The organism is Pseudomonas jinjuensis, assembly GCF_900103845.1.
Lineage (GTDB): Bacteria > Pseudomonadota > Gammaproteobacteria > Pseudomonadales > Pseudomonadaceae > Pseudomonas > Pseudomonas jinjuensis.
In genome coordinates, this window is the sequence record NZ_FNIJ01000019.1 from 1 (window position 1) to 57671 (window position 57671).

Annotated in this window: 44 protein-coding genes and 1 pseudogene (1 of these 45 running past the window's edge); 20 read left to right on the forward strand and 25 right to left on the reverse strand. The window is 68.9% G+C overall.

The window, feature by feature from the left end:
- Positions 1-139: 139 nt before the first annotated feature.
- From BLR75_RS22425 to BLR75_RS22450, 6 genes are all read right to left on the reverse strand, one after another.
- Complete coding sequence (locus tag BLR75_RS22425) at positions 140-1018, reverse strand: efflux RND transporter periplasmic adaptor subunit (RefSeq protein WP_084309513.1); 879 nt, start codon at positions 1016-1018, stop codon at positions 140-142.
- 11 nt (positions 1019-1029) lie between these two features.
- Positions 1030-1230, reverse strand: coding sequence for a DUF1656 domain-containing protein (locus BLR75_RS22430; RefSeq protein ID WP_084309774.1), 201 nt, complete (start codon positions 1228-1230; stop codon positions 1030-1032).
- Between the two features lies 1 nt (position 1231).
- Positions 1232-3409 carry an FUSC family protein gene (locus tag BLR75_RS22435; protein ID WP_084309512.1) on the reverse strand — a complete coding sequence of 726 codons (2178 nt, stop codon included), beginning with the start codon at positions 3407-3409 and terminating at the stop codon, positions 1232-1234.
- Position 3410: 1 nt separating this feature from the next.
- Entirely contained in the window at positions 3411-4919 is a 1509-nt protein-coding gene (locus tag BLR75_RS22440; RefSeq protein WP_084309511.1) for an efflux transporter outer membrane subunit, read from the reverse strand.
- 197 nt (positions 4920-5116) lie between these two features.
- Positions 5117-6124: a U32 family peptidase gene (locus tag BLR75_RS22445; RefSeq protein ID WP_084309510.1), complete on the reverse strand. Its 1008-nt coding sequence runs from the start codon at positions 6122-6124 to the stop codon at positions 5117-5119.
- Positions 6121-7077, reverse strand: coding sequence for a hypothetical protein (locus BLR75_RS22450; RefSeq protein ID WP_217633624.1), 957 nt, complete (start codon positions 7075-7077; stop codon positions 6121-6123). Before BLR75_RS22450 ends, BLR75_RS22445 begins: the two co-directional genes overlap by 4 nt.
- Before the next feature lie 156 nt (positions 7078-7233).
- Here BLR75_RS22450 and BLR75_RS22455 point away from each other — a divergent pair, with 156 nt between their 5' ends.
- Positions 7234-8184 (forward strand): LysR family transcriptional regulator, encoded by a 951-nt coding sequence (locus BLR75_RS22455; protein ID WP_084309508.1) that lies wholly within the window; start codon positions 7234-7236, stop codon positions 8182-8184.
- 209 nt (positions 8185-8393) lie between these two features.
- On the forward strand, positions 8394-9368 hold the full coding sequence (locus BLR75_RS22460) for a 2-hydroxyacid dehydrogenase (protein ID WP_084309507.1): 975 nt from the start codon (positions 8394-8396) through the stop codon (positions 9366-9368).
- Between the two features lie 178 nt (positions 9369-9546).
- Here the strand turns inward: BLR75_RS22460 and BLR75_RS22465 are convergent, their stop codons facing one another.
- The 3 genes from BLR75_RS22465 to ald form a co-directional block, all read right to left on the reverse strand.
- Positions 9547-10620, reverse strand: coding sequence for an NAD(P)H-dependent flavin oxidoreductase (locus BLR75_RS22465; protein WP_084309506.1), 1074 nt, complete (start codon positions 10618-10620; stop codon positions 9547-9549).
- 81 nt (positions 10621-10701) lie between these two features.
- The gene (locus tag BLR75_RS22470; protein ID WP_090416143.1) at positions 10702-11349 is read right to left on the reverse strand and encodes a dioxygenase family protein; all 648 of its coding nucleotides are present in this window, start codon (positions 11347-11349) and stop codon (positions 10702-10704) included.
- 21 nt (positions 11350-11370) lie between these two features.
- Positions 11371-12492, reverse strand: coding sequence for an alanine dehydrogenase (gene ald, locus BLR75_RS22475; protein ID WP_084309505.1), 1122 nt, complete (start codon positions 12490-12492; stop codon positions 11371-11373).
- Between the two features lie 182 nt (positions 12493-12674).
- On the opposite strand from ald, the gene BLR75_RS22480 reads away from it, so the two are divergent.
- The 3 genes from BLR75_RS22480 to BLR75_RS22490 all read left to right on the forward strand — a co-directional run bounded on the left by BLR75_RS22480 (position 12675) and on the right by BLR75_RS22490 (position 15569).
- Complete coding sequence (locus tag BLR75_RS22480; RefSeq protein ID WP_084309504.1) at positions 12675-14531, forward strand: ABCB family ABC transporter ATP-binding protein/permease; 1857 nt, start codon at positions 12675-12677, stop codon at positions 14529-14531.
- A 325-nt stretch (positions 14532-14856) separates the two neighbouring features.
- Positions 14857-15144, forward strand: coding sequence for a hypothetical protein (locus tag BLR75_RS22485; RefSeq protein WP_084309503.1), 288 nt, complete (start codon positions 14857-14859; stop codon positions 15142-15144).
- Between the two features lie 2 nt (positions 15145-15146).
- Entirely contained in the window at positions 15147-15569 is a 423-nt protein-coding gene (locus BLR75_RS22490) for a hypothetical protein (RefSeq protein ID WP_084309502.1), read from the forward strand.
- Positions 15570-15822: 253 nt separating this feature from the next.
- Here BLR75_RS22490 and BLR75_RS22495 read toward each other — a convergent pair whose 3' ends face one another.
- The 14 genes from BLR75_RS22495 to recC form a co-directional block, all read right to left on the reverse strand.
- Complete coding sequence (locus BLR75_RS22495; protein WP_084309772.1) at positions 15823-17049, reverse strand: RNA polymerase sigma factor; 1227 nt, start codon at positions 17047-17049, stop codon at positions 15823-15825.
- 31 nt (positions 17050-17080) lie between these two features.
- Positions 17081-17503 carry a YybH family protein gene (locus BLR75_RS22500; protein WP_084309501.1) on the reverse strand — a complete coding sequence of 141 codons (423 nt, stop codon included), beginning with the start codon at positions 17501-17503 and terminating at the stop codon, positions 17081-17083.
- Between the two features lie 13 nt (positions 17504-17516).
- The gene (locus BLR75_RS22505) at positions 17517-17885 is read right to left on the reverse strand and encodes a YciI family protein (protein WP_084309500.1); all 369 of its coding nucleotides are present in this window, start codon (positions 17883-17885) and stop codon (positions 17517-17519) included.
- A gap of 106 nt (positions 17886-17991) precedes the next feature.
- Entirely contained in the window at positions 17992-19005 is a 1014-nt protein-coding gene (locus BLR75_RS22510; protein ID WP_169720207.1) for a fimbrial protein, read from the reverse strand.
- Between the two features lie 33 nt (positions 19006-19038).
- The gene (locus BLR75_RS22515; protein ID WP_084309498.1) at positions 19039-21639 is read right to left on the reverse strand and encodes a fimbria/pilus outer membrane usher protein; all 2601 of its coding nucleotides are present in this window, start codon (positions 21637-21639) and stop codon (positions 19039-19041) included.
- Positions 21640-21706: 67 nt separating this feature from the next.
- On the reverse strand, positions 21707-22453 hold the full coding sequence (locus tag BLR75_RS22520) for a fimbrial biogenesis chaperone (protein WP_084309497.1): 747 nt from the start codon (positions 22451-22453) through the stop codon (positions 21707-21709).
- Between the two features lie 49 nt (positions 22454-22502).
- Complete coding sequence (locus BLR75_RS22525; RefSeq protein WP_084309496.1) at positions 22503-23042, reverse strand: fimbrial protein; 540 nt, start codon at positions 23040-23042, stop codon at positions 22503-22505.
- Positions 23043-23316: 274 nt separating this feature from the next.
- Positions 23317-23967: a response regulator gene (locus BLR75_RS22530; protein WP_084309495.1), complete on the reverse strand. Its 651-nt coding sequence runs from the start codon at positions 23965-23967 to the stop codon at positions 23317-23319.
- Between the two features lie 81 nt (positions 23968-24048).
- On the reverse strand, positions 24049-27282 hold the full coding sequence (locus BLR75_RS22535; protein ID WP_084309494.1) for a hybrid sensor histidine kinase/response regulator: 3234 nt from the start codon (positions 27280-27282) through the stop codon (positions 24049-24051).
- Between the two features lie 103 nt (positions 27283-27385).
- Positions 27386-28582, reverse strand: coding sequence for a response regulator cyclic di-GMP phosphodiesterase PvrR (gene pvrR / locus BLR75_RS22540; RefSeq protein ID WP_084309493.1), 1197 nt, complete (start codon positions 28580-28582; stop codon positions 27386-27388).
- Positions 28561-31404: an ATP-binding protein gene (locus BLR75_RS22545; protein ID WP_084309492.1), complete on the reverse strand. Its 2844-nt coding sequence runs from the start codon at positions 31402-31404 to the stop codon at positions 28561-28563. Before BLR75_RS22545 ends, pvrR begins: the two co-directional genes overlap by 22 nt.
- A 161-nt stretch (positions 31405-31565) precedes the next feature.
- Positions 31566-33572, reverse strand: a complete 2007-nt coding sequence (gene recD, locus BLR75_RS22550) for an exodeoxyribonuclease V subunit alpha (RefSeq protein ID WP_084309491.1) — start codon at positions 33570-33572, stop codon at positions 31566-31568.
- The gene (gene recB / locus BLR75_RS22555; protein WP_084309490.1) at positions 33569-37270 is read right to left on the reverse strand and encodes an exodeoxyribonuclease V subunit beta; all 3702 of its coding nucleotides are present in this window, start codon (positions 37268-37270) and stop codon (positions 33569-33571) included. The genes recD and recB overlap by 4 nt, the downstream gene beginning before the upstream one ends.
- A complete protein-coding gene (recC, locus tag BLR75_RS22560) occupies positions 37267-40728 on the reverse strand; it encodes an exodeoxyribonuclease V subunit gamma (protein WP_090416145.1) in 3462 nt (1153 codons plus the stop codon). Before recC ends, recB begins: the two co-directional genes overlap by 4 nt.
- A gap of 263 nt (positions 40729-40991) precedes the next feature.
- Here recC and BLR75_RS22565 point away from each other — a divergent pair, with 263 nt between their 5' ends.
- From BLR75_RS22565 to BLR75_RS22610, 10 genes are all read left to right on the forward strand, one after another.
- Positions 40992-41915, forward strand: coding sequence for an aldo/keto reductase (locus BLR75_RS22565; protein ID WP_084309489.1), 924 nt, complete (start codon positions 40992-40994; stop codon positions 41913-41915).
- A 94-nt stretch (positions 41916-42009) separates the two neighbouring features.
- Positions 42010-43326 carry an NTP/NDP exchange transporter gene (locus BLR75_RS22570; RefSeq protein ID WP_084309488.1) on the forward strand — a complete coding sequence of 439 codons (1317 nt, stop codon included), beginning with the start codon at positions 42010-42012 and terminating at the stop codon, positions 43324-43326.
- A 78-nt stretch (positions 43327-43404) separates the two neighbouring features.
- Entirely contained in the window at positions 43405-44079 is a 675-nt protein-coding gene (locus BLR75_RS22575) for a thermostable hemolysin (protein WP_084309487.1), read from the forward strand.
- Positions 44069-45544 carry an AMP-binding protein gene (locus tag BLR75_RS22580; RefSeq protein WP_084309486.1) on the forward strand — a complete coding sequence of 492 codons (1476 nt, stop codon included), beginning with the start codon at positions 44069-44071 and terminating at the stop codon, positions 45542-45544. The genes BLR75_RS22575 and BLR75_RS22580 overlap by 11 nt, the downstream gene beginning before the upstream one ends.
- On the forward strand, positions 45531-46214 hold the full coding sequence (locus BLR75_RS22585) for an iron-containing redox enzyme family protein (protein WP_084309485.1): 684 nt from the start codon (positions 45531-45533) through the stop codon (positions 46212-46214). Before BLR75_RS22580 ends, BLR75_RS22585 begins: the two co-directional genes overlap by 14 nt.
- A complete protein-coding gene (locus BLR75_RS22590) occupies positions 46201-47001 on the forward strand; it encodes an SDR family oxidoreductase (RefSeq protein ID WP_084309484.1) in 801 nt (266 codons plus the stop codon). Before BLR75_RS22585 ends, BLR75_RS22590 begins: the two co-directional genes overlap by 14 nt.
- Positions 47001-47663, forward strand: a complete 663-nt coding sequence (locus BLR75_RS22595) for a response regulator (RefSeq protein ID WP_084309483.1) — start codon at positions 47001-47003, stop codon at positions 47661-47663. Before BLR75_RS22590 ends, BLR75_RS22595 begins: the two co-directional genes overlap by 1 nt.
- Positions 47660-49063: a sensor histidine kinase gene (locus BLR75_RS22600; RefSeq protein WP_084309482.1), complete on the forward strand. Its 1404-nt coding sequence runs from the start codon at positions 47660-47662 to the stop codon at positions 49061-49063. Before BLR75_RS22595 ends, BLR75_RS22600 begins: the two co-directional genes overlap by 4 nt.
- Before the next feature lie 40 nt (positions 49064-49103).
- Positions 49104-49919 (forward strand): polyphosphate kinase 2, encoded by an 816-nt coding sequence (gene ppk2, locus BLR75_RS22605; RefSeq protein WP_084309481.1) that lies wholly within the window; start codon positions 49104-49106, stop codon positions 49917-49919.
- Between the two features lie 618 nt (positions 49920-50537).
- Positions 50538-51698: an HPP family protein gene (locus BLR75_RS22610; protein WP_084309480.1), complete on the forward strand. Its 1161-nt coding sequence runs from the start codon at positions 50538-50540 to the stop codon at positions 51696-51698.
- Here the strand turns inward: BLR75_RS22610 and BLR75_RS22615 are convergent, their stop codons facing one another.
- On the reverse strand, positions 51699-52901 hold the full coding sequence (locus tag BLR75_RS22615) for an MFS transporter (RefSeq protein ID WP_084309479.1): 1203 nt from the start codon (positions 52899-52901) through the stop codon (positions 51699-51701).
- A gap of 210 nt (positions 52902-53111) precedes the next feature.
- Between BLR75_RS22615 and BLR75_RS22620 the strand changes: the two genes are divergently transcribed.
- The gene (locus BLR75_RS22620) at positions 53112-53342 is read left to right on the forward strand and encodes a DUF2789 domain-containing protein (RefSeq protein WP_084309478.1); all 231 of its coding nucleotides are present in this window, start codon (positions 53112-53114) and stop codon (positions 53340-53342) included.
- Between the two features lie 224 nt (positions 53343-53566).
- On the forward strand, positions 53567-54463 hold the full coding sequence (locus BLR75_RS22625) for a pseudouridine synthase (RefSeq protein ID WP_084309477.1): 897 nt from the start codon (positions 53567-53569) through the stop codon (positions 54461-54463).
- A 92-nt stretch (positions 54464-54555) separates the two neighbouring features.
- Here the strand turns inward: BLR75_RS22625 and BLR75_RS22630 are convergent, their stop codons facing one another.
- Entirely contained in the window at positions 54556-54858 is a 303-nt protein-coding gene (locus tag BLR75_RS22630) for a PsiF family protein (RefSeq protein WP_084309476.1), read from the reverse strand.
- 240 nt (positions 54859-55098) lie between these two features.
- Between BLR75_RS22630 and BLR75_RS22635 the strand changes: the two genes are divergently transcribed.
- The 3 genes and pseudogenes from BLR75_RS22635 to BLR75_RS27415 form a co-directional block, all read left to right on the forward strand.
- A complete protein-coding gene (locus tag BLR75_RS22635) occupies positions 55099-55308 on the forward strand; it encodes a hypothetical protein (RefSeq protein WP_084309475.1) in 210 nt (69 codons plus the stop codon).
- 232 nt (positions 55309-55540) lie between these two features.
- Positions 55541-57013: an inorganic phosphate transporter gene (locus BLR75_RS22640; protein WP_084309474.1), complete on the forward strand. Its 1473-nt coding sequence runs from the start codon at positions 55541-55543 to the stop codon at positions 57011-57013.
- A gap of 119 nt (positions 57014-57132) precedes the next feature.
- Positions 57133-57671, forward strand: a pseudogene (locus BLR75_RS27415) (cache domain-containing protein) (its annotated part continues 502 nt past the right edge of the window); the annotation flags it as partial.

The window sequence follows — 57671 nt, forward strand, 5'->3', positions numbered from 1 at the left end:
GAATGATGCGCCAGCATCATCCGCCGATGGACATCGTCGCGGGGCTGGTGGTGGATAACGCTGGCGCGTTATGCACCCTACGGTGAAGGTGCGACTTCATGGTTCCCGTAGGAGCGGGCCATGCCCGCGACCGCCCCTTTTACATCTGCGCCTTCTCCCCCTCCGGCTTGACGATCACCGTCGCGGTGATCCCCGCCGCCAGCAGCACGCCGTCCGGCACCTCGTCGATGTGGATGCGCACCGGCACGCGCTGGGCCAGGCGGACCCAGTTGAAGGTCGGGTTGACGTCGGCCACCAGTTCGCGGCTCTCCGGGTTGTCGCGGTCGTAGATGGCGCGGGCGATGCTCTCGACGTGGCCCTTCAGGCGCTCGCCGCTCATCAGCTGCAGTTCGGCCGGGTCGCCGATGCGGATGTGCGGCAGCTTGGTTTCCTCGAAGTAGCCGTAGATCCAGTAGGAGCTCTCGTCGACCACCGCCATCTTCGCCTCGCCGATGCGCGCGTAGTCGCCGCGGTGCACGTTGAGGTTGGTCACGTAGCCGTCCACCGAGGCGCGCACGCGGGTGCGTTCCAGGTTCAGCTTCGCGGCATCCAGCGCGGCCAGCGCCTGCTGGTAGTCGGCTTCGGCGGCGGCGGCGGTGTTGCTGGCGTCGTCGAGGCTCTCGCGGGACACCACCTGCTCGTCCATCGCCGCACGGCGCCGGGCGTTCAGCTTGCGCATGGCGAGGGTGGCCTTGCGCGAAGCGACCAGCGCCTCGGCCTGCTTCACCGCCAACTGGTAGTGCTCGGGATCGATCTGCAGCAGCAGGTCGCCCTTCTTCACCTGCTGGTTGTCGCGCACCGGCACGTCCACCACCACGCCGGAAACGTCGGCGGCGACGTTGATGATGTCGGCGCGCACGCGGCCGTCGCGGGTCCAGGGGGTGTCCATGTAGTTCACCCAGAGGGTGCGCCCGAGCAGCGCGGCGCAGGCCAGGATGAGCAGGGTCGCCAGCAGGCTGAAGACGGATTTCAAGGTCATGGCGAAACTCGTTAGCGGTAGACGGTGAGGGAAAGAGCGCCGAACAGGCAGGCGAACAGGCACACGCGGAACAGCGCCGGGTGCCAGGTGAAGCGGTACAGGCCGGCTGCGGCGAACACGCGGTCAAGGCCCCAGGCGAGCACGGCGGCGACGATGAACAGCAGGGTCATGACCGGCATGTACACGCCGTGGAAGGCCACCTCGCGGGGCAGGTCAGGCAGCATGGGCGATGGTTCCTTGGCTGGGCTCGGCGGCGCGCAGCGGCGACTGCGGGTCGAGCAGGGTCGTGCGGATGAAGTGCAGGTAGCTGAGCATGCGCCGCAGCGGCGAACTCTCGAAGTCCGGCGCGCGCTGCTCGTCGGTGCGGCGGATCGCATCGATGGCACGCTCCAGGGCGTCCAGCGCCTGCCGCTGGCGGTCCGCGTCGGGCTGCCCGAACAGGCGGATCAGCGCGCGGCCGAGGTCGCGGATCGCCGCGCGCCAGGGCATGGATTCGGCGTAGCACGGCTCGTCCGGCAGGGCATCCTGCTCGCGGCGCAGTTCGATGATGGCGTGGCCGGTTTCCAGCACCACGAAGGTCCAGCGCAGCAGGCGGCGCTGCACGTCCGGGCGGCCGGCGGCGACGCCATAGGCCTGGTTGAGCAGGTCGCGAGTGGCGCTTTCGAAGGCCGGCGCCGGCTGCGGGTGCGGGTCGCGGATCGCCTGCACCACGCGCATGCGCAGGTCCCGCTCCAGGCGCCGCCAGAACCAGGCGCTGGTGGGCGGCAGGATCACCGCCGCGGCGATGGCCGAGAGCAGCATCGACAGCACCAGGGCGATGTACTCGTTGATCATCCGCGCCGGGTCGTAGACGGTCAGGTTGGCCGGCACCGAGCCGAAGCTGAAGAACACCAGCAGGCCGAGGCCGTAGCCGGCCCACTGCGGACGGGTCGAGGCGAAGGCGCCGGCGGCGAACACCGGGGCCATGACCATGCACAGCAGCGGGAAGCCGTCGATGTGCGGGAACACGAAGAAGGTCGTGGTGAAGCCGAGCAGCGCCGAGATCGCCGTGCCGACGGCCATCTGCAGCGCCATCGCCGCCGGGTTCGGCGCCGCCGAGGCCAGCGCCGAGACAGCGACAGCGTTGAGCGCGAAGGTGCTGCCGCTGGGCCAGGCGGTGGAAATCCAGAAGCTGCCGAACAGCAGGATCATCATCCCGGTGCGCATCCCCGCCACTGCCGCGCCGACCGCATTGGCGCGCGGCGCGAAGACGCCGTCCCACTGCTCGCGCTGGTGGCGGTGCGCGGCCAGCGAGGCGTGGGTCTGGGCGTAGTCGTGGAGGTCGTCGGCGAGGCGGTAGAGCAGTTCCGCGGCGGTGTCGAAGTCCAGCCGCGCTTCCGCGTCCGGCCGCCGGCGCTGCAATTCCGCGCGGGCCTGGCGGATGCACTGCATCAGGCGCTGGCGATGCTCGTCGAGCTGCTCGGCCAGGCAGCGCGCGTCCTCGTCGGTCACCGCGCGGCCACGCCACGGCTGCAGCACCCGGCGCAGTTCGTCGAGGCATGGGGCGAAGGCTTCCAGCACCTCGTCCGCGCCCTGCCCGCGCAGGCGCGCCAGCAGCTGGTGCAGCGCGTGGTAGCGGGTGCCGAGGACCATGAATTCGTTGTTCAGGCGCAGCAGGCGGCCGTTGCGCAGGCGCATGTGCGGGTCTTCGAAGGTGCTGGCGCTGCGCAGCGTGTCGAGGCCGACCGCCTGGGCGGCGAAGTTCACGCTGGCCGCCTCGAAGGCCGCCGGATCGCCGCCGTCGAGATGGTCGAGGACGAACCCGGCGAAGGCGCCGAAGCGCAGGTACAGCGCGTTGCGCATGGCCGCGCCGGCGCTCTGCGGGAAGATCGCCGCGCTGACCACGGTGGCGCAGAGGATGCCCAGGCAGACTTCCAGCAGCCGCCACACCGCCTGCATGAACGCGGCGTCCGGGTGCAGGGTGGCGGGGATGCCGATCAGCGCAGCGGTGTAGCCGGAAAGCACGCAGGCGTAGGAACGAAAGTCGCGGTAGCGCGCCGCGCCGGCGGTGCACAGGCCGATCCAGATCGCCATGGCGAGCAGGAACAGCACGCGCTCCTGGGCGAACAGGGCGATCAGCGCGACCATCACGGACAGCCCGAGGATGCTGCCGAGGATGCGGTAGAAGCTCTTGGCGAACACCTGCCCGCTCTGCGGCTGCATGACGATGAACACGGTGATGGTCGCGGTGCTCGGTTGCGGCAGCTCCAGGCGCATCGCCAGCCAGAGGGTGACGAAGGCGGCGAGCAGCACCTTGAACAGGTAGATCCAGGTCACGCCGTCGCTGCGCGCCCATTCGAAGGCCGCGCGGCGGACGTCCGGCAGCGCCGGAAGCAGGTTGACGCGGGCCATCTCAGCGTTCGCCCGACGCGCGCACCGATACCGTCTCCGGCACCATCTGCGCTTCCTTCGGCGTGTCGCGGCCGCTCAGGGTGCCGCCGCCGAGGGCCACCACCAGCCCGGCGTGGCTGGCCAGGCGCGCCGCGCGCACCCGTTGCGCCACCAGTTGCTGCTGGAACAGGCGGGTCTGCGCGTTGAGCACGTTGAGGTAGTCGGTGAGGCCGCCGCTGTAGGCGCGGGCGGCGATGTCGTAGGTCTTCTGCGCCGCGGCCAGCGCCTGCTCGGCCAGGTCCTGCTGGATTTCCATGGAATGGATGCGGATCAGCTGGTCGGAGATGCCCTTCAGCGCGTTGACCAGGGTCTGGTTGTACTGCGCCACGGCGACGTCGTAGCCGGCCGATTCCTGGCCGAGCCGGGCGCGGCGGCTGCCGCCGTCGAAGATCGGCAGGGAGATCGCCGGGCCGACGCCGTAGGTGAATTTCTGTCCCTTGAGGAACTCCAGCATGCCGCCGCCGACCGCGCTGTAGCCGACGCTGGCTATCAGGTCGACGTTGGGATAGAACTCGGCGCGCGCCACGTCGACGCCCTTGGCCTGGGCGGCGACCTTCCAGCGACTGGCGACCACGTCCGGACGCTGGCCGACCAGCTGCAGCGGCAGCTTGCCCGGCAGCCCCGGCTGCTCGGCGAGAACCAGCGTCGGGCGCCTGATCGAGGCGCCGTCGCCCGGGCCCTTGCCGGCCAGCGCGGCGATCTGGTTGCGGCTGAGGGCGATGGCCTCGTCCAGCGCCTCCAGCTGGCGCCGCGTCTCCGGCAGCGGCACTTCCGCCTGGCTGACCTCGAACTCGGTGCCGATGCCGCCGGCCATGCGCCGCCGGGCCAGGTCGAGGATCTGTTCCTGCTGCTTCAGCGTGGCCTCGCCGACCTCCAGCTCGGCGTACTGCAGCGACAGGCCGATGTAGGCGCGGACGATGTTGCTCTCCAGCTCCAGCTGCGCCATGCGCGCCTCGGCGGCGGTCATGTAGGCGATGTTCAGGTAGCGCTCGGTGTTGCTGCGCTCGCGGCCCCAGAGGTCGAGGGCGTAGCTGAAGCCTATGGCGGCGTTGTTGTTCCAGGTAGTGGTCTTGGCCAGTTCGCCGGGGCCGTAGAAGAAGTCGTCCGGCCAGCCGTGGCGCTGCAGCGAGACGTCGCCATTGACCTGCGGCGCCTCGGCCGCCTCCGCCGCTCCCGCCAGCGACAGCGCCATGCGCACCCGCGCCTCGGCTTCGGCCAGGGTCGGGCTGCCGTCCAGCGCGGTGCGCACCCAGGCGTCCAGCTGCGGGTCGCGGTAGGCGCGCCACCACTGCTCCGCCGGCCAGTTCGCCTCGTCGTTGGCGTGCTGGATGGCGGCGTCGGTGGCCAGCTGCGCGTCACCCAGCCGCTGTTCCTGCGGGGCGATGCCGTGGGTGCTGATGCAACCGGCGATTGTTGAGAAAACGACAAAGGAGCAGACGAAGGTCAGCCCTTTCACGAGGGGACGCGGCACGGTCGAGGGTCCTGGAGAGTGATCTTGCGGGGGTTGCCGTAAAGCCAGTGTGGCAGATGAATTCTAGGGAGACGGGCGGAAAGGGATAAGACGGCGGAAATGCGATTCTTTATTACCGATACTGAAACAATGCCGCGCCCCGCCGCGTCACAGGCTCCGGAGGCGCCAATGGACCAGACCGCGCATCACCCGATTGCTCAATATTTCAGCACTTCCGGGTAGTAGCACATCTGGCCCGTCCGGCAGTGCTCGACCGAAGGCCTGAGGTTCTGCGCGAAATGCCGGATCTGCTCGATGCTCTCTCCGCTGGTGGCACGATCGAGCACGGCCCGCACCATTTCCACGCTGGCCAGCTTGCGCGCGAGCGGAGCCTCTCTGCCGGCGATCTTGACCGCGGCCACGCCGCCCCCGAGAAGTGCCGGCAAGGCGCACAAGCCGCAAGGGCCAAATGGCTGTCCGCCCGCCGTGGTCGAAAACCCGCAGGAAAAGCGGTACCAGAGCCATTTCCGATAGGCCTCGTCGTTGGCCTGCAGCTTTTCCGCTTGCTTCTCGCTGAGTTCGCCGCCATCGCGACGGCGATATTCGTAGCGGTAGTTATCCAGGCAGATGGGCCCGCCCAACTGGCGGGGCAGATGGATCGTATTGCAATTGCCTTCCTCGAAGATGCAGGCATCGTTGAGGATGAAGGCTTCGACCTCGATATCCGGCACTTCCGCAGCGATTTCGCAGGCTTCAGCGATGCTGACGTCGCGCGGCAGGATCAGGCGGAAGGCTCCCAGGTCGCGGCAGAATCTCGCCGCCTCCGCGTTGCGGCAGGTCGCTACCGAACTCACATGCAGTCTCGGCGCAGGCAGCCAGCGCGCGATCTGGCCGATCAGTCCGAGATCGGAAACGATCAGCGCATCGCCGCCCATTTCGACGAACGCCCTGCCGATTTCGTTGGCGACATCCAGCTGTTCGTCCGAATAGCGCTGCGCATTGAGCACGAGCGACAGCGCGCAGCCGTTGGCATGCGCGGTTTCGATCGCCTGTGCCAGGTCGGCACGGCTCGCCAGGTTGCCGGACGGTCTCCGATTGATGGTAGGGATGAGCCGGACTCCTTTCGTCCAGTCCCCCGGCGCGACCCCGCAGTAGAGCTCGTTGGCACCCGCCCGGGCGACAGGTTCGATTTCGTCCAGCCGGGAAATCGGAGCGACGATTCTCATGCCGCATCTCCCGCCATGACCAGTCGATCGACATATCCCTTGTCGACGGCGGCGATCACTGCCTCCAGCATCTCCTGCGAGTACCGGCCGAACATCGTGTTGCCGATCTGCCAGGAACACCACTGGTCATCCCTCTCCGCCCGCTCGATCCGCGCACTCAGGGTCAGGCATTCCTTCTTGCACTTGCGGCCGACGGCGAAGCGCTCCGGGCCGCTCTGCGCCAGGGCTCCGATCCGGCACATGCGTCCCTTGGCGACGTAGAAGTACGGCAGATGGACGCTCTTGCGCAGGGGCAACGCAGCGAACGCTTCGGTATCGGCGAAAAGCGGCGTGTCGATTTCCATGTGCCGAAGCCCGCAGAGTTCGAACAGCGTCCGCAATGGCGCGAAATCGAACCCGCAGTGCATCGCCCAGTCGCGGCCGGGCAGTCGCGGGTCCTTGATCATCCGGCACAGGATCCGGCCTGCGATCGTCCGCAGGGAGGGATGGTTTTCGCGAATGAAACGAACCACTCCCCAGTCGTTCGCCACCACTTCCGCATCGGCCGGCAACAAGGGCAGCAACAGCGCCAGGTTGCGAATCACCTGCGGCGAAGCCACCGGCGTGAGCAGGCAGAACCGCATCCGGCATTCCCGGGCACGCTGCAGGCCGGTTTTCAACGCATGTGGCGAAGGCAGAAGGTGCTCGCAGAACTCGCTGCCCTGATAGAAATGCGTGGGCGTGAATCGTGCCAGCCATGCCGCAAGATAGGGATCGCCGTGCCTTTCCCGCCAATAGGCTTCGCGCGCCTCCGGCCCGCTACCGATACGGGCGAGCGCAGCTGGCTGCGCAAGAGATATTGCGAGTTCCATATTTGCAACGACCGCCTCTTGTTCTTCTGACTTCGTTACCCGCTCGTGAACTAAAGCGCCCGGGAACGCCGAGGCGAATCGGAAAATTCTGATATTTCCCATCTATCGCGCGCCCCAGCGAAAGCCATGGAGCAGGGAATCCCGGGGAGACGGGCGAGGAAGGGAAGACCGCGAAAATGCGATTGCTTGTTACTGACAATGAAACAATGATCGTCGGCCGCCATGTCACAATCTCCGCCATCGTGACCGGAGCTCCTTATGGACACCCTGCAAACCATGCGCGCCTTCGTCAGCGTCGCGGAAACCGGCAGCTTCACCGCCGCCTCCCAGCAGTTGAACACCACCACCGCCTACGTCTCGCGGGCGGTGGCCAACCTCGAGAAGCACCTGCGCACGCGCCTGCTCAACCGCACCACCCGCCGTATCGCCCTGACCGAGGCCGGCCAGCGCTACCTGCTGCGCTGCGAGCAGATCCTCGCCTACGTCGAGGAAGCCGAGGCCGAAGCCAGCGACGCCCACGCCCGCCCCGCCGGCAAGCTGCGCGTGCACTCGATGACCGGCATCGGCCAGCACTACGTGATCCGCTCCATCGCCGGCTACCGCCAGCAGCACCCGGAAGTGTCCTTCGAGATGACCATGGCCAACCGCGTGCCCGACCTGCTCGACGAGGGTTTCGACGTGGCCATCGTGGTCGCCACCGAACTGCCCGACTCCGGGCTGGTGTCGCAGCGCATCGGCGAGACCTACAGCATCCTCTGCGCCGCGCCCTCCTACCTCGCAGCCCGCGGCGTTCCGCGCATCCCGGCGGAGCTGATCGAGCACGACTGCCTGCGCCTGGTCAGCCCGGTGATGCCGCTGGACAAGTGGCTGTTCGACGGTCCCCACGGCCAGGAAATGGTCACCCTCGGCCCGTCGCCCTTCCAGGTCAACGTCGGCGACGCCATGACCGAGGCGATCAGCGCCGGCATGGGCATCGGCGCCCTGCCCATCTACTCCGCCAGCGCCGGCCTGCGCGACGGCTCGCTGGTGCGCGTGCTGCCGCACTACAAGCTGCAGATTCTCAACGTGTACGCGCTGTATCCGTCGCGGCAGTACCTGGACGCGAAGATCCGCACCTGGGTGGCGTACCTGCGCGAGACGCTGCCGGCGGTGCTGCAGGCCGATGAAGAGGGACTGGAGGATGTGGGGAAGAGGAATACGGCGCGGTGAGGATTCCATGATCGTTCCCACGCTCCCGCGTGGGAATGCATCCCAGGACGCTCCTGCGTCCGGACACCGAGCCTGCAAGCGACTACGAACCTGTAGGAGCCAGCCCAAAAAACCGCCGATAACCGCCCACCATCCTCGTCAGGCCGTTCCCCCTCCTCCGCTCCCGGATGCTAGGGTTGCCCTCTTTCCCACCAGCCATTCCCGCGACCATGAAAAAGAACGTCTTCGTCTTCAGCCGCCTCGCCCCGGAACACCTCGACCGCCTGCGCAGCCAGTTCAACGTCACCGTCCTCGATCCCAAACTGGGCGATGTCGATGCCCAGTACGCCGCCGCCCTGCCGGAAACCCACGGCATGATCGGCGTCGGCCGGCCGCTGGGGGCGAAGCAGCTGGAGCAGGCCGGCAAGCTGGAGGTGATCTCCAGCGTCTCGGTCGGCTACGACAACTACGACCTCGCCTACCTCGACCAGCGCGGCATCCCGCTGACCAACACGCCGGACGTGCTCACCGAATCCACCGCCGACCTCGGCTTCGCCCTGCTGCTGTCCAGCGCGCGGCGGATCGCCGAGCTGGATGCCTGGACCAGGGCCGGCGAGTGGAAGCGCACCGTCGATACCCCGCAGTTCGGCGTCGACGTGCACGGCAAGAAACTCGGCATCATCGGCCTCGGCCGGATCGGCGCGGCCATCGCCCGGCGCGGGCATTTCGGTTTCGGCATGCAGGTGCTCTACCACGGCCGCGAACGCAAGCCGGAGCTGGAGCAGATCTACCAGGCGCGCCACTGCAGCCTGGACGAGCTGCTCGGCGAAGCGGACTTCGTCGTGCTGGTGGTGCCGCTCAGCGACGCCACGCGCAAGCTGATCGGCAAGCGCGAGCTGGAGCTGATGAAGCCCGGCGCGATCCTGGTCAACATCTCCCGCGGCCAGGTGGTGGACGAGGCGGCGCTGGTCGAGGCGCTGCGCGAGAAACGCATCCTCGGCGCCGGGCTCGACGTGTACGAGAAGGAGCCGCTGACCGAATCGCCGCTGTTCGCCCTGCCCAACGTCGTGACCCTGCCGCACATCGGCTCGGCCACCCACGAAACCCGCCGGGCCATGGCCGAATGCGCGCTGGAGAACTTCGAAGCGGCGCTGCGCGGCGAGCGGCCGCGCAATCTGGTCAATCCGCAGGTGTGGAAGGGGTAGATTCTTTCGCGGGCATGGCCAATCGCTGGTGTAGGGCGAATGAAGCGGAACGCTTCATCCGCCGACCAAGCCGCGCCGATGGGATGGCGGATAACGCTGGCGCGTTATGCGCCCTACCCGGACACTCCAGCGAAACCCTGTAGGAGCGGGCCATGCCCGCGACCGGTACCGCCGACGATTACCCCTTCAGCCTCGCCAGCGCCTCATTCGCCAATGTCCGGGTCAGCTCTCCCGCCGGCAGCACCCGGCACAGCCGCGCCGACTGTCCCGACCACAGGTTGATGAATTCCCCCGAGCCTCCCGGCTCGGACTTCGCCCGCAGCGGCGCCAGTGCGCCGCCGGCCAGGGGGAAGGCCGGGGCGAGGTCGCTGACCGGGCCGAGCTCGCGCATGATGCGGTTGACGATGCCGCGCGCCGGGCGGCCGGTGAAGATGTTGGTCACCGCCGTGCTGTCGTCATGGGCGTCGTGCAGGGCGCGGCGGTGCACCGCCGAAACCTTGGTTTCCGGGCAGAACAGGTAGGCGGTGCCGAGCTGCACCGCCGAGGCGCCGAGCATGAAGGCAGCGGCGATGCCACGGGCGTCGCCGATGCCGCCGGCGGCGATCACCGGTACGCGCACCGCATCCGCGATCTGCGGGACCAGGGCCAGGGTGCCGACCTGGGTGTCCAGGTCCTTCGTGAGAAACATGCCGCGATGGCCGCCGGCCTCCCAACCCATGGCGATGATCGCGTCGCAGCCGTGGCGTTCCAGCCACAGCGCTTCTTCCACCGTGGTCGCCGAGGACAGCACCTTCGCCCCGGTCGCCTTGACCCGCGCCAGCAGCGACGCTTCCGGCAGGCCGAAGTGGAAGCTGACCACCTCGGGGCGCAGTTCCTCCACCAGGGCGCACAGGTCGGCGTCGAACGGCGCGCGGTTGGAGGCCGGGTACGGCGCGTCGAAGTCGGCGCCGAGTTCCGCGTAGTAGGGCTTCAGCCGCTCGCGCCAGCGCCGTTCGCGTTCGGCGTCGGGTTCGGGCGGCTGGTGGCAGAAGAAGTTCAGGTTCAGCGGCCGGCTGGTGGCGCGGCGGATGCTCCGCACCTCGTCGCCGATCTGCTGCGCATTGAGCATGGCGCAGGGCAGCGAGCCGAGCCCGCCGGCCTCGGCCACCGCGATCGCCAGCGCCGAGCCATTGGCCCCGGCCATCGGCGCCTGGATGATCGGCAGCTCCACGCCGAACAGGTCACAAATACGGTTGTCGGGCCATTTGCTCATCGCGATTCTCCGGCAGGTCCAGAACGGCCACGAAGAGCCGCGGCCAATGCCAAGCATCCTAGCAACAGTGACGGAGATATTTCACGCCGCCGGCGTCACCCCGAGGACGATATCGAAGCGCGCCTGCTCGCCGCTGCCGTCGGCCAGCGGCAGGAAATCCGCCTGCAGCAGCTCGCGTTCGCGCGGATCGTCCACCCGGCGGAACAGGAAGTCGCCGGCGTTGCGCGGTTCGCCGCGGATGTAGCACTGGGTGGTGAAGCGTTCCCGTCCGGGCAGCGTCACCGCCACGTGGATGTGCGGCGTGCGTCCGCTGTAGGCCACCGGGCGGATGGTGCGGAAGCGGTACTCGCCGCTGCCGGCGGTCTCGAACTGGCCGTAGCCCTGGAAGCCGCCGTCGCGCCGCTGGCGGTCGCCGCCATGGCTGTGCAGGTAGATGCCGTTGGAGTCCACCTGCCAGATTTCCACCAGCGCGTGGTTCAGCGGCTCGCCACGGGTATCGAGGATGCGTCCGTGCATCTGCACCACGGTGCCCAGCGCGGCGGCCGCGGCGCCGTCCACCCGGACCAGGTCGTTGTCGCGGTCCAGCGGCAGGCGGTCGGGATAGAACGGACCCTCGGTCTGCCGCGGAGTCGGCAGCAGCAGGGCCCAGGCGCCCGAGGACGCCAGCGCCAGGGAAGAGACGAGACAGCCGCCGACGAAGCGGCGGCGATTGCAGATCAGGCCGGACATGCGTACCTCCCGGCGTAACGCCTACAGCTGGCCGAGCAGTTCCTCCGGGCGCCGCCACGGCAGGCCGTGGGCCTCGGCGACGCCGGCATGGGTGAGCGCGCCCTTCGCCACGTTGAGGCCGTTGCGCAGGTGCGGATCGGCCTCCAGCGCGCCGCGCACGCCTTTCCCGGCAAGGGCGATGACGAACGGCAGGGTGGCGTTGTTCAGCGCCAGGGTCGAGGTGCGCGCCACCGCCCCCGGCATGTTCGCCACGCAGTAGTGCACCACGCCGTCCACCACGTAGGTCGGATCGGCATGGGTGGTCGGCCGCGAGGTCTCGGCGCAGCCGCCCTGGTCGATGGCGACGTCGACCAGCACCGAACCGTGCTTCATCTGCGCGACCATCTCCGCGCTGACCAGCTTGGGCGCGGCGGCGCCGGGGATCAGCACGCCGCCGATCACCAGGTCGGCGTCCAGCACCTGCTCGCGCACCGCGGCGCGGGTCGAATAGAGGGTCATGATGCGGTTGCCGAACTGGGTGTCGAGGCGGCGCAGCGCGTCGACGCTCTTGTCCAGCACGCAGACCTCGGCGCCGAGGCCCACCGCCATTGCCAGCGCATGGCTGCCGACCACGCCGCCGCCGAGGATGCACACCCGCCCCGGCGGCACGCCCGGCACCCCGCCGAGCAGCACGCCGCGGCCGCCCTGGGCGCTCTCCAGGCAGTGCGCGCCGGCCTGGATCGACATGCGCCCGGCGACTTCCGACATCGGCGCCAGCAGCGGCAGGCGGCCCTGGGCGTCGGTCACCGTCTCGTAGGCGATGCAGGTGGCGCCGCTGGCGATCAGCTCGTCGGTCTGCTCGCGGTCCGGCGCCAAGTGCAGGTAGGTGAACAGCGTGTGTTCGGGGCGCAGGCGGGCGCGCTCGTCCATCTGCGGTTCCTTGACCTTGACGATCAGCTCCGCGGCGTCGAACACCTCAGCGGCGTCGCGGGCGATGCGCGCACCGGCCTCGCGGTAGTCGTCGTCGCTGAAACCGATGGCGGCCCCGGCGTTGTGCTGCACCCAGACCTGATGGCCGAGTCCGCAGAGTTCCGCCACCGAGTTCGGCGTCAGGCCGACGCGGTATTCGTGGACCTTGATCTCCCTGGGGACACCGATACGCATGGCACGCCTCCGCAAACGATTCTTGTGTCTTTCAGTCTAGAAAACCGCAGCCGGCGGCATACCTGAAGCCGCGGCGGCTTTTGGTGGATTTCCCTGAAAATCGCCGCGGTTTCAGCGACCATCGGAGCCCTCCGGCGCCCGCCTATACTCCCCACGAACCCGCGTGAAACAGGCAGGCAGCCTTGAAAGAATCCGACATCGGCCCGGAGTCGGCCGGCGCCGCCGGCGACTCCGATCCCGCCGCCAGCGTGCGGCGCCCCACCCAGGCGCGCGGCGACCTGGCGGTGGTCGCCGCGCTGCTGCCCTACCTGCGCCCCTACGCCGGGCGCATCGGCGTGGCGCTGGGGCTGATCCTCGCCGCCAAGCTGGTCAACCTCTACGTGCCGATCGCCCTCAAGCAGATCGTCGACGGACTCAACGTCCAGCCCAGCCTGATGCTGCTGCCGGTGGGCCTGCTGCTGGCCTACGGCGCCTCGCGGATCGGCGTGACGCTGTTCACCGAGCTGCGCCAGGTGGTGTTCGCCCGGGTCATGGCGCGCGCCTCGCGGCAGATCACCCTGCAGGTGTTCCGCCACCTGCACGCGCTCAGCCTGAAGTTCCACCTCGGCCGCCGCACCGGCGGCGTGGCGCGCGACGTCGAGCGCGGCGGCAGCGCCATCTCCGACCTGCTCGACTGGACGCTCTACACCATAGTGCCGACCCTGCTGGAAGTGCTGCTGGTCACCGCCGTGCTGGTCTGGGCCTACGACTGGGGCTTCGCCCTGATCACCCTGCTCACGCTGCTGGCCTACGGCATCTGGACCGTGGCGGTGACCGAGTGGCGCACGCGCTTCTACCGCGCCGCGGTGGAGGCCGACACCCGCGCCAACGAGCGCGCGGTGGATTCGCTGATCAACTACGAGACGGTCAAGTACTTCAACAACGAGGAGCACGAGGCCCAGCGCTACGACGAGAACCTGCGCCATCTGGAAGACGCCAGGGTGCGCGCGACCAAGTCGCTGGCGCTGCTCAACCTCGGCCAGACCGTGGTGGTCGCGGCCGGCGTCACCGCCATGATGTGGCGCGCCGCCGCCGGTGTGGTCGACGGCGCCCTCACCCTCGGCGACCTGGTGCTGGTCAACGCCTACCTGCTGCAGCTGTCCGCGCCGCTGTCGATCCTCGGCATGATGTACCGCGAGGTGAAGCAATCGCTGACCGACATGGAGCGCCTGTTCGGCCTGCTCGACCAGCGCCAGGACGTGCAGGACCAGCCCGGCGCCGTGCCGCTGGTCACCAGCCGCCCGCGGGTGAGCTTCGAGCAGGTGCGCTTCGGCTACGACCCGCGGCGGGAAATTCTCCACGGCGTCGACTTCGAGATCCCGCCCGGCGGCACCCTGGCGGTGGTCGGCCATTCCGGCTCGGGCAAGTCCACCCTCGCCCGCCTGCTCTACCGCTTCTACGATGTCGACGCCGGGCACATCCGCATCGATGGCCAGGACCTGCGCCAGCTGACCCAGGACTCGGTGCGCGCCGCCATCGCCATCGTTCCGCAGGACACCGTGCTGTTCAACGACAGCATCTACTACAACATCGCCTACGGCCGCCCCGGGGCCAGCCGCGAGGAAATCGAGGACGCCGCCCGCGCCGCGCATATCCACGAATTCATCCAGCGCCTGCCGGACGGCTACCAGACGCCGGTGGGCGAACGCGGGCTGAAGCTCTCCGGCGGCGAGAAACAGCGCGTCGCCATCGCCCGCGCGCTGCTGAAGAACCCGGCCATCCTGATCTTCGACGAGGCCACCTCGGCGCTGGACTCGCGCTCGGAAAAGGCCATCCAGGCGGCGCTGGACCGCATCCAGGTCGGCCGCACCACCCTGGTGATCGCCCACCGCCTGTCCACCGTGATGGACGCCGACCGCATCCTGGTGCTGGACGCCGGACGCATCATCGAAAGCGGCAGCCACCGTGAACTGCTGGCGGCCGGCGGCAGCTACGCGCAGATGTGGATGCTGCAGCAGCAGGAGGCGGAGGCCGGGGAGAGTCCGCCGGTGCGGTTGTAGGCGCGCGCTTGCTCGCGAATGGCGGGGCCGAGATTCGCGAGGATGACGGAGTTGAGGGGCGCTCGGACCTGTAGGAGCCAGCTTGCTGGCGATCCGGAGTTTCATTCCAGCCACGCCATCGCCGGCGAGCATGGTGATCGCCAGCAAGCTGGCTCCTACAGGCTTGGTGCCACGCCTACCTCTCGTAGGGCATAACGCACCAGCGTTATGCCTACACCAGCGATTGGCCATGGCGTGAAGACAGTTGCTACACCAGGATTCGCTACGGCAGGCGCATCGCACAACCCTCGCTATGCTTCCAGAAGGACATGGGGAGCACTGGGCCATGGATATCGAGAACCTGAACCAACCGATCGCCGGGGAACAATTCCACTTTCGCGTCACTGGCGGCACGCGCCCCACGCATATCGAGGTCTACATCGACCGCCTGGCGATACGGGTCACCGACTGCCCCGATCCGCCCTGCCACGAGATGGTCGCCCTGCCCCATGGAACCATCGGCGCCGAACTGCTGGTGATCGCCCGCGATACGCTGGGCAACGTCGAGGAGCGCAGTTTCACCATCGGCGACGCCGATACCAGCGTCGCCGGCCTGGCAGGGGTGGAAGTCTGAGCATGGTCGATACGCTGCTGCAGCAACTCGCCAGTGTCCCGGCCGGCGCGTTCGCCGCGATCGCCGCCGTGGCCGCCGCCACCGGAGCCATCGTCGCCGCGCTGATCACCGCCCTGCTCGGCAAGCTGATCGTCAGCTCCCGCGACCTGCAGGACCGCGAGGCGGAGTGGCGCAAGCATGCGCTGGAGCTGACCAAGCTCGATCTCGAACGCAAGCTGAAATCCGGCCGGGATTTCCAGGCCAACCCGCTGCGCCCGTGCATCCTCGACTTCCTCGCCAACTACCGGGACCTGCAGGAGCTCGGCAGGAAATCGCCGAAGGATCTGTACCAGACGATCATCGCCACCCGCCTGGCCAAGACTCCCGCCGCGCCGCCCAAGCCGCCGGCCGCTCCGCCATCCGTTGCGGTGGAGGACAGCGGATAACATGCCCTACCCCACGCCGGATCGCCCTGAAACGTAGGGTGGATGAGGCTCTTTTCATCCACCATTGCGGGGCCGCATGCGCGGCCATGGTGGATCGATGGAGCCTGATCCACCCTACGCTTCCAGCTCCCGCAACCGCCGCTCGATGAACCGCCTTTCCGGCTCCAGAAACGTAGGGTGGATGAGGCTTTTCTCATCCACCATTGCGGGATTGCATGCGCAGCCGTGGTGGATCGATGGAGCCTGATCCACCCTACGCTTCCAGCTCCCGCAACCGCCTCTCGATGAACCGCCTTTCCGGCTCCAGCCGGGTCAGCTCCAGCGCCGCGCGATAAGCCTCCTGCGCATCCTCCCTGCGTCCCAAGCGGCGACACAGATCGGCCCGCGCCGCATGGGCCAGGTGATATCCCGCCAGTTCCCCGCGCGCCAGCAGGTCATCCACCAGCGCCAGTCCCGCCTCCGGCCCGTCGCGCATGGCCAGGGCCACGGCGCGGTTGAGTTCCACCACCGGCGACGGCTGCAGGCGCAGCAGTGCGTCGTAGAGATCGACGATCCGCGCCCAGTCGGTGCTCGCCACGTCCGCCGCCTCGGCATGCGCGGCGGAGATCGCCGCCTGCAGGCAGTACGGTCCGAAACTCCGGGTCGCCAGGGCGCCGGCGATCAGCTGGCGGCCTTCGTCGATGGCGGCGCGGTTCCACAGCGAGCGGTCCTGGTCCTCCAGCAGCACCACTTCGCCGTCCGCGTCGGTGCGCGCCGCGCGGCGCGAGTCGTGCAGCAGCATCAGCGCCAGCAGGCCCATCACCTCGGGTTCGGGCAGCAGCTCCAGCACCAGCCGGCCGAGGCGGATGGCTTCGGCGCAGAGGTCGGTGCGGGTCAGCGAGTCGCCGCTGGAGGCGGCATAGCCCTCGTTGAACACCAGGTAGATCACCCGCAGCACGCTGGCGAGGCGCTCGGGCAGTTCGGCGGGGGATGGCACCTGGTAGGGGATCTTCGTGTCGCGGATCTTGGTCTTGGCGCGGACGATGCGCTGGGCGATGGCGGACGGCGCCGCCAGGTAGGCGCGGGCGATCTCCTCGGTGGTCAGGTCGCAGATTTCGCGCAGGGTCAGCGGCACCTGGGCGTCCGGCGACAGCGCCGGGTGGCAGCAGGTGAAGATCAGCCGCAGGCGGTCGTCCTGCAGGTCCTCGACTTCCTCCTCCGCCGCCTGGCTGTCGATTTCCAGCTGGCGGGCGATCTGCTCCAGCGAGGCGTCGAAGCGCACCCGCCGGCGCAGGCTGTCGATGGCCTTGAAGCGCCCGGTGGAAACCAGCCAGGCGCGCGGATTGGCCGGCACGCCGTCGCGCCGCCACTGTTCGACGGCGGCGGCGAAGGCGTCGTGCAACGCTTCCTCGGCGCGGTCGAAGTCGCCGAGCAGGCGGATCAGGGTGGCGAGCACGCGCCGCGAATCCTGCCGGTAGATGGCCTCCACCTGGTCGCGGATCGAGCGCGGCGCGTAGCCCGGCATCGGTCGCCTACGGCTGGGCGTCGAAGATCGCCGCCCCGCTGGCCATGTCGAAGGGCGCGGAGAAGTGCTCGTGGGCGATCTTCCACTGTCCCTGCTCGCGGCGCAGGCCGATGCTGGCGCGCATCCACGACTGGCCCCTCTCGCCCTTCTCGTTGGTGCCGCCGCACAGCGCCAGGTAGTGGCCGAAGGCGACGTCGCCGGCGCTTTCCACGTGCAGCTCGTGCATCTCGAAGGTCGGTTCGCTGCACTGTGTCATGCAGTACTGCCAGTGCGCGATGTAGGCCTCGATGCCCCTGAACTGCAGTTGCTGGATGGCATCGAAGGCGACCACGTCCGGGCTGTAGTGGCTGGCGATGGCCGATGCGTCGCTGGCCCTGACTGCCTGCAGCCAGCCGTCGAGCAGGCTGCGGATGGCGGGGTCGATGGTCATGGCGAATCCCCCTTCAAAGGTTGGCGAAGTGCTGCTGCCAGTCGCGGATCGGCCGCACCTCGATGGCGCCGAGACGGCCCGGCGGAATCTTCGCGGCGATCTGGATCGCCTCGTTCAGATCGCGCGCCTCGATCATGTAGAACCCGCCGAGCTGCTCGCGGGTTTCCGCGAACGGACCGTCGGTAATCGACAGCTGGCCGTTGTGATGGCGCAGGGTGGTGGCGCACTCCACCGACTGCAGCGCCTCGGCGGCAACGAAGTGGCCGCTCTCGCGCAGGCGTTCCTCGTAGGTCAGGCACTCGTCGACCACCGCGCGGTATTCCTCGGGCGGCAGCCTGGCGGCGGCCTTTTCGTCCACGTAGATCAGGCAGAGATATTTCATCGTCGGGTCCTCGGCTACGGGTGCAGATACCTATAGTCGTTCGGACCCGACGGAGATCGACAGGGTGTCGGAAAAAAACCTTCGGGCGACGAACGCGGCCATGCCGTCATTCGTAGAACATGGTGAAGGTGGCGATGGTGGACACCCGCCCGGCCTTGATGTCCGCGGCGCGGGGCACGGTCTTGTGGTACTTCGCCGCCAGTTCGATGGACATCGGCATGTCCTCGGCGGTCAGCCCCGTGAGGCGCTTCTGCCCCAGCTCGACCGGCGTGGTGCTGGAAACGTCGCCGTAGTAAAGGCGCACGCCGACGCCTTCGGCCATGTCCGCCCCGCTGGCGTTGGCCAGCACGTTGCTGCCGCCCTGGGTCTGCGTGCCGTCGATCTGGTGGCTCACCTTCACCCCCTTGTCGCACTGCAGGCGGATGCTGAAGGCCGTGGCCTTGCCATTGTCCGGCGGCGTCGGCGCGGCGTCGCTGAAATCGGTCTTCGCCACCGGCGGCAGGCGCACGTCGATGTTCTGCGCGGACAGCATCTCGCAGCCCCGCGTGCCGACCACCGATGCCCCGGACAGGGTCAGCTCGGCCACCTGCCGGTCGATGTAGGAGATCGTCGATTTTCCGCCGATCGTCAGCGGCCCGGCGGACGGGTCGATGTCGCCGGTCTTGATCAGGCGTACCCACCAGTTGGTCTTCAGCGGGTACTGGGTGGGACCGACCGCCCAGGCCAGGCTGGCGATCGGCGTCACCTTGGTGTAGTCCGGATTGCAGCTGCCGATGACCTGGTTGCACCAGAACACCGAAATGCCGATTCCCGGCACGTTGCTGGCGAACACCGAGCTGAAGCCATTGCTGGTATAGCCAGGCACGGGTGCGCCGATGCCGGCGGCCAGGCCTCCCGCGACGTTGCCGCTGCTGTTACAGGTGAGGCTCGGCCCGGAGAAACTCATCCAGCCACTGCTCCACAGCTCGGTGCCGTTGGGGGCGTCGCGCGGGACGCTCAGGGTGGCCGGCAGGTTGATGTTGGCTACCGACTTGGAATAGCCGGGTTCGAAACTGCAGCCCGCCCACAACGACGGGGAAATCAGCAGCAGCGCGAGCCACAGCAGGATCGATCTTTTCATGAATACCTCTTCACGACATGGCATGGCTGCCGCTCAGCGCGCGGCGATCTCCGGGCGCCCCGCGACCCTGGAGCAGACCGCCTCGGCCTGCTGGAAGGGCGCGGCGCCCCTGTCCTGCTCCTCCGGCATCCGGTAGTCGACCCGGCACTGCCGGTCCGGACCTTCGCCCCAGCGCACCAGCAGTTGCCCCCCGTCGCCCTCGCTGCGCAGGAACACCCGGCTGCCCTGGCCGACCAGGGTCAGGCTGTTGCCCTCGGCGTCCAGCACCTCGGCGCCGACCGGCAGGTTCTGCCCGCGCTCGTCGCGCAGCAGCAGGAGCAGCGGCTTGCCGGTGACGGTCGGGTACTTGAGCATCACCACCGAGCCATGGCGCGGCGCGATGTTCTGCGAGGTGCTCTGCAGCTCGACGTCCTCGGAAGTGCCCTTGGGATCGAGCGCGATTTCGTTCTGCCGATAGGGCATCAGGCCGGAGACCACCCCGTAGCCGTCGCCATCGACCTGGCCGCCGCTGCTGTTGAGCAGGCGCGCGCCCTCGGCGCCCTTGGCCTCGACCACCACCCGGGTTTCGCCCTGGGACTGGCTGAAGGTCACGCCGCCCGGATGCGCCACCACGCTGCCGCTCAGGCCCAGGCTGGCCTGGTTGTAGCCATCGCCGCTGCTGTAGCTGCCGGACAGGTTGGTCTTCGCCGCGCGGTACTGCATGTTGACGCCGGCGTCGCTGGAGTTGCCGCCATCGCTGCGGCTGCGCGAGCCGTACACGCCGTAGTTGAACTGGTTGAACTCGCCGAGCGCGCCGGACAGGCTGAGCTGGCTGCTGAGGTCGCCATTATCCGAGCGCGTGGTGGAGCTGCTCAGGTAGGGCGCATGGGCGGAACGGCCGAGCGGCAGCGACACGCTGAGCATGTACCGGGTCTCGTCGTCTCCGCGATCGGACTGCGTGCGGCTGGCCGACAGGCTGAAGCTGCCCCAGCGGAAGGAATTGGAATAGCCGGCCTGGTAGCTCATGTCGCCACCCTTGCCGGTGTTCCAGTAGTTCTGCGCCGAGCCGCTGAGGAACAGGCTGCCGTAGTTCAGGCCCAGCGGCTGGCTGACGTTGACCTGGAAGCGGTTGCGCTGGCGGAAGCTGTCGAATCCCGACTCGTCGCGCAGCCGCGCGTAGTCGCCGAAAGCGAGATAACCCTCGCTGGAGAAGCGGTAGGCCGCCACCACGAAGTTGGTCTGGGTCGGCTCCACCAGCTTGCTGTAGCTGAGCCGGTAGCTCTGCCCGGCGGGGCTGCCGCCCAGGCTGTCGGCACCATCCAGCCCGGAGGCCTGGGAGTGGGTGACGTCGAAGGCGAAGGCGCCCAGCGAGGTGCTCAACGCCACGCCGCCCTGCACGGCCAGGTACTGCTCGGCGACGATGCTGCCGGTGTAGCCGGTCACCAGGTTGGAGATGCCGCGCTGGTAGGTGCCCTGGACGAACTCCGGGGCATCGTCGAGGCGGTCGTCGCGGTACCTGCCGGCCACCACGCTGTAGCGCGACACGCCGGGGCGCAGCAGCTGCGCCACCGAGGCGAAGGGCACGGTGAAGCGCCGCTCGCGGCCGTCGGCCTCGCTCACGGTCACTTCCAGGTCGCCGGAATAGCCGGTGTTGTAGAGGTCGTCGATGACGAACGGGCCCGGCGCCACGGTGGTTTCGTAGAGCACGTTGCCGCCCTGGCGCACGGTGACCCTGGCGTTGCTTTCGGCGGTGCCACGGATCGCCGGGGCGAAGCCGCGCTGCGAGTCGGGCAGCATGCGTTCGTCCGAGGCCAGCTGCACGCCGGTGTAGGGCACGCTGTCGAACAGGTCCGCCGGGGTGAAGTACTCGCCCACGGTCAGCTGCGACTTCAGCCGGGTGACGTCGCGCTGGGCGTAGCTGCTGACGGCGTCGTAGCGGCTCGAAGCGGCGCCGTCGCCGCTGCTGCGGCTGTAGCTGCCGTTGTGGCGCATGCGCCAGTCGCCCAGGTTCACCCCGGCGTTCACGCCGGTGTAGTACTGGGTCTGCCGGTCGCCGCCGAACTCGCTGCGGAAGGCGTTGGCGTTGTAGTCGACGAACGCCGCGGTGACGCCACGATCCCAGTCGCGCGGATCGACATGGCCGCGGGCGACGCGGCTGAGATAGGCCTGCGGAATGCTCAGGTCGACCCGCAGGTCGGCAAGGTTGAAGTCGACGCGGGCGCCCGGCACCAGGCGGGCGATATCGACGCAATCCTGCTCGGCCAGGGCGCGCGCAGCCTCGGCGTCGGGCAGCTTGTCGAGGTTCAGGCCGATGCTGGCGAGGTCGGTGCGCCTGAAGCAATAGCAGGAGGATTCCCCCTTGGCAGCGCCGTCACGCACGCTGACTTCCAGGCGGCCGATCCAGTTCTGGTTGAGGTAGACATCCGGCCGGTAGCTGCCCGGCGTCACCGGGTTGCCATGCTCGAAGCGCGTGAGATCGACCGAGCGGCCTTCCTTGCCACGCAGGAAGGCCGGGTTGAAGGAGGCGAAACCTTCCGCCTCGGCCACGCCGGGCGTGAGGCCCGCCCCGGCTGCCACGGCGGCGGCCAGCAGGGCGCGCCGCGGACATGCCGGCAGCCAGCCCCTGCTGCCATGCAGTACGGACGTCGAAGACATCTAGACCCTCTCGCGGTTCGAAACGGATGGAACATGCTGCGGGCGCCTCCTTTGCGGAGGCGGCCGGTCAGTCCTGGCGCAGCGCGGTTTCCTGCTCGGGAGCCACGCCGTGGTCGCTCATCCAGCGGTAGCGCAGGCGCGCACCGGCGACCTGGCCGCCGAAGCCCGGCAGGGAAAACTCGTGGCGGCTGTACGGGGCGATCATTCCGCCGCCGGTGTCATGGCGCTTGCCGCCCTGCTCCAGGACGAGGGAGCTGTAGGAAAGGTGGTAGGGGCTGTCGTTCTCGCCGCGCAGCACATGGCCGCCGGCCCCCGGCACCACCCGCCACTTCACCGCCTTGATCGCCTCCGGCAGATTTCCGGGCAGGCCGGCCGGGCGGTAGAACAGCTTGAGCCGCGAGCGGACGGCGATCTGCATGAGGTTCCGGTCGGCATCCTGCGGCAGCGAAGGCACCTCCAGCGCGTTGAACCAGAACAGCGATTCGCGATCCTGCGGCAGTTTTTCCCCGGTGAAGACCACCCGCACGCTCTGCCCCTTCTGCGGGTCGAGGCGGAAGATCGGCGGCGTGATCAGGAACGGGGCGTCGGCGTCCTGCGGTTCCGCCCGGGGATCGCCACGGTCGGCCCAGACCTGCATCAGCACCGGGCTGCTGCCCTTGTTGGTCAGCTTGACCGTGACTTCCCGTTCCTTGGCTGGATAGATCACCCGCGTGCCGTCGATGAGCACTCCGGCCCAGGACGCTGGAATGGCGAACGCGGAAAGCAGCAGGCCGGCGGCCAGCTGGCGAAGGTTGGGGAGATGGCGGAAACGCATTGCGGGGGCACCTTGGGTTGGCCCGGGACAACGCCCCGGGCCGGGAGGATCACTCGTAGGTCAGCTGGAAGTTGGCCATGGCCGATACGTCGCCGGCGCCGGCACCGCCTTCCTGGGAGTAGTACTGGGCGTAGTACTGCAGGGTGACCGGTGCGCCGCCGCTGACGGTGACCGCACGGGCCGATTGCGACAGGGCGTCGTCGGTGTTGATGTTGATGACGTTCTGGTTCTGGTCGAGCAGCTGGACCTGGACCTTGTCGGCATCCGCACCGTTCTTCAGGTTGCCGTAGGCATCGACGTTGCTGTCCGGGGTGAAGGCGGCGGACACCTTGATGCCGTCGTCGCAGCTGCTGACCTGCATGGCGAAGCCGGTACGGCCGGTGCTGCTCTGCGGATCGGCCAGCAGGGTCTTGTCGACGGTCGGCAGGTGCACGTCCAGATTGGTCGAAGCGGAATCGAGCACGCAGCTGGTTTCGGTGACCTTGCCGGTGATGTTGATGATGCCGGTTTGCGGGGTGGCGGCGCTGACGCCCATGGATACCCCGGCGCCAGCCAGGACGATCACTGCGCCAAGCAGTTGCTGTTTCATGATGGAACTCCAGTTTGCGTGTTTCCGATTGGCGGCCGGCTGGGTGCGCCGTTCGCTTGCGTGGGCCCGAAGAGCCGCTTCGCCGGCACGGTCCGGAAAGATGGACGGCAGGCCGGCGCGCCGGGCTGGTGCGCACTTTAGGAAAGCTCCGAGGACGGAAACATCAGACAAATCTCAAAGCCCGCCAGCGGCAGGCTTCGGGATATCAGGAGAATCGGGGCGGGCTGGAAGCGCCCTCGGCAACGGCCTGGGTGCGGATGAGGGGAAACGGGTGTTACTGGAACAGATTGGCCTTGATGCAGAACAGCACCAGCGCCTGGTCGCTGTCGACGTCCAGCTTGCGCATGGCGGCGATCTTCTGCGCGCTCACGGTCTTCACGCTGCGTTTCAGGTGTACGGCGATCTCGCCCACGCTCATGCCGGAAACGAAATGCCGCAGCACCTCGAACTCCTTCACCGACAGGCTGGCGAGGCGCGCGCCGACGTCGTCCTCGCAGGGCGCCACGCTGCTGCCCGAGCGCATGCCCGGGCCGCGGTAGGTGCGTCCGCGGGAAAGCGCGGCCAGGGCCACGAGGATCTCGTTGAGGTCGCCGTTCTTCAGCACCACGCCGGACACGCCGAGATCGTACAGGCTGGTCAGGATCAGGTTGTTCGACAGCATGGTGAGGATCAGGATGCGGGTTTGCGGAAAGTGCCGCAGCAGGTAGTCGATGAGCTTGAGGCCGTCGCCATAGGTCAGGTCGCCAGGCATGTTGTAGTCGGTGACCACGATGTCCGGCCCGCACTCCACGCACAGCCGCACCAGTTCGCTCGAATTGTAGGCCTCGCCGACCACGGCGAAGCGCGCATCGCGCTCTATCACTTCGCGAACCCCCGCCAGCACGATGGGATGGTCATCCGCCAATACAACCCTGACTGCTTCCATAAGCGTTTCATCGCTCCAAACGATTGCGACCAACGGGAACTGCTCGGAAAAGCCCGGCAGCCATCAGTTCAAGACTAGCCCTCATGGCGCCGCCAGGGCTTTCTCCACGCGTTCCAGCAGTGCCTCCACCGCTGCATCCAGTGCATCCCCGGGCCGCTCCGCGATCAGGGTGTCTTCCATGACGCCGCAGGCATTGGCCAGGGCGTGCGCCTGCACCACCGCCAGGGCGCCGCGCAGGCGGTGCACCACCTGCCGCACGCCATCCAGGTCGCCCTGCTGCAGGGCCGTGCGCGCCTTCTCGATGTCCTCGCGCATGGTCCGCACGAACAGCACACGCATCTTCGGCGAAACCTCGATGCGCTCATCGTCCTCCAGCGGCGCTGCCGCCTCTGGCGTTTCGACGAGCGGCAGCGCGATGCCGTCGCAGACCCTGCGCAGGCCGTTGTGCAGGGTGCGCAGGCTCATCGGCTTGACCAGCCAGGCATTCATGCCCACCGCCATGCAGCGCTCCCCCTCCTCGCGCATGGCGTTGGCGGTGACGCCGATGACCGGTATGCGCGCGTCGCGCTGGCGCAACGCACGGACCAGTTCGTAGCCGTTCATCTGCGGCATGTTCACGTCGGTCAGGAGCACGTCGAAGGCGCCCGGCGCCCAGTGCTGCAGGGCTTCCTGGCCATTCGCCGCGATGGTCGCGGTGCAGCCCAGCTCTTCCAGCTGCTCCTTCAGCAGCAGCTGGTTGATCGGGTTGTCTTCGGCGACCAGCACGCGCAGGCCGAGCCTGGTCAATCGCGCCGCCGGTTCCTCCTCCGCCGCCAGCACCGTCTCGCCACGCTGGGCGAGCAGCAGCGCCTGGCCGATCCCGCGCAGGTGATGGATGCTCACCCGCCAGCCCTGCTCGCCCGCCTGCGGCTGGTAGCCGCCGTCGTGGCAGGCGCAGACCCGCGGGCCGCTCCAGGCGGGCTCGATCCGCGCCTCCGGCAGCAGGTCGAGCAGCACGGCTCCGGGGGGCGGCGCCTCCGGCAGCTGCTCGACGACCATGCCGATCGCCCCCCAGCGCTCGACCCAGGCGGCGAAACCGGCCGCCAGCTCCCTGGCCGGCGCGCGCACGTAGATGCTGCCCTCCTGCAGGCCGACGCCGTCGAGCGCAACCTGGCGCTCCTCGACCACCTCCAGGCGCAACGCGAGGCTGAAGCTGCTGCCCAGGCCAACTTCGCTGACCACGCGCAGGGTGCCGTTCAGCATCTGGCTGAGGTTCCAGCAGATCGACAGGCCCAGCCCGGTGCCGGCGATGGTGTGCTGGTGGCCGTGGACCTGGTAGAACGGCTCGAACAGGCGCCGCTGCTGTTCCTGGGAAATCCCGATGCCGGTATCGGTGACCTGCCATTGCAGCTCCACCTGGCCATTCCGGCGTTCCAGCACCTTCAGGCGCAGCACCACCCGGCCGAAGTCGGTGAACTTCAGCGCATTGCTCAGCAGGTTGTTGAGAATCTGCCTGATCCGCGCCGCATCGCCGTGGAGCAGGCCCGGCAGCCCGGCATCCAGGCAGGAGTAGAGCTGCAGGCCCTTGCTCTCGGCCATGGCGGCATGTCCGCGCATGACCTCCTCGGCCAGCTCCAGCGGGCTGAATTCCACCTCCTCCAGCGCCATCTGCCCGGCCTCGATCTTCGACACGTCGAGGATGTCGCTGATCAGTTGCAGCAATGTCGAGGACGAGCGCTGGATGGTGCTCAGGTATTCCTGCTGCTGGCGCGTCAGGCTGGTCAGGCCGAGCAGTTCCAGGGTGCCCAGCACGCCGTACAGCGGTGTGCGGATCTCGTGGCTCATGGTCGCCAGGAACAGTGTCTTGGCCTCGCTGGCCGCATCCGCCGAGCGTTTCGCCTCGACCAGTGCGCTCTGTGCATCCTTGTGCGTGGTGATGTCGTTGAACGCGCAGAGCACCACGTCCTCGCCGTGATAGCGGGTCGGTGCGAACCGGGCGTACAGGTAGCGCTCGCCGAGCACCGCGCAGATATCGCCGCCGGCCTCCTCCGGCAACTGCGAGAAGTCCCAGTCGCGACTCAGCCTGGTGATCTCCTGCGCATCGCCGAGCCACAGCTCGGCCAGGCGGTTCTGCAGCAGCACCTCGCGGGTGTCGCGGCGCAGCACGCAGAGCGCGACCGGCGCGGTATGGATCACCGCGCGGCTGAAGACTTCGCTCTCGACGATCTCGCTGTGCGCCTGCCGGGCCGGCAGCACCACCCGCCGCGAGTACCAGTGCGAGGCGTACCAGCCGCCGCCGATGCAGCCGAACAGCGCAGCGAGGATGCCGAGCAACTGCCAGCGGGCATAACTGAAGAAACTCTCGTAGTCGATCCGGTAGACCGCCACCCAGCCGCCGTCCGGCAGGCTGCCGAGCTTCATCAGCACGCCCCGGCGGGTCAGGCTCATGCCTTCATCGGCGCCCTGCAACAGCTCCGCCGGGCCATATACCACCTCGCCGCCAGGCTCCATCAGGGCCAGTTCGGTGAAGAAGCGCTGGCCGAGCAGCCGCACGAAGTCGTTGATCCGCGCCATCTCCAGCAGGGTGACGGCGACCAGTTGGCGCGTGGGACTGTTCTCCCACCACAACTCGTCCGGCAGGTCGACGCTGATGTGGCCGAGCAGCGCCTGGCTGTTGCCGTAGAAGGCGCCGGCGCGCCCCCAGTGCACGCGCATGTCGCCGCGCGGCGGCGGCTTCTCGCGCAGCCGTTCGAGAATGCGCCCGATCACTTCCAGGTAGGTGTCGCGCGCCAGCCCGCCATGGCCCGGCGAGCTGTTCAGCGACGGCACGGCAAGGCTGGTGTCGCCGGTGAGGTTGAGCAACACCGTCTTCGGCGCCGGGTAGGCCGAGGTGCTCCAGAAACTGCTGTAGTAGTTGGCCACCATCACCCCGATGGAAAACGGCCCGCCCGACAGCTCGGACGGCGACGCATGTTCGCGGGTGGCCAGGGTGAACGGCAGGGAGAAGGAGAACTCGCGCCCCTCGTGGATCTCCAGGTCGCCCTCGCGCATCAGCAGGCGGCGCTGCAGCGGCACCGTGTCCTGGTCGCGCTTCTGGGTCGCCGCATCGCTCTGCTGGGCGATGCGCAGCAGGAAGCTTTCATGGTCGCGGATGTCGCCCATCAGCCGGCTGAAGTGGAAGCTGATCTTGTCCTTTTCCTCCTGGACCACCCGTGCCAGCGCCCAATAGCACGTGCCGACCAGCAGCAGCGCCAGGGACAGGGCGCACAGCAGGACGATGTTGAGGCGCAGCGAGGTGCTCGCCAGTTTGCGGATCGAACTGTTTTCAGGGTCCATAGGCGAAAGAATCCGGGCAATGCCGAACAGCACTGGGCTCCAGTGCTGACTGTAGATGTCGGAGAGCGGCCCGGCGACCGCCACAGGCAGGCGCGACGGCCATTCAGTGCGGCCGGGCCGGGCGTTCCTCCATCAGCAACCGGGCGAACAACTGCGGCGCCACCGCCCCGGAGATCAGGAAGCCCTGGACGCGGTGGCAGCCCAGGCGGCGCAGCATGGCCAGTTCGCCGGCGCTTTCCACGCCTTCGGCCACCACCTCCAGCCCGATGTTCCGGCCCAGGCGGATGAGGCTTTCCAGGGCGGCGGCCAGGGTCTCGTCCTCGGCACAGCCATGCACCAGGGTGCGGTCGATCTTCAGCTCGGTGAAGGGTGTCGAGACCAGGTTGTAGAACGAGCTGTAGCCCCGGCTGAAGTCGTCCTGGGCCAGGCCGAAGCCCTTCATCCGCAGGCGGCAGGTACCCGCGTAATAGTTGCCGGGGTCGCTGGTGAAGCTGCATTCCAGCAGTTCGAAGACGATGCCGGCCGGCGCTCCGCGGCGCGCAATGACGAAATCGTGCAGGCGATCGGGCAGGCTGCGGTCATCCAGCAGGTGCGTCGGCAGGTTCACCGATACCGGCACCCGGCAGCCCAGCTCGCCCCACTGCGCCTGGGCGCCAATGGACTGGTCGAGCATCGCCCAGAGCAGTTCCTCGTCCAGTCCGGCCGCTTCCAGTGCCGGCAGGAAAGTGGCGGGCAGCAGCGTGCCGTGCCGCGGGTGGTTCCAGCGCACCAGCGCCTCGGCGCCGACGATGCGGTCATCGGCCAGCGACTGCTTGGGCTGGAACCAGGCCTGGAACTGCCCGTCGCGCAGGGCCGACGACAGCTCCTCGCGGCTGAACTCCATGCGCTCGCCCGGCACCACGGGAGCGAACCGGTGCACGCGGCTTTCCAGGCGCTCGATCAGGCGCCGGATGGACAGCGGCAGCGCCGGCTTGGCGATCAGGTCGACCACCGTGATGCCCTGCATCTTCGCCACCTGGCAGGCGCTGCCGAGCATCCGCCGCGGCGATGAACTCATCAGCGCCAGCGGCGGCGGCTCGCGCAGCTCGGACAACCGCTGGATCAGCTGGACGCCGTCCAGGCCGGGCATCATCAGGTCGCTCAGGACCAGGTCGAAATCACGCTCCTGCAGCCGCCGCAGGGCATCCTCGCCATCCTCGGCGGCCTCCAGGGAGCGCACGCCGAGGTCGCGGAACAGGTTCAGCAGGTACTCGCGCTGAAAGGCCTGGTCTTCGACGATCAGGATTCGGTAGGGGAGCATTCGCACGTCTCCTTCTGGATGGATTTCAGGCGGCCGTAAAGGGACGGCAGATCGAGCGGCTTGAGCAGGCAGTCGTTCATGCCCGCCGCCAGGCAGCGCTCGACCTCCTCGCGCATCGCATTGGCGGTGGTACCGATCACCGGCACGCGGCAGCCCCGCTCGCGCAGGGCCCGGGCAAGCTGGTAGCCGTTCATGCCCGGCATGTTCACGTCGGTCAGGACCACGTCGAACGTGCCGGCCTGCCACAGGCGCAGCGCCTCCAGGCCATCGCAGGCCAGTTCGACGCTGCAGCCCAGTTCTTCCAGCTGGTCACGCAGGATCAGCTGGTTGATCGGATTGTCCTCGGCAGCCAGCACGCGCAGACCCAGGCTGCGCTCGACCGGCGGCGCGTCACCATGGGCCTGCCCGGTGTCCTTGCAGCCCTGGGCCAGGGCGACGGCCTGGAACAGCCCCGCGACGCTGTAACGCCCCACCAGCCAGTCGCAGCCCTGGCGCTGCGGATAATCGTGGCCCTGGTCGGAAACGATCACCCGGCAACCCTGCCAGTCCGGCAGCGGATCGACGTCCTGGCCGCCGAAACGCACTTCCACCAGCACCGCCGCCTCCGCGTCCTCGATCAGGCAGCCAGAGCTCGCCACCAGCGCCCGTGCGCCCTGGCGGCCGAGCCAGCCGGCGATGCATTCGGAGAACTCGCGCACCGGCGAATGCACCCACACCGGTGTCGGGGCCAGCGTCGGCTCCATGTCTGCCGCGCCCGGGATCACCTGCAGCGGCAGGCTCAGGGTGAAGCTGCTGCCCAGGCCGACGTCGCTGACCACCTGCAGCCGGCCGTTCATCAGGTTGCACAGGCGCTGGCAGATCGACAGGCCGAGGCCGGTACCGCCCACCATGCGGGAATGTTCGCCGCCCTGGTAGAACGGGTCGAACAGATGGCGCTGTTCCTCGGGGGAAATGCCGATGCCGGTGTCGGCGACCTGCCAGAACAGCGTGACCCGGTCGCCATCGCGGCGCTCGGGACGTACGCGCACCACGACGCGGCCGTTGTCGGTGAATTTCAGCGCATTGCTCAGCAGGTTGTTGAGAATCTGCCGGATGCGCGTGGCATCGCCACGCAGCAGGCCCGGCAGGTCCGGGCTGCAGCAGCCATACAGCTGCAGTCCCTTGTTGCGCGCCGCCGCCGCATAGGCCTGGAGGACATCCTGGACCAGCTCCAGCGGCGAGAACTCGACGAACTCCAGCCCCAACTGGCCGGCCTCGATCTTCGATACATCGAGCACGTCGCCGATCAGGTGCAGGAGCGTCGACGAGGAGTGCTGGATGGCCTTCAGGTAGCCGGCCTGCTGCGCGTCCAGGGGAGTCCTGCCGAGCAGTTCGAGGGTGCCGAGCACACCATAGAGCGGCGTGCGGATTTCATGGCTCATGGTCGCCAGGAACAGCGTCTTCGCCGCGTTCGCCGCATCCGCCGTGAGCTTGGCCTCCGCCAGCGCGGCTTCCGTCTGCTTGCGCGCGCTGATGTCGCTGAAGGCGCAGAGCAGCACATCCTCGCCCTTGTAGCGGGTCGGCGCATAGCTCAGGTGGAGATGCCGCCCGCCGGCCATCTCCACCTCTTCCGAGGCGGCGCCGGACTCGCCGTCGAAGGCCCTGGCGATCCAGCCATGGCTCCAGCGCCGGCGCTGCTCGCCGTCGCCCAGCCACTGCAGGGCCAGGCGGTTCTCCAGGACCACCGCGCCGTCCTTGCGGCGCAGCACGCAGAGGCCCACCGGCGCGGTCTGGATCACCGCGCTGGAAAACGCCTCGCTGTCCACCAGCGCATCGAGGCGCCGCTGGTCCGGTTCGATCAGGCGCCGCTCGATGCGCCGGCACAGGCCGAACAGCATGCCGCCGACAGCCAGGCTGAGCAGCAGCGACAGCAGCAGGCGCGGCCACAACGGCTGCAGCAGGGTGGGCAGGTCGACGTAGCGGACCAGCGCCCACTCCGAGTTGCCCAGGTGCATCAGCAGGGCCAGGCGCCAGGAAAACGGCCCCGACTGGCTGAAGGCGAAGGTGTCGTGCTGCCACAGCGCGCTGAACTGCGCACCCAGGCCGGGCGTCATCCGGTTGCCGAGAATCTCCCGATGCTGCCGGTCGAGCAGCAGGTAATCGCCGGCGGCGGGATTGTCGAAGGCGGCGACCAGGTCCGCATTGTCCAGCTCGAGTCCCAGCCAGCCGGCGTCCTGCTGCGCGGAAACCCGGATGAACAGATACAGGCGGCCCCTGGCATCGGCCGGATCGGCCAGCCAGCGCACCCCGCCCTCCTCCTTCGCGCTGCCGGGCTGGCGCAGGGCTTCGAACACCGCCGTGGGCAGCACCGGATTGAGCGCGGCCGAGTCGTACAGGCGCGATACCCTGATCGTCGGCCCGGGGGCGATGTACAGCAGGCTCAGGTTCTTCTCGCGCAACTCCCGCAGGTCGCGCCCGGAAAGGAACAGGCTGCTCCGTCCATCCGCATCGCCGAGGGCGAGGTTGACGTAGTCATGGGGCGGCAGGTTGCTGAGGTACGGCAGCGATACCGGCCTGTCGCCGCTGTCGAACATCACGCCACGGGCGAGGTGCTCCAGCAGCGACTCGCGCTGGTAGAGGAACAGCTGCGCCTCGTACATCGAGGCGTTCATCAGCCGGCGATGGCGCGACACCTCGCCGTTGAAGGACTCATTGAGAAAAAAGCTCTGCGTGGATACCAGGCCCAGCAGCAGCACGCAGGCGAACACGCGCAGCAGCTTGCGCAGCGCCTGCGGAGTGGAGAACGAGGTATCGAGGGGATATAGGAATAGTCGGAGCTTCATGGCCGACAGCCTGACGAACCGCCCGGCCTTATCCCATAAGACAATTCTAAAAAGCCACCTGACCGCCCCGGATTGGCATGAAAGATGACGACCGGCTGACTGCCGCTGTGCTCATGCAGGCGAGCCTGGGCGGATCGCCTGCATGCCGGCGCCTGCCGGGGTCAGCCCTCCAGCAATCCGCTCGCCCGCTGCACCCGCCGCTCGATGGCCGGTTCCAGCACCCGTCCGCCGCTGCTGGCGAGGGTGAACCAGTCGCGGGCGCGGGTGATGCCGGTGTAGACCAGCTCGCGGGTGAGGATGGGGTTGAGGCTGTCCGGCAACAGCAGCGCGGCGTGGGTGAATTCCGAGCCCTGGGACTTGTGCACGGTCATGGCGAACACCGTCTCCACCGCCTGCAGGCGGCTGGGCAGGATCCAGCGGATGTCGCGGGTGCCGTCGCCGGCCGGGAAGGCCACGCGCGGCACCAGCTTCGTCACGCCATCGACCGTCTGCGGCAGCGCCAGGGTGATGCCGATGTCGCCGTTCATCAGGCCGAGGCCATAGTCGTTGCGGGTGACCAGCACCGGGCGGCCGGGGAACCAGCCGTGGGCGCTGGGGATAAGTCCATCGCTGTGCAACAGCCCGGCGATCCGCTGGTTCAGCCCTTCCACGCCCCAGGGTCCGCGGCGCAGGGCGCAGAGCAGCTGGAACTGGCCGTGGGCGTCGAGCACCGCCCGCGCCCACTTGTCGAATGCCTCCTGGCCGGCATCCGCCGCCGGGCGTTTCTCGACGATCTGCAGGTAGTGCCGGTAGCCGACCGGCCCGAACATGTCGCCGCCGCGCCCGCCGTCGATCACCAGGTCGCGCAGCACGCGGGAATCCCGCGCATCCACGCTGAGCCGCGCCAGATCGGGGTAAGCGTTCTTCCATACCGCCTTCAGCGCCGCCACGTCGCCGGCATTCACCGCCTCGGCGAGCTGGCCGATGCCGCTGTCGGAGCGGAAGCGGTGGCTGTGGCGGAGCATGGCGACCGCCTGGTCCAGCGGCGTGCCGGCCGCGTCGAGCAGCGCGGCGTCGATGCGTTCGCCGGTGACCTGCTCCAGCCAGTCGCGGGTCGCCGGCCGGTAGTGGCCTTCGCGGGCGCGGCTGCACAGTTCGCCGAGCACCGCGCCGGCTTCCACCGAGGCGAGCTGGTCCTTGTCGCCGAGCAGGATCAGCCGGGCGCGCGGCGGCAGCGCGGCGAGCAGCGAGGCCATCATTTCCAGGTCAACCATCGAGGCCTCGTCCACCACCAGCAGGTCCAGCGCCAGCGGGTTGCCGGCGTGGTGGCGGAACTGGCGGCTGTCCGGGCGGCTGCCGAGCAGGCGGTGAAGGGTGGTGACCTCTTTTGGAATGGCTTCTCGCGCCGCTTCACCATTGGGGAGCGCGGAAAGATCGAGACGATCCACTGCTCCGGCGATGGATTCGTTCAACCGCGCAGCCGCCTTGCCGGTGGGCGCGGCCAGGCGGATGCGCAGCGGCCTGCCGCCGTCGAGCGCGAGGCTCTGCAGCAGCGCCAGCAGGCGCACCACCGTGGTGGTCTTGCCAGTGCCGGGGCCGCCGGTGACGATGCCGAAGGCGTTGCCGGCCATCAGTGCGCAGGCCAGCTTCTGCCAGTCGGTGGGCGCATCCGGCCTCGCCGGGAACAGCGCGTCCAGCGCCTGGCGCAGCGGCGCTTCCGGCAGCGCGCGGCGCAGTTCCTCGCCGCGCTGCAGGCGCGCGTCGATGCCGGCGCGCACGTCGCGTTCGTACTGCCAGTAGCGGCGCAGGTAGAGGCGCCGGCCGGACAGCACCAGCGGCGTATTGCCGGGGCCGTTGCCGACCAGTCGCCCGTCGTTCAGCGCAGCCTGCCAACCGGCGAGATCGACGGGATCGAGCAGCGCGCCGGGCAGGGTCGGAGCATCCTTCTCGTTCTCCCCTTCCGGCGGCAGCGACAGGGCGAAGCGGCTGTCGGCCAGGGTCGCGGCGAGGTCGAGGCAGACGTGGCCGCGGCCGAGCTGGTGGCTGGCCAGCGCGGCGGCGAGGATCAGCAGCGGATCGGCATCCGCCGCCTGTTCGACGAGGAAGGCGGCGAAGGCGCGGTCCAGTTCGCGCAGCCAGCCGCGCGCGGACCACTGGCCGAGCAGGTCGAGCATTTCCCTTGCGTTCATGCCGGCACCTCATTCCCCGGGGTTACAGCACGGAACAGCGCATCCAGTTCGTCCATCAGTTCCCTCGGCGGCTTCTCCCAGTGCAGGCCCTGGGTCGCCGCCTGGCTGCCGCGCAGGAACAGGTAGATGGCGCCGCCGACGTGGCGGTCGTAGTCGTAGTCGGCCAGCCGCGCCTGCAGCAGGCGGTGCAGGGCGAACAGGTAGAGCAGGTATTGCAGGTCGTAGCGGTGCGCCAGCAGCGCGCCGCGAATCGCCTCGCGGTCGTAGGCGGCCTCGTCGGCGCCCAGCCAGTTGGATTTGTAGTCCGCCACGTAGTAGCGCCCCTCGTGTTCGAACACCAGGTCGATGAAGCCCTTGAGCATGCCGTTCAACTGGTTCTCCTGCAGCGCCGGCCGCGCCACGCCGCCCAGGGTGTACTGGCGCGCCAGGGCGTCGAGGCGGCGGCTGTCGACCTGCCGGGTGGCGAACCAGAACTCCATTTCCTTCTGGTAGCTGGCGAGGCCGGCCAGTTGCACGGGCGCCGCGCCGGGCAGCAGGAAATCGGTGCGCAGCAGGCGCTGTAGCCAGTCGCTCAGCGGATCGATCCACTCCTCCCAGCCGCGCAGCCGGCAACGCCGGGCAACCTGGTCGCGAATCCGCTCGGCGTTCACTTCGGCGAAGCCTTCGTCGGCCACCCATTCCAGCAGACCATGCAGGAAGCTGCCGGGACTGGAGCCGCGCGGGAAGGCGTGCAGGCTGCCCGGCGCCGGCAGCGCTTCGGCCTCGCGGGGCGTTTCCAGCACGCTTTCGCGCAGCAGGTCCTCGCCGGCGCTGGTGGGCTCGTCGGCGGCGGGCGGCGGCAGGATTTCGCCCTCGTCGCCTTCCACCGCCAGCGCGGCCAGCGCCGAGTAGCTGGCGATCCACCATTTCTCCGCCACGCGCCGCTGCGGCTCGCGGGCATTGCCCAGCTCGCCGGCGGCTTCGGCGATATAGGGCTGGTCGTCTGCATCGGGCGCGGGAGCCACGGCGATGGCCGGGCAATCGACCTGCAACTCCGCCAGCCGCGCGGGGACATCCGCCACCGCCAGCGCCGCGCCGCCGCCGAGCAGGTAGCCGATGGCGCCCTTGTGCAGCTCGGGGCTTTTGCTGTTGCTCATCACCAGCGGCGCCATGCCCAGCCACACGGCGTGCCGCGCGCGGGTCAGGGCCACGTAGAGCAGGCGCATGTCCTCGGAGAGGCGCTCGTCGTTGGCCTGCAGGTAGGCGGCCTTGGCCAGTTCCTTGTCGCGGGCCAGCTCCACCACGCGCGCATCGCCGTCCTGGAAGCTCGGCGGCGTCGCACTCTTGCCGTCCAGCTCGCGCCAGCTGCAGATGAACGGCAGCAGCACCAGCGGATATTCCAGGCCCTTGGACTTGTGGATGGTCACCACCTTGATCAGGTCGGCGTCGCTTTCCAGGCGAAGGATTTCCTCGCTGGAAGGATTCTCCAGCTGCTCGGCCAGCACCCGCAGCAGCGCGTGCTCGCCGTCCAGTTCCACCGCCTCGCGCTGCAGCCATTCGGCCAGGTGCAGCAGGTTGGTCAGGCTGCGTTCCCCGTCCGGCTGGCGCAGCAGGCGCGCCGGCAGGGCGAAGTCGGCGAGCAGCCGGCGCAACATCGGCAGCACGCCCTGCTGCTGCCATTGCAGGCGGTATTCGCGGAAGCGCAGCACGGTGTCTTCCCAGAAGCGCTCGTCCTGGTTCAGCCGCTCCAAAGTCTGCCAGTCGAGATCGAGGCTGCGGGTCGCCAGCGCGGCGCGCAGCAGGGCGTCGTCGCCGGGATCGGCGCAGGAGCGCAGCCAGTGCAGCAGGTCGCGGGCTTCCTGGCTGTCGAACACCGAGTCGCGGTCGGACAGGTAGACGCTGGCCAGCCGCCGCGCCGCCAGCTCGCCGCGGATCGCCTCGGCCTCGCTGCGGCCGCGCACGAGGATGGCGATATCCGCCGGGCGCAGCGCGCGCCACTCGCCATCCTTGCGGAAGCCGGCGCGATACTGTTGCGCCAGCGTCAGCCAGTCGCGGATGGCGCTGGCGCAGCGCGCGGCCATTTCCTTGCGGTAGTAGGTGGAGCCGACCACCTCGCCGTCTTTTTCCAGGGTCCAGAAGGTCATGGCCGGCAGCGGCTGGCCGTCGATCAGCAGCGTTTCCGCGCGGCCGTTGGCCTTCACGCCATGGAAGGGCACCGGGTTGTCGCCCGCTTCATCGGCGAAGCGGAAGGCGCCGCGCCCGTGCTTCTCGGCGAAGGCGAAGCAGCGGTTCGCCGCGGCCACCATGTCCAGCGTCGAGCGGTAGTTGGTGCCCAGGGTGTAGTGGCGCCCGGCGGTGGCGGCGCGGGCGCGCAGATAGGTGTGGATATCGGCTCCGCGGAAGGCGTAGATCGCCTGCTTGGGGTCGCCGATCAGGAACAGGCCGAGGTCCTGCGTGTTCTCGGCGATGCGGTAGATACGCTCGAAGATGCGGTACTGCAGCGGGTCGGTGTCCTGGAATTCGTCGATCAGCGCCACCGGGAACTGCTCGCGGATGCGCTGGGCCAGATGCTCGCCGCCGGGGCCGGCCAGGGCGCGGTCGAGGCGCAGCAGCAGGTCGTCGAAACCGAGTTCGGCGCGGCGCTGCTTCTCCGCTTCCAGCGCCGCGCGCACCTCGCCGAGGGCGTGCAGCAGCAGGCTGGGGGCGATGTCCGGGCAATCTCCGTCAAGGTCCAGCAGGGCATCGATGGCCTGCAGCGCGGTGTGCGCGGGCACCTCGGCCTTGCCCTTCAGCCTGATCCGCGTCTGGCCGAACTTGCCGAGATTGTCCGGCGCCGCGCCGCCCTCGCTCCAGGCGGCCAGGGCTTCCAGCCAGCCGGCGAAAATGGCGTCGTCGTCCTTGCCGCGATAGCTGTTGCCATTGAGGTTGGGGCGCAACTCCTGCAGCAGCGTTTGCAGATTTTCGCGGTCGGCCTGCCAGGCTTTCCGGGCGCTGGCTTCGGCGGCATCGCGGGCGGCGTACCAGTCGCCGGTGCGCTCCAGCAGTGCGGCGAGGGATTCCGGCGCTTGCAGCGGACGGTCGCCGTAGCGGAAGCCGGCTTCCTGCTGCGCCAGCAGCGGTTGCAGCGCGCGGGCCAGCGCCTCGGGGCCGGACCAGCAGTGCGCCACGGCAGTCGCCGCGCCGCGGCCGAGCGGATAGAAGTTGCGCCGCCAGTAGTCGCGCACCGCTTCGGCGAGCAGTTCGCTCTGGTCGGCGGCGAGGTCCTGGGTGAACAGGCTGCCGCTGTCGAAGGCGTGCTCGCGCAGCATGCGGTAGCACCAGCTGTGGATGGTCGAGACGGCGGCCTCGTCCATCCATTCGGCGGCCATGCGCAGCAGACGCGCGCAGCCGGGCCAGCGTTCGGCGGGATAGGAATCGCGCAGTTTCACCAGCAGGCCGTCGTGCTCTGCATCCGGCTCGGCGAAGCAGCGCGCGGACTCGGTCAGGCGCGCACGGATGCGGTCGCGCAGTTCCTGGGTGGCGGCGTCGGTGAAGGTCACCACGAGAATTTCCGGCGGGCTCAGCGGCCGGCCGAACGCCTGCTCGCCGCCGTGGGCCAGCACCAGCCGCACATAAAGAAGGGCGATGGTGAAGGTCTTGCCGGTACCGGCGCTGGCCTCGATCAGGCGACTGCCGTGCAGGGGGAAGTCCAGTACGTCGAGTTGCACGGGCGCGCTCATGCGGCGTCCTCCGCGTCGTCCTGACGGGTCAGGAGGTGGTACAGCGGGCCGTAGAGCGCCTCGGCCCAGGTTGCGAATTCGCCGCTGGCGGACAGCGTGGCGAAGTCCGGATAGACCCGCGCCAGCGCCTGCGAAGCCCCCGCCTCGCCGCTCAGGTTGAAGCCGCCGTCGTAGCGCTTGGCGGCCTCGCGGGACGCGCGATCCGCATCCTCGCCGGCGGCCAGCCAGGCGAACGCCGCCTTGCACGCCACCGGCAGCGGGCGGCGCATGCCTTCGAGCCAGGCGTCGATCAGCCGGTCGAGTTCCGCGCTCGCCTGTTCCCTCGGCAGCGGCGGCAGCTCCAGGGTGCCGGTCAGGCCGACCAGCACGCTGCTCACCGGTTCGCCGCAGAGTTGCAGCGCCAGGTGGCGCATCCAGTGGCGCACCAGGGTGTGCCACTTGTAGCCGCGGCCCTCGTGGAGCTTGCCGCTGATCAGTTGCAGGCTGGCGAGGCGGCCGTCGGCGCTGCGGCGCAGCCCGCCGAGCCAGTCGGACAGTTCGACGCCGGCATGGCTGTGGACAAGTTCGCGCTGCTCGTCCTCGGGGTTGGCCCAGTACTCCAGCTGTTCCCGGTAGCGGACGAACAGCTCGTGCAGCGGCTTGGCCAGTTCGCGGGCGGAGAAATCGCCGAAGGCCGCCAGCGGCAGGCGGCCTTCGCGGCGCAGGCGTTCCACCTGCGCTTCCAGCTGCTGCGGCAGGCATTCGCCGTCCCAGTCCCGCTCGGCCCAGGGTTTCAGGCGTTCGCTGAGTTCGAACTGCAGCTGCCAGTTCTGCAGGCCGTCGAGTTCGAAGGGTTCCTCGTCGTTGCCGGTGAGCTGCTCCTCGCCGAAGCGCACCTTCAGGCGCTGGGCGAAGAAGGCGTTGACCGGATTGGCGAGGAAGTCGGCGAGCTGGCGCAGGCCGATGGGCGCGTCGAGCTGCAGCGGCGGCAGCGCTTCGCCGATGGACTCGGCCGGTTCGTCGCGATGCACCTCGCGCCATTCGCGGGCATAGGTGAACAGGCCGTCGATGCCCTCCTGCGGCCGCTCGAAATAGCTGCGGCTGAAGGGTTGCAGCGGGTGTTCGCGGGTCAGGGCGTGGAGCAGGTCGCCATCGCCAGCCAGTTTCCAGCCGGCGGCGAGATGGTCGCGCAGCTGGCCGACCAGCACCGACGGCGGCCGCTCGCTGTTGTCGCGGATGCTGCGGCCGACCCAGCTGATATAGAGCTGGTCGCGCGCCGAAAGCAGCGCCTCCAGCAGCAGGTAGCGGTCGTCCTCGCGGCGCGAGCGGTCGCCGGGGCGGTAGTCGTTGCGCATCAGGTCGAAGTCCAGCGGCGACTGCTGGCGCGGGTAGTCGCCGTCGTTCATGCCGAGCAGGCAGACCAGGCGGAACGGGATGGCGCGCATCGGCATCAGGGTGCAGAAGCTCACCGCGCCAGCCAGGAAACGCTGGTTCAGGCCGCCGGCATCCAGCCCGCCGAGCCAGGCCTCGCGCACCACCGACAGCGGCACGGGCTCGGCGAAGCCGGCGTGGGCGCAGGTTTCCAGCCAGCCGTCGCGCAGTTTCAGCAGCTGCTGATGAAGCAGTTCCTCGTGTTCATCACTGACCTTGAAGAAGCGCTCCAGCAGCGCGCCCAGGCGTTCGGCCCATTGCGCGGGCGTCGCCTCGCCGGCCAGCTCGTCGCAGGTGGTTTCCAGCGCCGCCAGCAGGTTGGCCAGCGGACCGAGCACGGCGGCATCCAGTCCGCCGATCTCGGCGTAGGGCTGGATGCCCTGGAACGCCTCGCCCTCGCCCACCGCGAAGCCGAGCAGCATGCGCCGCAGGCCGAAGCGCCAGCTGTTGGCCTCGGCGGCGGCGGGCAGGCCGAGGCGTTCGCGCTGGGCGCCGTCCAGCCCCCAGCGCACGCCGGCGCCGTCGATCCAGCGGCGCAGCAGCGGCAGGTCGGCGTCGCCGAGGCCGAAGCGCGCACGCAGGGCGGCAACGTCCAGCAGGTCGAGGATTTCGCTGACGGCGAAGCGGCTTTCCGGCAGGCGCAGCAGATGTTCCAGCGCCACCAGCAGCGGCTCGCGGCCGCGCTGGCCCTGGTCGGCCAGGGTGTAGGGAATGAAGCGGCGATCATCGCGCGGCAACTGGCCGAACACCGCCTGGATGTGCGGCGCGTAGGTGTTGATGTCCGGCACCATGACGATCACGTCGCGCGGACGCAGGCCCGGGTCGGCGTCGAAGCGGGCGAGCAGCTGGTCGTGGAGGACTTCCACTTCCCGCTGCGCGCTGTGGGCGACCTGGAAGCGGATCGACGCATCGCCGCGCGGATCGACCGCCGGCCAGTGCTCGCGGGTTTCCGGCAGCGGGCGCAGTTCGAGGATGTCGTCCTGCAACTGGCCGAGCAGCGTGCTCGGCGAGTCGTCGGAAAATAGGTCGATGCGCCCGGCGTCGAACCGGTTGCGGTAGCTCTCCGGGTCGTCGTAGCGGTCGAGCAGGTTGATGTAGTCGCGGCCCTGCTTGCCCCAGGCGGCCAGCAGCGGCTGGGCGTACTGGTGCTGGTGGTCGTCGTCGAGCAGCTCCGGCGTGCCGGCGCGGCGGCGCTGGCGGCGGTATTCGTGGCGCAGCAGGTCCTTGTCGGCGACGATGTCGGCCCAGTGGTGGCGGCAGGGGTTGTGCACGCAGAGCAGCACCTGGGAGAAGCGCGCCAGCGCGGCCAGCGCCTCGACGGTCTGCGCCGGCATGGCGGAGATGCCGAACACCACCACGCGGCGCGGCAGGGCTTTCGGGCTCTCGATGGCGGCGTCGAGATGATCGAGAAAGCGCCGGTGCACCCCGGCGCGGCTGCTGGCCAGGCCGTCGGCGCCGACATCCTCGATCAGCGCGCGCCACAGCTCGGCCTGCCAGCGGTTGTCCTCGTCAAGCTCGCGAACCGTGCCGCCCGCCAGACGCAGCTGGTCGCGGCCAAGGCTCCAGTCCTCCAGCCAGTCGGCGCGGTAGACCTGGTACTGGTCGAACAGGTCGGCCAGGCGCTCGGCGAGCTGGTGGCGCTTGCGCAGGTCGGCGTCGTCGGCGAGGAAGCGCTGCAGGATCTGGAACTGCTCGCGCGCAAGCAAAGTCGGCAGCAGGCGCATCAGGCGCCAGGTCAGCGGCGCCTTGTCCAGCACCGACACCTCGGGAATCTCCTCGCGCCCCAGCGCGCCGCGATAGGCGCGCCAGAGGAATTGCGCGGGCAGTTGCACGTCCAGCGCCGCGGTGATGCCGCAGCCGCCCTCCTCCACGTCCCGCGCCAGGGCCAGCTTGAGCCACTGGGCGATGCCGTTGCTCTGCACCAGGATGACTTCGTTCTCCAGCGGCGCCAGCGGGTGCAGGCGCATCCAGTGCACCAGCAGGTCGCGGAGGTCTTCCGGGTGGTTGCCGTGGATGACCATCAGGCCGGGTTTGAGGGAATCGCTCATCGGGTCTCCAGGGATGGGGCGCGCGGGTGTGGGCATTTCAGCAGAAAGTGCGTGAGTTCTGTAGGAGCGAGCTTGTTCGCGCAGGTTTTTTCGCTGTAGGAGCGGGCCATGCCCGCGAGTCGCGCGCATGGCGCGCTCCTACAGGTAGCCCTTGATGGCCGGGGCGCTCAGCCCCGACAACATCACGAAACAACTACCCCCATCCCACCCCTGATCCGCGTCTATCCTCGAACGATGTGCCTTCACCATGGAGGACCATCGCCATGCCCAGCCGCCGCCGTTTCATCCAGGGCAGCCTCAGCCTTGCCGCCCTCGCCAGCCTCGCGCCCCTGCTCCCGCCCTCCGCCTGGGCCGCCAGCGCTCCGCTGATCCAGCGCAGGATTCCGTCCAGCGGCGAAAGCCTGCCGGTGATCGGCCTGGGCACCTCGCGGGTATTCAATGCCGATCTCGACGACGCCAGCCTGGCGCCACTACTGGAGGTGGTGCGCACGCTGTTCGCCGGCGGCGCCACGCTGATCGATACCGCGCCGAGCTACGGCGCCGCCGAGGAGGTCACCGGCGAACTGCTCAAACGCAGCGGCGACCTGGACAAGGCGTTCCTCGCCACCAAGCTGTCGTCCCACGGCAAGTCCAGCGGCGAGGCGCAGTTCCGCGCCAGCCAGAAGGCATTGCAGCGCGAGAAGATCGATCTGGTGCAGGTGCACAACCTGATGGACACCTCCACCCAGCTCGGCCTGCTGCGCGAGCTGAAGCAGCAGGGCACGGTGCGCTACATCGGCATCACTCACTACGTGGAATCCGCCCACGACGACCTGATCGAGACGCTGGAGAAGGAGAAAGGCGTCGACTTCGTGCAGTTCAACTATTCGGTGGGCGAACGCGGCGCGGAGAAGCGCCTGCTCCCCTACTGCGCCGACCACGGCCTGGCGACCCTGATCAACCGGCCGTTCCAGCGTTCCGCGCTGTTCCAGCGGGTCAGGGGCAAGCCGCTGCCGGACTGGGCCGGGGAAATCCAGGCGACCTCCTGGGCGCAGATCCTGCTGAAGTTCATCCTCGCCCACCCGGCAGTGACGGTGGCGATCCCGGCCACCTCCAAGGCGCGCTACATGGCCGACAACCTCGCCGCCGGCACCGGCCCGCTGCCGGATGCGGCGCTGCGCGAGAAGATCGTGCAGGTGTTCGCCTGAGCACCAAAACCTGTAGGAGCCAGCTTGCTGGCGATCCTTGCCAACACCAAGAGCATCGCCAGCAAGCTGGCTCCTACAGGTAAGGCATACGCGGATGACTATCCTTCAGCGCCTGACCACCGCCATCAACGCCCGCCCCGGCGAGCTGGCGGCTTCGCTGTGCGGGTTCGCGCTGTTCTTCTGCCTGTTCGCCGGCTACTTCATGCTGCGGCCGATCCGCGAGGCGATGGGGATTCTCGGCGGGGTGGAGAACCTGCAATGGCTGTTCACCGCCACCTTCGTGGTGATGCTGCTGGCGGTGCCGCTGTTCGCCTGGCTCAACTCGAAGGTGCCGCGGCGGCGCTACGTGGACTGGGTGTACGGCTTCTTCGTCGCCAACCTGCTGGGCTTCGCCCTGCTGTTCCAGGCCGGCGAGTCGGTGTGGGCCGGGCGCGCCTTCTACGTGTGGATCTCGGTGTACAACCTGTTCGTCGTCTCGGTGGCCTGGAGCCTGATGGCCGACGTGTTCGACGAGGGCCAGGCGCGCCGGCTGTTCCCCTTCATCGCCGCCGGGGCGAGCTGCGGCGGGCTGGCCGGGCCGGCGCTGGGCGCGCTGCTGATCGATACGCTGGGACAGTCCGGGCTGACTGTGCTGGCCGCCGCCCTGCTCGCCGCCACCCTGCCGGCCAAGCACTACCTGATGAGCTGGCGCGAACGCGGCGGCGCCGGCCGGCCCGGGGCGCCGCCGAGCGAGAATCCGCGCAAGCCGGTGATCGGCAATCCGTTCAGCGGCATCCTGCTGGTGCTGCGTTCGCCCTACCTGCTGGCGGTCGGCGCCTTCGTCATCCTGCTCGCCACCGCCAGCACCTTCCTCTATTTCGAGCAGGCGCGGCTGGTGGCCGAGCACTTCCCCGAGCGCGACACGCAGATCCGCGTGTTCAGCCTGCTGGACTTCATCGTCCAGGCGCTGTCGCTGGCCACCCAGCTGTTCGTCGCCGGGCGCCTGGCCGAGCGCTACGGCCTGCGCGCGCTGCTCGCCGGGGTGCCGGCGGCGGTCTGCCTGGGCTTCCTCGCCCTGGCGCTGGCGCCGACCTTCGCCGTGCTGGCGGTGGCGATGGTGGTGCGGCGGGTCGGCGAGTACGCCTTCGTCCGTCCCGGCCGGGAGATGCTCTTCGCGCCGCTGGATGCGCAGACCAAGTACAAGGCGAAGAACTTCATCGACACCGTGGTCTACCGCGCCGGCGACGCCGTCAGCGCCTGGGCCAAGGCGCTGCTCGACGGCCTCGGCGCCGGCGTGCTGCTGGCCGCCCTGGCCGGTGCCGCCTGCGCCGCCGCGTGGGCCGGGCTAGGCTGGTATCTGGGCGGCCGCGACGATGCGCGGCAGGCCGCCGACGCCGCCGTTTCCGGCCGGAGCGGACGGCGCCACGGATGATCCGCGCAGGCTTCAGACTCCCTTAAGACTGGCTGCCGATACTGCTCCCCGAGAGTCATCCCGGAGGGGGAAATCTGCATGGACAACATCCGGTGGGCACAACTGTTCCCGGTGCGCTTCGGCACGCCGCATGCCTGCGCCTGCCTCGCGCTGCTGCGCGCGGGGGATGCCGGGCGCGCGGAAGCGGAGGCGTTCGTGCATGAGCGCTTCGACCACATGCACCACGCCGACGTGCATCGCTTCATGCCGGAGCTGGTGGCCATGCGGGACGCCGACGGCAGGCTGGCTGCGGTCGCCGGGATGCGCCTGGCGGCGCAGGAACCGCTGTTCCTCGAACGCTACCTGGACGACCCGCTGGAAGTCCCGGTTGCGCGCCTGGCCGGACGGCCGGTGCGCCGCGGCGAACTGGTCGAGGTCGGCAACCTCGCCTCGCCGAGCGCCGGCAGCGCGCGCCTCTTGATCGTCGCCATGACCTGGCTGCTGGCCGCCCGCGGCCTGGAGTGGGTGGCCTTCACCGGCGCGGCGAGCCTGCTCAACAGCTTCCACCGCCTCGGCCTGGAGCCCAGCGTCCTCGCCGCGGCGGACCCGGCGCGCCTGGGCGCCGAGCGCGACGGCTGGGGCAGCTACTACGAGCAGCATCCACAGGTGTTCGCCGGCAGCATCCGCCATGGCCATGAGCAGCTGCTGCGCCGCGGCATCTACCAGCGCCTGGGTCTGCCCTCTCCGCTCCACGAGGCCGAACATGTCCTCTGAACTCGATCTGCTGCGCCAGACCCTGCGCCGTCACGCCCATGAACGCCCGCAGCAGCCGGCCCTGCGCGACGCCACGGACAGGCTCGACCATGCCGCCCTGCTCACCGCCGTGGAAAGCCGCGAGGCGCTGCTGCGCGCGGAGCCGCCGGGGGTATTCGCGCTGGCCCTGGACAACGGCGCGGAGCTGCTGCTCTGGGACCTGGCGGCGCTGCTCGGCGAGCGCCCCTGCCTGATCCTGCCGCCCTTCTTCAGCCCGGCCCAGCGCGCCCACTGCCTGGCGCAGAGCCAGGCGAACCTGCTGCTCGGCGGCGACGACATCGGCGAGGAGCTGAAAGCCGCCGGCTTCCATCACGACGGCCGCTTCTGGCGCCGCGACCTGTCGCTGCCGCCGCTGCCGCCCGGCACGGCGAAGATCACCTACACCTCCGGCACCACCGGCACGCCGAAAGGCGTCTGCCTGGACGCGGCGAGCATGCTGCGGGTCGCCCGCGAACTGGAGCTGGCCAGCCGCCCGGCCGAGCCGCACTGCCACTTCGCCGTGCTGCCGCTGGCGGTGCTGCTGGAGAACCTCGGCCTGTACGCCGCGCTGTACGCCGGCGCGGAACTGGTGCTGCTGTCACAGGCGCAGCTGGGCATGCATGGCGCCAGCGGCGTCGACTGGCCGCGCCTGCTCGGCGGCATCGCCCTGAGCGGCGCGCAGAGCCTGATCCTGGTGCCGCAGCTGCTGCTCGGGCTGGTCACCGCCATCGAGCTGGGGCGCATGCGCGTCGGTTCGCTGCGCTTCGTCGCGGTCGGCGGCGCGCGGGTTTCGGCGGACCTGCTGGCCCGTGCGGAACGCATCGGCCTGCCGGTGTTCGAGGGCTACGGCCTGTCCGAATGCGCCTCGGTGGTCAGCCTCAACCGCCCCGGGGCGACGCGTCCCGGCAGCGTCGGCCGGCCGCTGCCGCACGTGCGGGTGAAACTGGCCGACGACGGCGAGGTGCTGGTCAGTGGCAACACCCTGCTTGGCTACCTCGGCGAAGCGCCCTTCGCGGGTGAATGGTGGCCGACCGGCGACCTCGGCCATTTCGACGAAGATGGCTACCTTTACCTGCATGGACGCCAGAAGAACCAGTTCATCACCAGCTTCGGCCGCAACGTCAATCCGGAGTGGATCGAGGCGGAGCTGACCCAGCGCGGGGTGATCGCCCAGGCCTTCGTCCATGGCGAGGGGCAGGCGCGCAACGTGGCGCTGCTCTGGCCGCTGGACCCGCAGTGCAGCGATGCGACCCTCGCCGAGAGCGTGGCGCAGTGCAACGCCGCCCTGCCCGACTACGCGCAGGTGCACCTGTGGGTGCGCCTGGCGGAGCCCTTCAGCAGCGCCAACGGCCTGCTCACTGCCAACGGCCGTCCGCGCCGTGCGGCGATCCTGCAGCGCTACGGCGCGCTCGTGACCGATCGAGGAAATTCCCATGGCGTTCTTTGACACCCTGCAAACCGCTACCGCCAGCGAGCGCGAGGCGCTCTACGAGGTGCCGGTGATCCGCGAGGCGCTGGCCGGAGAGGTCAGCCTGGAGGGCTACGTCGCCTTCCTCGCCCAGGCCTATCACCACGTGCGGCATACCGTGCCGCTGATGATGGCCTGCGGCGCGCGCCTGCCGGCACGGCTGGAGTGGCTGCGCGAGGCGGTGCGCGACTACATAGACGAGGAGTACGGCCACGAGCGCTGGATTCTCGACGACATCGCGGCCTGCGGCGGCGACCCGCAGCAGGTGGCGCGCAGCCAGCCGTCGCTGCCCGTCGAGCTGATGGTGGCCTTCCTCTACGACCAGATCGCCCGTGGCAATCCGGTGGGCCTGTTCGGCATGGTCAACGTGCTGGAAGGCACCAGCGTGGCCCTCGCCACCCATGCCGCCGGCAGCATCCGCTCCAGCCTCGGGCTGCCGGAGAACGCCTTCGGCTACCTGAGTTCCCACGGCTCCCTCGACCAGCAGCACATGGCCAGCTACCGCGTACTGATGGACCGCCTGGAAGAGCCCGCCGACCAGCAGGCGGTGATCCACGCCGCGCAGGTGGTCTACCGCCTCTACGCCGATATGTTCCGCGGCCTGCCCAGGGCCCGGGCGGCGAACGAGGTGCTGCATGCATCTGCCTGAGTGCCGCGCGATCCTCACCGGCGCCAGCGGCGGCATCGGCCTGGAACTGGCCGGGCAGCTCTGCGAATTCGGCGCCCAGGTGCTGGCGGTGAGCCGCCACGGCGAGCCGCTGGCCGACCTGCAGCACCGCTATCCACAGAACCTGCGCTGGCTGGCCGCCGACCTGCGCCAGCCGTCCGGGCGCCAGGCGGTGGTGCAGGCGGCGCGGTTGATGGGCGGCGCCAACCTGCTGATCAACGCCGCCGGGGTGAACCGCTTCGCCATGCTCGAACAGCTCGACGAGAGCGAGCTGGAAGACATGCTGGCGCTGAACATCGGCGCCACCCTGCAGCTGACCCGCGCCCTGCTGCCGCTGCTGCGCGAGCAGCCGCACGCGCTGGTGGTCAACGTCGGCTCGATCTTCGGCTCCATCGGCTACCCAGGCTACGCCGCGTACTGCGCCAGCAAGTTCGCCCTGCGCGGCTTCTCCGAGGCGCTGCGCCGCGAGCTGGCCGACACCCCGGTGGATGTCCTCTACGTCGCCCCGCGCACCACCCGCACGGCGATGAACAGCGAGGCGGCGATGGCGCTTGGCACGGCGCTGAAATCCGCCGTGGACGAACCGGAGGACGTCGCCCGCGAGGTGCTGACGGCCATCGAGAAGAACCTCAGCGAGCTCTACCTGGGCTGGCCGGAAAAACTCTTCGTGCGCATCAACAGCCTGCTCCCCGCCCTGGTCGACCGCGCCCTGCGCAAGCAGCTGCCGCTGATCCGCCGATTCAGCGGGGACGATCCCCGGAAACCCTGATGCGCCTGCTGCTCGTGGAAGACGACATCGCCCTCGGCGAAGGCGTGCGCGCCGGCCTGCGCCAGGAGGGCTACACCATCGACTGGCTGCAGGACGGCGCCAGCGCCCTGCACGCCCTGCGCGAGGAAACCTTCGATCTGCTGCTGCTCGACCTCGGCCTGCCGCGCCTGGACGGCCTGGGCGTGCTGCAGCGCCTGCGCGCCGGCGGCTCCACCGTTCCGGTGCTGGTGCTCACCGCCCGCGACGCCACCAGCGACCGCATCGCCGGGCTGGATGCCGGCGCCGACGACTATCTGGTCAAGCCGTTCGACCTCGACGAACTCAAGGCCCGCCTGCGCGCCCTGCTGCGGCGCAGCGCCGGGCGCGCGCGGATGCTCATCGAGCACGGCGGCGTCAGCCTCGACCCGGCCACCCAGCAGGTGCTCTACCAGGGGCAGAACGTGACGCTGACACCCAAGGAATACCTGCTGCTGCACGAACTGCTGGCGCAGCCGGGCAAGGTGTTCACCCGCGAGCGCCTGACCCAGCTGCTCTACGGCTGGGACGAGGAAGCCGAGAGCAATACCCTGGAGGTGCACATCCACCACCTGCGCAAGAAGCTCTACGGCGAGCTGATCCGCACCGTGCGCGGCATCGGCTACCTGGTGGAGGGCCGCCCGTGACCTCGCTGCGCCGGCGCACGCTGTGGATGGTGATGCTGTCGCTGCTGGCCGGCACCGGATTGCTCGCGCTCTTCACCTACCACGACAGCAGCCACGAGGTGGCCGAGATCTACGACGCGCACCTGGCGCAGAACGCCCGCCTGCTGCAGGGCGTGATGCACATGCCGCTGGCCGGCGGCGATCGCCGGGCGCTCTACGCCGCCTTCAACGAGGCGCTGAGCCATGCCAGCCGGCAGAGCGTCGGCCATCCCTACGAGAGCAAGCTGGCGTTCCAGGTGTGGAATGCCGACGGCGCCAGCGTGGTCCGCTCGGCCAGCGCGCCGCCCTTCGCCGCGCCGCTGCGCACGCCGGGCTTCGCCAATGTCGAGGCGGCCGGCAGGCACTGGCGCGGCTTCCTCCTGCCGGACGAGCAGCAGCGGCTGCTGATCTGGGTCGGCGAACGCAGCGACGTGCGCGAGGACCTGCTGCAACGCATCGTCCGGCATACCCTGCTGCCCTATCTGGTCGGCAGCCTGGGCCTCGCCGCGCTGGTCGGCTGGGCCATCGGCTGGGGGCTGCGGCCGCTGCAGAACATGGCGCGGGTGATCCGCGCGCGGCACGCCGAATCCCTCGAACCGCTGCGACTGACGCCCCTGCCGCGGGAACTGGAGCCCATGCAGGCGGCGATCAACCGCCTGCTCGCGCAGATCGACGCGCTGCTGCAGCGCGAACACCGCTTCATCGCCGACGCCGCCCACGAGATGCGCACGCCGCTGGCGGTCCTGCGCCTGCACGCGCAGAACGCCCTGCATGCCGCCGACCCGGCGCAGCGCCGCGAGGCCCTGGAATTCCTCATCGGCGGGGTGGACCGGCTGGCGCGGGTGGTCAACCAGCTGCTCACCCTGGCCCGGGTCGAGCCGGAACTGGCGCGGCGCAACTGGCAGCCGCTGGACCTGGAAAAGGTGGTCCGCGAGACCCTGGCGGAACTCACCCCGTGGATCTTCGGCAAGGGCCTGGAGGTGTCCCTGGACGTCGCGCCGGGCCGCTACCCGATGCGCAGCGACGCCAGCGCCATCGGCATCGCCCTACAGAACCTGGTGACCAACGCCGCGCATTTCTCGCCGGCGGGCGGGGAAATCCGCGTCGGCCTGGAGCACCGCGACGGGCGCTTCGTCCTCACCGTGGAAGACCAGGGGCCGGGCATCGACGAGGAACGCCTGGGCCGCCTCTTCGAACGCTTCTACAGCCAGGACAACCCGCACGGCGCCGGCCTCGGCCTGGCCATAGTGGAGATGATCGCGCGCCGCCTCGGCGGCCACGTGAGCCTGGCCAACCGCGACGGCGGCGGGCTGCGCGCCACCCTGCTGCTGCCCTGCGACACCCCGGACGCAGCAGCCGGCGAAACGGCAACTATTCTCTGAAGGGGGCGCCGATGCGCGCCTTCTTCATTCGGAGAGAGCAATGGGCAAGAAGTCGAAAAAGGACGCGGCCGTCGCCACGACGGAAAAGCTGGGCAACAAGGAATACGAGAACGAACTGAAGAAGCTCCACGTCGAGCTGGTCAAGCTGCAGGAATGGGTGGTGCACAAGGGCCTGAAGGTCTGCGTCGTCTTCGAGGGCCGCGACGGCGCCGGCAAGGGCGGCGTGATCAAGGCCATCACCGAGCGCGTCAGCCCGCGGGTGTTCCGCGTGGTCGCGCTGCCCGCGCCCACCGAACGGGAGAAGTCGCAGCTCTACGCGCAGCGCTATCTCGCCCACATGCCGGCGGCCGGCGAGGTGGTGATCTTCGACCGCAGCTGGTACAACCGCGCCGGCGTCGAGCGGGTGATGGGCTTCTGCACCGAGGAGCAGGCGCAGAAGTTCCTCGTCGTCACTCCGCTGTTCGAGCGCATCCTGGTGGAGTCCGGGATCATCCTGCTGAAGTACTGGCTGGAAGTGAGCGCCGAGGAGCAGGAACGCCGCCTGCAGGACCGCATCAACGACGGGCGCAAGATCTGGAAGCTGTCGCCGATGGACCTGAAGTCCTTCACCCGCTGGGACGATTACACCCGCGCCCGCGACGAGATGTTCAGCGCCACCGACTCGCCCTGGGCGCCGTGGTACGTGGCGCGCTCGGAGGACAAGAAGCGCGTGCGCCTGAACCTGATCAGCCACCTGCTCAGGCACGTGCCCTACGAGGACATCACCGAGAAGAAGGTCAAGCTGCCCAAGCGCGGCAGGATCGGCCGCTACAAGGACATCGACTATCCGTTCAAGTATGTCGAGGAGCGGTTCTGAGGCGGGCGGCGTCGAACGTCCATTCATCGATGGGATCGTGCCGATTGGTGGCGGATAACGCTGGCGCGTTATTCGCCCTACCCGGACGCCGCATCGAACCGTAGGAGCGGGCCATGCCCGCGACCGGCGCCCAGGCGCAGGCACAGGCACAGGCACAGGCACAGGCACAGGCCTCAATACAAAATAATTGCACCCAACCAGCAATAACATTCATTGGACGCTAATCGTCGTCTTTTCTAGGATCATTCCTACTTGTTCCCCTGTGGAATAAGCCGCGTGCCCTGCCGTATTGGCAGGTACTAATAGAAACTCCATTCAAAGGAGCCGCCCCATCCCGCCGCGCTTGCCGTCGCGCACCGGCGTCCGATGTGGTATTGCAAGCCCATGACTACTGCTGCCCCGCAATTCGCTTCCGCCGCTCGCCACCCCATTCCGCCTTGTCCGTCCGCCGGGCAGGCATTCCTCATGCGTCGCCGCCACTCCATGCGATAGCCGCACGGCGCGCGCCTGCCCCCGATTTCCATTTCCAAGGATGGAGCCCCCTCCCGCCGCCCCCTGCGGGAGTTCGTGGCCGCCTGTGCGGCCCTTTTCTTCGATTCGTAGCTGGAAGTGTTGCCCATGACCTCCTCGTCCCGCTTCGCCTGGCTGAAACGCCTGGCTCCCGGTGCCGCAGTGGCGCCGCCGCGCGAATGGCTGCGTACCGGCCTCGGTGGCTGTCTGGCTCTCGGTGGCGCGCTCTGGCTGTGCTGTCATCTGTTCGGTCTCGACGCCGTGCTGCGCATCGCCCCGCCCTTCGCCGCCTCGGCGCTGCTGGTGTTCGCCGTGGCTTCCAGCCCGCTCGCGCAACCCTGGCCTGTATTCGCCGGCAACCTGCTGAGCGCTGCCATCGGCCTCGCCGCGGGGCACTGGCTGGGCCATGACTGGATGGTCGCCACGGCTGCCATGAGCGCCAGCATCGTGTTCATGTTCGCCCTGCGTTGCCTGCATCCGCCGAGCTGCGCGGTGGCCTTCGGCCTGGCCCTGGGCGGGCCGATGGTGGAGCAGCAGGGCATGCTGCTGCTGTGGCCGGTGGCGCTGCTGTCGCTGGGGCTGATCGTCGCCGCGATGCTGATCAACAACCTGACCGGCAGCAACTATCCGCGCCAGCTGGCCCGGGTGGTCGCCAACCCGCACCACACCCGCGACCCGCTGCCGAGCCAGCGGCTGGAGTTCAACCAGGCGGACCTCGACCAGGCGCTGGCCGAATTCGGCGGCTTCGTCGACGTCACCCGCGAAGACCTTTCACGCCTGCTGCACGCCACCGAGCGCCACGCCGAACGACGCCTGATCGATGGCGTGACGGCGGCGGACATCATGTCCCGCGACGTGCGCACGGTCGGCCCGCAGGAACGCATGTCGCGGGCCCGCGAGCTGTTCCGCCACTACCACATCAAGGCGCTGCCGGTGCTCGACGAGCGCCGCGCGCTGGTCGGCATCCTCACCCAGTCCGACCTGCTGACCGGCCTGTACGGCGGCTCGCGCCTCGGCCGCCTGGCGTTCGGCAGCCCGAACGTGGCGCAGGTGATGAGCACGCCGGTGGAAACGGTGCGCCTGGATACGCCGCTGACCCAACTGGTCTGGCGCCTGTCCGACGAGGGCCTGCACTGCCTGCCGGTGCTGGATGAACAGGGCGGTCTGGCCGGCATCGTCAGCCAGACCGACCTGATCGCCGCGCTGCACCACCGCTGGCTGCAGGACCACCGCGAGGAAGAGCCGGCGACCGATTCGCTGGCGGCCTGATCAGTCGAGGGGAATCTCGTTGCGCGGGCCGCGGCTGCGGCGCTGCAGCAGCAGGCAGATGACGAAGCCGAGCGCCGACATCAGCGCCGCTCCGAGGAAGATCGAGGGATAGCCGGAACGCGCGGCGATCGCGCCCATCAGCGGACCGGCGACGCCCATCGCCAGGTCGAAGAACAGCGCGTAGGCGCCCAGCGCGGCGCTGCGGCTGCTGGCCGGAATGCGCAGCACCGCCTCGACGCCCAGCGCCGGATAGACCAGCGACAGGCCGGCGCCGGTGAGCGCGGCGCCGACCAGGGCGAACGCCGGGCTCGGCGCCTGCCAGAGCAGCAGCAGGCCGAGGGTTTCCACCAGCAGGCAGGCGATCGCCACGTTGAAGCCGCCGAAGCGGTTCACCATTCCGGAGAACAGTACGCGGGCGCCGGCGAAGGTCAGGCTGAACAGCGTCAGGCACCAGGCCGGGTCGGCCCAGCCACGGCTGGCGTAATAGAGGGTGATGAAGGTCGCCAGGGTGCCGAAGCCGATGGAACCCAGCGCCACGCACATGCCGTAGGGCAGCATCCGGCCGAGCACCGCATGGAAGGCCATGCGCGCCCCCGGGATCACCGCCGCCGCCGGCTTGCTGCGCGCCAGCAGCAGGCTCGCCCCGGCGATCACCAGGGTTGCCGCACCGATGCTCCAGAGTCCCAGGCCGTTGGCCATGAAGACGCCGAGCGGCGCGCCGAGGGCGATGGCGCCGTAGCAGACCACACCATTCCAGGAAATGACCTGTGCGGTGTTCTCCATCCCGACCCGCGCGATGCCCCAGCTCGCCGTGCCGATGCCCATCAGCGCCTGGGCGAAGCCGATCGCCAGGCGACTGATCAGCAGCGCCAGCAGGCTCAGCCAGGGCAGCATCTGCAGGCCGGCGGCGAGCGCCAGCAGCAGGCCGCCGGCGCCCATCGCATAGAGGCCGTAGATCACCGCCTGCTTGGGGCCGTGGTTGTCGCAGATGCGCCCGGCGAGCGGCCGCATCAGCAGCGTGGCCATGTACTGCGCGCCGATCACCACGCCGGCGATCAGCGAATCGAAGCCCAGGGTGTGGCTGACGAAGCCCGGCAGCACCGGCAGCATGGCGCCGATGCAGAGGAACAGGTTGAAGGTGAAGGTGACGATGGAAATGATCTGCAGGGTCGTGGACGCGGGACGCTGCTGGTACGCACTCATGGACCGGGCCTGGCACAGGGAAACGGGATTCGGGCCATGATTGCCCGCGCCCGGGAAAATTGAAAGCCACCTATCGATCCCGTCTGTAGCCTGGCCGAAATGCCATGGGCAGCCATTCGTCGAAGGATCGCCCGCACGCGGCCCTGCCCGCCGCGGTCCAACGCCTATAGTTGATGCACGAGGCGAATCCCATGACCGACAGGAGGCCCCATGGATACCAGCCACCACACCCTCGGTGAACTGTTCAAGCAGCTCGGACTGCCCAACGGCAAGGGCGAGATCGACGCCTTCCTCGGCCAGCACCGCCTGGCCGACGGCCAGGCCCTGGCGGACGCACCGTTCTGGAACGAGGCCCAGGCGCAATTCATCCGCGAGGCCCTGGAGGACGACTCCGACTGGGCGGAGGAAGTCGACGAACTGGCGGTGCGGCTGTCGAGGTGAGGCCATTCGGCGGATTGCCGTTGGCGGGACATGCGTAGGGTGGATCACGCTCTTTCATCCACCATTCGGGCGTTCCAGCGCGCGCCCATGGTGGATGGAAGAGCGCCATCCACCCTACGTCCCCGGAACGCCTGGTGTCGGGATTGTTACCGGCCGAACGGCCTTTGACGTCTTCCCCGCTCTGCGGCCTAATGCCCGCCCTCGATATTTCCAGCCGTAGCCCCATGTCCGCTCCCTTCTCCGCCGCGCAGCAGCGCGCCAGTACCCTGCATCTGCCCGCCGGCCCCTGGGCCACGGTGCTCGACTGCCTGTGCGCGCATTTCCCGGCCATCGCCCGCGAGACCTGGCTCGACCGCATGGCCCGCGGCCGCGTGCTGGACGCCGAGGGGCGGCCGGTCGGCTCGCAGACGGCCTACCGGGAAGGCCTGCGCATCCACTATTTCCGCGAGGTGGCGCAGGAAACGCCGATTCCCTTCGTCGAATCGGTCCTGTATGTGGACGAGCACCTGGTGGTGGCGGACAAGCCGCACTTCCTGCCGGTCACGCCGTCCGGGCAGTACGTCGAGCAGACCCTGCTGGCGCGCCTGGCCCGGCGCCTGGACAACCCGCTGCTGGTGCCGCTGCACCGCATCGACCGGCTCACCGCCGGGCTGGTGCTGTTCTCCGCCAACCCCGCCAGCCGCCCGGCCTACCAGGCGCTGTTCCGCGAGCGGCGCATCGCCAAGCGCTACGAGGCCATCGCCCCGCCGCTGCCACAACTGGACTTCCCGCACCTGCGCCGCACGCGCATGGTGGATGGCGAGCCGTTCATCCTGATGAAGGAAACCGAGGGCGCGCCCAACAGCGAAACCCGCATCGAGGTGCTGGAGCGCCGTGCGGACCTGTGGCGCTATGCGCTGCATCCGGTGACCGGCAAACGCCACCAGTTGCGCGTGCACATGGCCGCGCTGGGCGCCGGGCTGTGCAACGACCCGCTCTACCCCGTGCTGCGCGACCGCGCCGAGCGCGAGACGGAGGATTACTCGCGGCCGCTCAAGCTGCTGGCGCAGCGCCTGGAATTCGTCGATCCGCTGAGCGGCGAGACGCGCAGCTTCGAGAGCCGCCTGCGACTGGACTGGTGAGGATTGGCGCAGTCATGCGCCGATCGCGGCCTGGCCGGTGCTCCCCGGCATGCCGGAGCCTGCCCATGAGATCGTGAGCAGGCTCCAGGCCGTCATTTCTTCAGGCAGTTGCTCATGAACGCCTTGCGCTCGTCGCCCTTCAGGGCCTTGGCGCTGGCGTCGGCGTTGCAGCTCTTCATCTTCTGCTGCTGCGGCGTCATGGTCATGGCGGGAGCCTCGCCGTCGGCCTTCAGGCAGTTGCTCATGAACGCCTTGCGCTCGTCCCCCTTCAGCGCCTTGGCCGTGGCGTCGGCGTTGCAGGTCTTCATCCTTTCCTGTTGCGCGGTATTGGCGGCCAGCCCCTGCAGCGAGAACAGCAGGGCGAACGCCAGCAGGGGAATGCGGAGGATCGTCATCGGAGAGGCTCCCGGTGGTGGTCGACCTTCTGAGCGTAGCCTCCGCCACCGCTGCCGCCAGGCGGTCCGGCAAAGCCGCGCTACAACCCCGCCGGCCGTCCGTCGACGCCACGGGATGACAGCCCCGGCGCAGGCGTTATAATCCCGCGCCTTTTTCGACCCCCTCAGCGGTCGCCGGCTACACTGCTTTCCCTACAGCCGGGAAGACACCAGCCACGGCGGCCGCCATCAGGAACGACCGTGACCAAAGACGAACTGCGCGCAGAACTGGAGCGCCAGGAACAGCGTTACAAGGACATCTATGGCGGGGAAGTCACGCTCTACGCCGCTCAGCCAGACCCCGAACGGAAACGCTGGCGCAAGCGACCCAGCGTGCAGGACCAGGCCTTCGACCGGGAATTGCAGAAGATCGAGGAGCAGCGCCTGAAGGCGCAAAAGGAAGCCGAATAGCAAACCCGTGGGCACGGGTACGGACCTCCGCAGGGGGATCGCACCGGCCCGCTTTCCGATAAACGATGGGGGTCCGCCGGCCCGGGGAAGCGTTTCAAGGTTTTTCCCGCCTGGCTGGAAGCGCCGTGTGACCTGGAGTCGCACGACAACCGTGAAGCCGTTCCGGTTCCGGACGGCGGATTTCGGTTCTGGCATAATCGCCGCCCCGTCTCAGACTGGTCACAGACAATTCATGTTCGATCTCTTCAGCGGGCTCGATTTCTGGATAGGCTTCAGCCTGGTGCTGGCACTGGCCTTCGTCCTCAGCTTCGAGTTCATCAACGGCTTCCATGACACCGCCAACGCGGTGGCGACCGTCATCTATACCAAGGCCATGTCGCCCTACCGTGCGGTGGTCCTGTCCGGTCTGTTCAACTTCCTCGGCGTGCTGCTCGGCGGCGTCGGCGTGGCCTATGCCATCGTCCACCTGCTGCCGGTCGAACTGCTGATAAACGTGAACACCGGCCACGGCCTGGCGATGGTCTTCTCCCTGCTCGCCGCGGCCATCACCTGGAACCTGGGCACCTGGTACTTCGGCATTCCCGCCTCCAGTTCGCACACGCTGATCGGCTCCATCCTCGGCGTGGGCCTGGCCAACGCGATGATCACCGACCTGCCGCTGGGCGACGGGATCAACTGGCAGAAGGCCATCGACATCGCCCTGTCGCTGATCTTCTCGCCGCTGGCCGGCTTCCTGGTCGCCGCGCTGCTGCTGATCGGGCTGAAATGGCTGTATCCGCAGTCGAAAATGCACAAAACCCCGGAAACCCGCCGCGAAGTCGACGAGAAGAAGCACCCGCCGTTCTGGAACCGCCTGGTCCTGGTGATTTCTGCCATGACCGTGAGCTTCGTGCACGGCTCCAACGACGGCCAGAAGGGTATCGGCCTGATCATGCTGGTGCTGATCGGCATCGTCCCGGCCAAGTTCGTCCTCGACCTGAACAGCACCACCTACCAGATCGAGCGCACCCGCGACGCGGCCGTCCACCTCGGCCAGTTCTACGAACGCCACACCGAGACCCTCGGCGAGATGCTCGCCCTCGGCAAGGGCAACAACGTCGACCTGCCGGAAGCCTACCGCTGCAATCCGAAGCAGACCGAGGCCACCCTGCACGGCCTGCTGAGCGACCTGAAGGGCGTCGACAACTATGCCGACCTGTCCGCCGACACCCGCGTGCAGGTGCGCCGCTACCTGCTCTGCCTGGACGACACGGCGAAGAAGGTCAGCAAGCTGTCCGACCTGCCGGCCCGCGAGAAGGCCGACCTGGACAAGCTGCGCAAGGACCTGACCAGCACCACCGAATACGCGCCCTTCTGGGTGATCATCGCGGTGGCCCTGGCCCTCGGCATCGGCACCATGGTCGGCTGGAAGCGCGTGGTGCTGACCGTCGGCGAGAAGATCGGCAAGCAGGGCATGACCTACGCCCAGGGCATCGCCGCCCAGCTCACCGCCACCGCGGCGATCGGCATGGCCAACATCTACAGCCTGCCGGTTTCCACCACCCACGTGCTGTCGTCCGGCGTCGCCGGCAGCATGGTCGCCAACCGCAGCGGCCTGCAGGGCGGCACGGTGCGCAACATCCTGATGGCCTGGGTACTCACCCTGCCGATCTCCATGGCCCTGGCCGCCGGCCTGTTCTGGATCGCCACGCGCTTCGTCGGCTGATCCGCGAACGCCCCGAAAAACGCCTGCCTCGCGCAGGCGTTTTTTCTTGTCCGGCCGTTCAAGCCGGCCCCGTTCCTGCCGATAAGATGGACTCTCGCTCCATCCGCAGGTGCTTTACCATGCTTCGCTCACTCTCCTTCGCCCGGAAGATCCTCCTCGCAGCTTCCCTCGTGGTGATCTTCGTCTTCGCCTGTTTCGTCCTGTTCAACGACTACCGCCAGCGCCAGGCGATCGAGGACGACACTCGCATCGCCCTCGCCGAGCTCGGCACTCTCACTGCCAGCAACATCCAGCTCTGGCTGGAAGGCCGTATGCATCTGATCGAGAGCCAGGCCGCGCAACTGGCCGCCAGCGACGCCTCCCCCGCTGCCTTCCAGCAAGTGCTGGAACAGAAGGTATTGCTGAACAATTTCGAATCGGTCTACCTCGGCGAGACGGCCAACGGCAGCTTCACCATCCGTCCGGACCGACCGATGCCCGCTGGCTACGATCCGCGCAAACGCGGCTGGTACCAGGAAGCAGCAAGCGCAGGCCGGCTGATCGTGACCGAGCCCTATCTCGACGCCGGCACCAATCAGCCGGTCCTGGCCATTGCCGCGCCGGTGCTGCGCAATGCGGAACTGGCGGCGGTGACTGCCGGTGACCTGCCCCTCGGAAC

Coding starts and splice junctions, on each gene's coding strand:
- BLR75_RS22570 (WP_084309488.1), top strand. CDS start 42,010: ATGACTATCCTTCAGCGCCTGACCACCGCCATCAACGCCCGCCCCGGC.
- BLR75_RS22595 (WP_084309483.1), top strand. CDS start 47,001: ATGCGCCTGCTGCTCGTGGAAGACGACATCGCCCTCGGCGAAGGCGTG.
- BLR75_RS22505 (WP_084309500.1), bottom strand. CDS start 17,885: ATGAAATATCTCTGCCTGATCTACGTGGACGAAAAGGCCGCCGCCAGG.
- BLR75_RS22615 (WP_084309479.1), bottom strand. CDS start 52,901: ATGAGTGCGTACCAGCAGCGTCCCGCGTCCACGACCCTGCAGATCATT.
- BLR75_RS22565 (WP_084309489.1), top strand. CDS start 40,992: ATGCCCAGCCGCCGCCGTTTCATCCAGGGCAGCCTCAGCCTTGCCGCC.
- BLR75_RS22485 (WP_084309503.1), top strand. CDS start 14,857: ATGGATATCGAGAACCTGAACCAACCGATCGCCGGGGAACAATTCCAC.
- BLR75_RS22455 (WP_084309508.1), top strand. CDS start 7,234: ATGGACACCCTGCAAACCATGCGCGCCTTCGTCAGCGTCGCGGAAACC.
- BLR75_RS22535 (WP_084309494.1), bottom strand. CDS start 27,282: ATGGACCCTGAAAACAGTTCGATCCGCAAACTGGCGAGCACCTCGCTG.
- BLR75_RS22510 (WP_169720207.1), bottom strand. CDS start 19,005: ATGAAAAGATCGATCCTGCTGTGGCTCGCGCTGCTGCTGATTTCCCCG.
- recD (WP_084309491.1), bottom strand. CDS start 33,572: ATGAACGCAAGGGAAATGCTCGACCTGCTCGGCCAGTGGTCCGCGCGC.
- pvrR (WP_084309493.1), bottom strand. CDS start 28,582: ATGCTCCCCTACCGAATCCTGATCGTCGAAGACCAGGCCTTTCAGCGC.
- ppk2 (WP_084309481.1), top strand. CDS start 49,104: ATGGGCAAGAAGTCGAAAAAGGACGCGGCCGTCGCCACGACGGAAAAG.
- BLR75_RS22625 (WP_084309477.1), top strand. CDS start 53,567: ATGTCCGCTCCCTTCTCCGCCGCGCAGCAGCGCGCCAGTACCCTGCAT.
- BLR75_RS22610 (WP_084309480.1), top strand. CDS start 50,538: ATGACCTCCTCGTCCCGCTTCGCCTGGCTGAAACGCCTGGCTCCCGGT.
- BLR75_RS22515 (WP_084309498.1), bottom strand. CDS start 21,639: ATGTCTTCGACGTCCGTACTGCATGGCAGCAGGGGCTGGCTGCCGGCA.
- ald (WP_084309505.1), bottom strand. CDS start 12,492: ATGCGTATCGGTGTCCCCAGGGAGATCAAGGTCCACGAATACCGCGTC.
- BLR75_RS22640 (WP_084309474.1), top strand. CDS start 55,541: ATGTTCGATCTCTTCAGCGGGCTCGATTTCTGGATAGGCTTCAGCCTG.
- BLR75_RS22470 (WP_090416143.1), bottom strand. CDS start 11,349: ATGTCCGGCCTGATCTGCAATCGCCGCCGCTTCGTCGGCGGCTGTCTC.
- BLR75_RS22525 (WP_084309496.1), bottom strand. CDS start 23,042: ATGAAACAGCAACTGCTTGGCGCAGTGATCGTCCTGGCTGGCGCCGGG.
- BLR75_RS22530 (WP_084309495.1), bottom strand. CDS start 23,967: ATGGAAGCAGTCAGGGTTGTATTGGCGGATGACCATCCCATCGTGCTG.
- BLR75_RS22490 (WP_084309502.1), top strand. CDS start 15,147: ATGGTCGATACGCTGCTGCAGCAACTCGCCAGTGTCCCGGCCGGCGCG.
- BLR75_RS22460 (WP_084309507.1), top strand. CDS start 8,394: ATGAAAAAGAACGTCTTCGTCTTCAGCCGCCTCGCCCCGGAACACCTC.
- BLR75_RS22465 (WP_084309506.1), bottom strand. CDS start 10,620: ATGAGCAAATGGCCCGACAACCGTATTTGTGACCTGTTCGGCGTGGAG.
- BLR75_RS22435 (WP_084309512.1), bottom strand. CDS start 3,409: ATGGCCCGCGTCAACCTGCTTCCGGCGCTGCCGGACGTCCGCCGCGCG.
- BLR75_RS22575 (WP_084309487.1), top strand. CDS start 43,405: ATGGACAACATCCGGTGGGCACAACTGTTCCCGGTGCGCTTCGGCACG.
- BLR75_RS22590 (WP_084309484.1), top strand. CDS start 46,201: ATGCATCTGCCTGAGTGCCGCGCGATCCTCACCGGCGCCAGCGGCGGC.
- BLR75_RS22445 (WP_084309510.1), bottom strand. CDS start 6,124: ATGAGAATCGTCGCTCCGATTTCCCGGCTGGACGAAATCGAACCTGTC.
- BLR75_RS22500 (WP_084309501.1), bottom strand. CDS start 17,503: ATGACCATCGACCCCGCCATCCGCAGCCTGCTCGACGGCTGGCTGCAG.
- BLR75_RS22425 (WP_084309513.1), bottom strand. CDS start 1,018: ATGACCTTGAAATCCGTCTTCAGCCTGCTGGCGACCCTGCTCATCCTG.
- BLR75_RS22585 (WP_084309485.1), top strand. CDS start 45,531: ATGGCGTTCTTTGACACCCTGCAAACCGCTACCGCCAGCGAGCGCGAG.
- BLR75_RS22450 (WP_217633624.1), bottom strand. CDS start 7,077: ATGGGAAATATCAGAATTTTCCGATTCGCCTCGGCGTTCCCGGGCGCT.
- BLR75_RS22545 (WP_084309492.1), bottom strand. CDS start 31,404: ATGAAGCTCCGACTATTCCTATATCCCCTCGATACCTCGTTCTCCACT.
- recB (WP_084309490.1), bottom strand. CDS start 37,270: ATGAGCGCGCCCGTGCAACTCGACGTACTGGACTTCCCCCTGCACGGC.
- BLR75_RS22520 (WP_084309497.1), bottom strand. CDS start 22,453: ATGCGTTTCCGCCATCTCCCCAACCTTCGCCAGCTGGCCGCCGGCCTG.
- BLR75_RS22580 (WP_084309486.1), top strand. CDS start 44,069: ATGTCCTCTGAACTCGATCTGCTGCGCCAGACCCTGCGCCGTCACGCC.
- BLR75_RS22630 (WP_084309476.1), bottom strand. CDS start 54,858: ATGACGATCCTCCGCATTCCCCTGCTGGCGTTCGCCCTGCTGTTCTCG.
- recC (WP_090416145.1), bottom strand. CDS start 40,728: ATGAGCGATTCCCTCAAACCCGGCCTGATGGTCATCCACGGCAACCAC.
- BLR75_RS22620 (WP_084309478.1), top strand. CDS start 53,112: ATGGATACCAGCCACCACACCCTCGGTGAACTGTTCAAGCAGCTCGGA.